The sequence below is a fragment of the Lysobacter sp. F6437 genome (assembly GCF_052547215.1).
In genome coordinates this window covers 1-57671 of sequence record NZ_JBQWRB010000002.1, presented here as the reverse complement: position 1 = coordinate 57671, position 57671 = coordinate 1, and the positions used below count along the sequence as shown (strand labels likewise).

The window sequence follows — 57671 nt, the reverse complement described above, 5'->3', positions numbered from 1 at the left end:
TGCATTACGCCGCGTGGAAGAAGCACCGCCTCGCCCTGCAGTACGAGCTCGACAGCAACGAGCGCTTCATGCCGCTGGTGCTGTCGCTGTCCGGGCTCGGCATGAAGAGCCTGCGCGGGCGCATGCACGACGGCGACGGCGACGTGTTCGACCAGGCGGTGGCGCATTACGCCGGCGCGATCCGCCAGCACCCGGTGTCGGCACGGATGCTGCAGCAGATCCTGTCGGACTATTTCGCGGTGCCGCTGCGGGTCGAGCAGTTCGTCGGTGCCTGGTACGACGTACCCGACGGCCAGCGCACCCGCCTGGGCATGGGCAACGCCGCGCTGGGCAGTACCGCGCTGGCGGGTGACCGCGTCTGGCAGCGCGACCTGCGCATGCGCCTGTGGGTCGGCCCACTGGAGCGCGAACAGTTCGACGACTTCCTGCCCGGCGGCCGTGCCGCCAAGGGCCTGGCGAAGTGGCTGACCCTGCTGACCGGCTCGTGCCTGGAATACGAGGTCTGCCTGAGCCTGAAGCCCGAGCATGTACGCAGCGTCGGTTTCAGCAAGGGCGCCGGCGCGCGGCTCGGCTTCGACAGCTTTGTCTGTTCGAGGCCGCCGACGCAGCCCCGCTCTGACACCCGCTACGGCATCCACGCCCTGCAATAACCCCCCTTTCAGATCCAACGCATGGAACGCACCGCATGAGCATCAACCTCAAGACCCTGATCGGAAAACTCAACGACCCCTGCCGCCAGGCCGCCGAGCGCGCCGCCAACCTGTGCCTGGCGCGCGGCAATTACGAGGTCGACCTGGAGCATCTGTTCCTGGCGCTGCTGGAGAACCCGCGCGGCGATGTGGCGTTGATCGCCCAGCGCAGTGGCATCGGCCTCGACAGCCTGCGCAAGGAGCTGGAAACCGAAATCGGCCGCTTCAAGGCCGGCAACACCCGCACCCCGGTGTTCTCGACGCACCTGCCGACGTTGTTCGAACACGCCTGGCTGCTGGCCTCGTTGGACGCGCAGACCACCCGCATCCGTAGCGGCCACCTGCTGCTGGCGCTGCTGACCGAGCCGGGGCTGGCGCAGCTGGCGTACCGCGGCTCGGCGCAGTTCGTGAAGATCAAGCGCGACGAGCTCAAGCACAACTTCGCCAAGCTGACCGAAGGCTCCAGCGAAGCCGGCGATGTGCGCTTCGCCGACGCGGATATCGCCGTCGATGGCGAGGACGCCGCGCCCGCCGCCGAGCCGGGCCTGTCGAAAACCCCGGCGCTCGACCAGTACACCACCAACCTGACCGGGCGCGCCCGCGACGGCCACCTCGACCCGGTGGTCGGCCGCGACCCGGAAGTGCGGCAGATCGTCGACATCCTGCTGCGCCGCCGCCAGAACAATCCGATCCTCACCGGCGAGGCCGGCGTCGGCAAGACCGCGGTGGTCGAGGGTCTTGCCCTGCGCATCTCCGCCGGCGACGTGCCCGAGGTGTTGCGCGCGGTCGAGTTGCACACCCTCGACATGGGCCTGCTGCAGGCCGGGGCCAGCGTCAAGGGCGAGTTCGAGAACCGCCTCAAGAACGTGATCGACGAGGTCAAGAAGAGCCCGCACCCGATCGTGCTGTTCATCGACGAGGCGCACACCATGATCGGCGCCGGCGGCCAGGCCGGCCAGAGCGATGCCGCCAACCTGCTCAAGCCGGCGCTGGCGCGCGGCGAGCTGCGCACGATCGCCGCCACCACCTGGGCCGAGTACAAGAAGTACTTCGAGAAGGACGCCGCACTGGCCCGGCGCTTCCAGGTGGTCAAGGTCGAGGAGCCGACCGAGACCCTGTGCGCGGCGATGCTGCGCGGCATGGTGCCGCTGATGGAGAAGCACTTCTGCATCCGCGTGATGGACGAGGCGATCACCGAGGCGGTACGGCTGTCGCATCGCTATATCAGTGGCCGGCAGCTGCCCGACAAGGCGGTCAGCGTGCTCGACACCGCCTGCGCCAAGGTGGCGCTTGGGCAGAGCGCGACCCCGGCGATCATCGAGGACACCCGCAAGCACCTGGACCGGCTCGGCGCCGAGCTCGCCGCGCTCAGGCGCGAAGCCACCGGTGGCCACGACCACGACGAGCGCCTGGCCGAACTGCTCGCGCAGCAGTTGCAAGCGCGCCAGGTACTGACCGACAACGAGAAGCGCCTCAAGACCGAAACCGCGATCGCTCAGAAGATCCAGGCCCTGCGCGCCGATCTGGAGACAGATGCGGCCAACACTTCGGAAGCGGGAGAGACCACGCCCGAAGCCGATGACGGCGACACCGCCGTCGCCACCAAACCCAAGACCGTCAAGTCCCGGGCCGGCAGGAAGGCCGCCAAGACCCTCAGCCCCAAACTCGCCGAACTCGACCTGCTGCTGGCCGAGCTGCGCGCGCTGCAGGGTGAAACCCCGATGGTCCCGCTGCAGGTCGACGGCGGCGTCGTCGCCGAGATCGTCAGCGCCTGGACCGGCGTGCCGCTGGGCCGCATGGTCAAGGACGAGATCCGCACCGTGCGCAACCTCGCGCCGCTGCTGGCCGAGCGGGTGATCGGCCAGGACCACGCACTCGATGCGATCGCCCAGCGCGTGCGCACCGCGTCGGCCAAGCTGGAAGACCCGAACAAGCCGCGTGGCGTCTTCATGTTCGTCGGCCCCTCCGGCGTCGGCAAGACCGAGACCGCGCTGGCACTGGCCGACATCCTCTACGGCGGCGAGCGCAAGCTCATCACCATCAACATGAGCGAGTACCAGGAGGCGCACAGCGTGTCCGGCCTCAAGGGCAGCCCGCCGGGCTACGTCGGCTACGGCGAAGGCGGCGTGCTGACCGAAGCGGTGCGCCGCAACCCGTACAGCGTGGTGCTGCTGGACGAGGTCGAGAAGGCCCACCCGGACGTGCTGGAGATGTTCTTCCAGGTGTTCGACAAAGGCCAGATGGACGACGCAGAAGGCCGCGAGATCGACTTCCGCAACACCCTGATCATCCTCACCAGCAACGTCGGCTCGTCGCAGATCATGCAGGCCTGCCTCAACAAGCCGGCCGAGGAGATCCCCGCTGCCGATGCATTGGGAGACGCGCTGCGCCCGGTGCTGATGAAGACCTTCAAGCCGGCCTTCCTCGGCCGCATGAAGGTGGTGCCGTACTACCCGATCAACGACGACGTGCTGGCGATGATCATCACCCTCAAGCTCGGCCGCATCCGCGACCGGGTCGAGGCCAACCACAAGGCCGCGTTCGAATGGGATCCGAGCCTGGTCGAAGCGGTGCTCGCGCGCTGCACCGAGGTCGACTCGGGCGCGCGCAACGTCGACCACATCCTCAATGGCACCCTGCTGCCGGAGATCGCCGAATCGGTGCTGGCGAAGATGGCCGAGGGCGATCGGATCGAGAAGCTCAAGGTCAGCGCCGGCAAGAAGGGCGATTTCAAGTACAAGGTCAGCTGACCGGCCCTTTCAGGGTCCGGTCGCGGGTATCATCTGCACGACGAATGATCCACCCACATGGACGTGTGGGCCGCCCACGCGGCGGCCCCGCGATATCGCAAGGAGGCGAATGCCATGGATGTCCTCGCCACGGTTCTGAGTACATTGGCCGGCGGTCCGAAGCAGTTCGACCGCCTGCTGCACCTGCATACCCCGCTCGGCCCCGACGTGCTGGTGGCCGAGAATCTCGACGGCGTCGAGGCGCTGGCGCCGTCGGTCGATGCCATCGCCGGTTTCCGGCTGCAGCTGACCGCGCTGTCGGTCGACGCCCACCTCGACCTCGCCGCGCTGCTCGGCCAGCCGGTGCGGCTGGAGTTGCAGACCGCGGACAGCATCGGTGCGCCGCGCGCGCTGCACGGCCACGTCACCGCGTTCGAGCGGCTCGGCAGCAACGGCGGGCTGGCGCGTTACCGCTTGGTCGTCGAGCCGTGGCTGGCGCTGCTGCGCGACCGCGTCGACAGCTACGTGTTCCAGGACATGAGCGTGGTCGAGATCCTCGAAGACCTCTTCGCCGACTACGTGCCCGGTAATGGCAGCGGCCAGGGCAAACTCGCCCCGGCCTGGCGCTGGGACCTGGCCGACCCGGCCGTCTACCGCAAGCGCAGCCTGACCACCCAGTACGAGGAGTCCGACCTCGCGTTCGTCGAGCGGCTGCTGGCCGACGAGGGCCTGTTCTACTGGTTCGAGCACGAAGGCAACGCCGACGGTGACAGCCTCGGCGCGCACACGATGGTGATCGCCGACCACAACGATGCCTTCGCCGATCTCGGCACCGTGCGTTATCACCGCAGCGACGCCACCGAGCGCGATGACAGCATCCAGCAGTTCGCCGCGACCCGGCGCTGGCAGACCGGCCGCCTGCAGCGCGCCAGTTGGGATTACCGTCGCCTCGACACCCGCGCGACCGAGGCCGATGCCGACGTTCCCGGTGCAGTGATCGCAGCGGACATCGACACCGCCGGCTTGTACGCCTGGCCCGGCCGCGTGACCGGCGAGCGTTTCGCCCGCCAACAACTGGAAGCGTTGCAGGTTACCCGCGACACCGTCGACGGTGCCGGTACCTGGCGGCAACTGCAGCCCGGCGGCCGCTTCGCCCTGAGCCAGCATCCGGCCTATGGCGTCGATGCCGAAGGCGAATCGACCAACCGCTTCCACTGCCTGCGCCTGCACCACCGCGCCCGCAACAACCTCGGCGCCGAGATCCTCGCGCAGGTCGAACAGCAACTCGGTCTCGCCGACCTGTCGACTGCCGCGTTGCCGGCTTCGCTGCACGCTGCCAACGGCAGCGCGGCTAAGCAGGCGGACCCACCATCGGCCGACTTCTACCAAAACACCTTCGCCGCGTTGCCGGCCGCCGTCCCCTACCGCGCCCAGACCACCGACGGCCACGGCCTGCGCCTGCATCCCAAGCCCAGCGTGAGCGGCACCCAGACCGCCATCGTGGTCACCGACGGCGCGCCGCTGCAGACCGATCGCGACCATCGCATCAAGGTGCAGTTCCCGTGGCAGCGTGGCGCCAACGCCAGCCATCGCCAGCCGCACCCGGCCGGCGGCGACAACGCCCCGGGCACCGATACGGCCTGGACCTGGGTGCGCGTGGCCGCCCCGTGGGCCGGCGACAACTGGGGCAGCGTGTTGCTGCCGCGTCGTGGCCAGGAGGTCGTGGTGGCCTTCCTGGAAGGCGACATCGATCGCCCGGTCGTGGTCGGCAGCGTCTACAACGGCCGTGGCCAGATGGATGCCCCGCACAACCAGGCCAGCGGTGGCGCGGCGAACGCCACCGGCAACGCCCCGGCATGGTTCGACGGCAACGCTCACAACGCGGTGTTCACCGGGTTCAAGTCGCAGGCGCTGTCGGCCAGCCAGAGCGGCAACGGCGGCTACCAGCAGCTGCGGCTGGACGACACCCCGGGGCAAGGCCGCGCGCAGGCCAGCACCACCCAGCACGCGACCACGTTGTCCCTCGGCCATCTCAAGGGCGGCAAGGACAACGTCCGCGACGGCGAGCGCGGCTTCGGCGTCGAACTGTCGACCGCCGCCAGCGGCGCCGTGCGTGGCGGCAGCGGCTTGCTGCTGAGTACCGAGCGCGGCCGCGCCCAACTCGACGCCGACGGCGCCCGCGCCCAACTCGACAGCGGGCGGCAACTGCTCGCCAGCCTGGCCGAGGTCGCCAAGGCCCAGGGCGCCGACCTGCCCGATGAGGCCGCCCCGTTGCCGGCCGACGACGGCCGCAAGACCCTCGGCGAGGCCTTGGCGGCCACCGCCAGCGGCGGCCAGGCCGGGCAAGGCGTCGGCGGCGGCACCGGCGATGCCCCCGGCTGGAGCGCGCCCGCGCTGGTCGCCAGCAGCCCAGATGGCATCGCCAGCGTGACCCCGGCCGACCAGGTCTGGGTCTCCGGCACCACGATTACCCTGGACGCAGGCGCCGACCTGCAGTGGCTGAGCCAGGGCGAAACTGTCATCGCCGCGGAGAAGGGCATCGCCATGTACGCCCACGGCAGCGAGCCGCCTGCCGGCAAACCCAACACCGAGACCGGCATCGCCCTGCACGCCGCGCAAGGCGCGGTCAGCGCCAGAGCCGCGAGCGCCACTGCGGAAGTCGCCGCGCAAGTGAGCGTCACGATCGCCAGCACCACCGCCGACGTGCAGCTCGCCGCGCCCAACAAGCACCTGCTCGCGACCGCGGCCGGCGCCTACCTCAAGCTGGAAGGCGACAACATCGAACTGGGCGCCCCCGGCACCATCGAGTTCAAGGCCGCCAAGAAGGAGTGGACCTCCGCGCAGAGTGCCACGCTGGAGGCGCCGTCGTTGGCCAAGGGCAAGCTGACGCTGTGCGACTTCAAGATGCAGTCGGCCGACATCGGCGGCGATGGTCCAGTGCCCGTGGATGGCTGACGTGGGCATCGACCACCGACAACTGGCCGCGCACGCCTTCGCCATCCTCAATCCGCTGCAGGTGGGTCGCTCCGAATGGGCCGATCTGCCGATCACCGCGTTGATCCCGCCTGCGCTGTCGGCCAAGGCGGCGGCTATGCCGCTGCTGCTCGACTTGGCGCAGCTGGACGAGCCGCAGCGCATTGCCTTGCTGATCCGGGCCGATGCCTGGGATCGGCATCACGACGCTCCGTTCTTTTCGCTGCTGCTGCAGACCGATGCGTCTGCGGAGCGCGTCGCCGCGCATCTGACCGGGAAACTGCTGCACACCGCGCCCGACGGCGCCAAAATCGTGCTGCGCTGGCACGACCCGCGTGTGTTCCGCCATTTTTGCTGGCTGCTGACCGACGCGCAGTTGCGCCGGCTGGGCGGTCCGGTCACCGCCTGGACCTGGCGCGATATCAGCTTGGAATGGCATACCCATCGGGTGCCCAGCGGCGTCGACATCATCGCCCGCTTGCAACTGAGCGCCGAGCAATGGGCGGTGATCGGCCGAATCGGCGTGCTCAACCGCACGCTCGCCCAACTACAGCGCAACGCCCATCACCTCGTCGTTGATGACGAAGCGTGCCGGCGTATCGATGGCTACCTGCAGCACGCCTACGACGTTCACGAATTTATCGACGAAGCCGACGCCCGGCTGTTCGCCGAACAGGGAATGCGCAGTCCTTACGCCCACGCCCATCCCGAGATCGGAAAGCGCGTGGCCCGTGCCCGCGCGCGCACCAGCACCTATGTCGGTGCCTGCGCCGACCTTGATTTGACCGCTCTCGATGACACGGCCGTCCTCGATCATCGACCTGCCCGCACGCGCACCGTTACGCAAGGAAGCCTCACATGAGCTGCGACCCCTCCAAGACCTGTTCCATCTGTGATCAGCGCGGCCTGCCAATCCTGCCGCTGCGCTACGCTGTTGCCCGCTGCGACAGCAAGGTCAAAGACCGAGCGCCCGAATTGCAGGCTCCGTTCGGTGATGGTGTCGAAGACATCGTCCTGCCGTCGGACTCAGCCCAATACACCCTGCGCTTGCTGCGCCCAGGTTACCTGTACGTTTTTAACCAGGTTCGCGGCGAATGGAAGGCTTATGTCGTCAATGACGACGCCTACCTGACCGAGTTCGACATCCACAGCAAGACTCCGCCGGACACCGGCGAAGCGCAGCCTTGCGAGCGCATGCAGAACTCTGCGGCCGGCCGCTGCGTCATGATTCCCGACGCTGCCGACGCCGGCCCGGTGTGGCTGGGATTTTCCGACACCGCTTGGACGGCTGCTGTGCTCGAAAAGCACCGCCAGCAAGCCTACCGTGATCGTCACATGCAGCGCATCGACGTTGGTAAGTGGGCTCAGGCCAAGGCCGCGCCGGCCACCCAGCCGCACATGCAGCGGCTGGACAAGATTGGCGAGCAGGTCTGCGAGTTTGCGCTGCCGGCGGCGGAGCAGCCACCGCCTCCGGCCGATGCGGTGCACGACGACAACCCTGGCGACGGCGTGATCCGTCTGGCGACGATAACCGTCGTCGCCCGTCGCTACCGGGCGATGGATTTCTCCCTGCATGACTATTACAACGAGCACGCCAAGACCGACAGCGTCGTGGAAGCCGCCACGACTGCCGCCGGCGATTTCGTTCCCGCGATGGTGGCGCTCAATGACCCGGCCGGCATCACCATGGAGCTGGCGCGATTGCCCGCCGCGCGCCTGGAGAACTTCATTTCCGAGGCGGATGTGGCCCGCCCGCTGGCGGTTTCGAGCGCCATCGAAAGTCTCCGCACCGCGATCAAGGACGATGCCGAGAACCGGCAGATCTACCGCACCGAACGTGCCGCGCAGCGGATCCGGTACGGCGGTTACGGTGGCATGGGCGCCACCGGCGCACGGGGCGGTCAAGCCCTGGCGGAACTGTTGATGCCGGAGATCGGGGAGCGACGCGACGCACTGTACGAAGACATGCGCAATCCGAGCGCCGAACTATTGCTGACCGCACGCAACAGCGCCTGGAAGGACTACGCCGATCAGTACGACGAGGGCCGCCGCAGCGCATGGGAGCAGCAATGGCACGCCCGGCTGCGCGCGTTCGACCGAGCTGTCGTCGCGCCGCTGGTGCGCGCCCACGTGGCATGGGTCGCCGGCACCGGGCTGTTCGAGCAGTTCGACTGCAACCACGACCCGGACGACTCGCATTCGGGTCAGGGCTTTGTCGACACCTTGCTGCTGTGTATCCAAGACACCCAGCAGTACAACCCCTGCGCCGACCAGTACCGACAATGGTTGCAGGCCACCGACATCCAGCGCGACAACCTGGTGCTGCGGGCGCTGGCCTATAACCAGAAGGCGATGATTGAACAACTGAATGCGGTGGCGCAAGGCGGGCTGCAGCCCGATTCACTGAAGGGTTTGCCCTGGGACGGCCTGATCAAGGGCTACGAAGAACCGCTGGAGGCGCTGGCCGACGGTGGCAAGAACGCGGTGGTGCGCCTGAGCGCAGCCCTGGGCGGCCCGATCGCGGACTTGGCCGGCAAGGCCGTCGACGGCATGGTCGGCCCCGGGCTTGTGGCGTTGGGCGTCATTGCCAAGGCGCCGGTGGTGATGGTGGACGTCACCATGAGCAAGGCCGATGCCATCGCCGAACTAACCGGGCGGATGATGGCCGTCAACCCGAAAGTGGGTGATCTGCACGACCTCAACCGCGCCATCGAGATCCAGCTGCGCAAAGCCAGGATCTACGGCACTCCGGTCGCGGGCACCGGCCGCTTCCGCTACCTGCTCATGACCGACCCGCGAGTAATCAGCGACTTCCCCGGCGTCGATGCCGAGGGCACGCCCACCGGACGGCGCTTCGCCGAGCATGCGATCCTGACCGAGGCCGACCGCACCCGCCTGACCAGGTTGCGCTGGAACAAGCTGCTGCCCGGTGCGGCCGGCTTGGGCGTGGTAACCGGCATCCTGCAGGCAGTGGCATTGGGCAAGCTGGCCGAAGACATGGACAAGAGCATGGCGCACGAAGCCAACGAGAACACCTGGCGCTACCGCACCAGCATCGCCGCCTTGGCCGGCACTTTGGCTGAGACCACCGGCAAGTGGTCGGAGAGTGCGGCAGCGGTAGGGAGCCGATTGGCAGTGAGGTTGGAACGGTATGTTGGTTTGGCGCTGCGCGTTGGCGGAAAAGCCCTAGGCATCGGCGCGGGCGTGGTTATGGCGGTGTGGGATGGCATCCGTGGATGGCAGGAGATTCAAGAGGGGAATGCGGTGGGGTGGCTGTACATCGGGAGTGCAGTCGCGGGCGTAGGCGCGATGCTCGCGTTTTCGACACTGGGGCCATTGCTATTCGGTGCTGCCGCTACCGGCGTCGGCATTGTATTGGTCGTTCTGGTTGTAGTGATCGCCGTCCTGATCGAAGTATTCAAGGACAACAAGGTGCAGGATTGGTTGGAACGCTGTTATTTCGGCGAGTTCGAGGAAGTCGACCGTTATCGGAGTCCCGCGTTGGAAATGAACGAACTTAAGATTGCGCTGGCAGGCTGACATGGACTACGCAGGACTGGACTATCGCAACATCCGCTATCCGGTCGACCGGCCGCTGACCGATGAAGAGCGTGCGCATCGCTACCGACAGAAGGCGACGAGCAATGCGCCGCCGATGGACTTTCTCTCGGTTATCAGCCTCAACAGCAGTTACATCGAGTTGGTGGATCGTTGGTACCCGATCAAAGGGTTCAATGCGTGGTTGGGGGCGTGTATCGCGGCACTGAGTACGGCGATCTCATGCGTTGTCGTGTGGGCGTTTTTCTATGCTCCAGCAGAACCCGATGAACAATGGATGTTCTGGGTCATGCCTATCGTGTTTCTTCCCATCACACTCGGCATGGTTTGGGGGGGCTGGTGGCTGATTCGCACTGAATGCGGCCGCTGGACGCACTACCCCATGCGTCTGAACCGCAAGAGCCGGCAGGTGCATGTGTTCCGGCAGGATGGCACCGTGCTGACCGTGCCTTGGGACGATTTGTTCATCACCCTCGGCACGGCGCGGGCGCCGCTTACCGGCACCACCTACGACCTGCGTGCGCACGTGCTCGACGCCGACGGCAAGACCGTGCGCGAGTCGTTCTCCCTCGGCTACACCTTTCCCGGCAAGGCAGAGTCAATGGACAAGTTCTGGGCCTTCTTGCAGCCGTACATGGAAGCGCCGGATGGCGACGAGCGCACCTACAAGCATCTAGAAGATGGCATGTTGATGCCGCTGGACGGGCGCAAGGAAGGCTGGCGCTGGAGCATCGCGCGGGCCTTCGCATTTATGGGGCATTGGCCTTGGATGCAGTTGTTGTTCTGTGTCCCCTTCGGCTTGACCGCCGTCGGCCGCATGTTTGCGATGGCGACCAGCAAGCAGCCGCAGTGGCCGGCGGACATTGAGGCCGCCAACGTCATCGACCCGGACGACCCCTATCAGCTGATCTGGCGCGACAACGGCCCGCTGGGCTGGTGGGAGCTGTGGTACCCCATGATCTGCACCCTCCTGGGCGTTGGCACATTCGTCGGTGTGATCGTCGCGATGTTCCTGACCATGGGCGACTGAGGCAGCAACGGCGGCCTGGCCCGCTACCGGCTGGTGATCGAGCCGTCGCTGAGTTTCCTCGGCCGGAGTCTGGACCAGTAGAAGGTTCAGGGAGGGCATGCCTGGGTAGGAGCTCTGTACATCGGCTCAACGTTTGCCGCCGGTGTTTCCATGCTTGCATTCACGACACTGGGAGTATGGCTATTCGGTGCAGCCTGCCTTCTTAGGTGCTATCGGATTCATGCTGGTCAAGTTCTGGGAATAGGGAACGCCTCGTCGTGCACCGGCCAGGCGGCAGAGCGACAATGCACGATTCTAGTCGCCGCCGCCTCTCCAATGACCCCCACGCAGTTCCCCGACTACCCCTTTACCCCCCACCGCTTCGGCGTCCGCCACGACATCGCGATGAGCTACCTCGACGAAGGCCCGCGCGATGGCGAGGTTGTCGTGATGCTGCACGGCAATCCGTCGTGGAGCTTCTACTGGCGGCACCTGGTGGCGGGGCTGTCGGACCGCTACCGCTGCATCGTGCCCGACCACGTCGGCATGGGGCTGTCGGACAAGCCGGACGATTCGCCGGATGCGTCGCCGCGCTACGACTACACGCTGCACTCGCGCGTCGATGACGTCGAGGCGCTGCTGGACCACCTCGGCATCGCCGGGCCGGTGACGCTGGCGGTGCATGACTGGGGCGGGATGATCGGCTTCGGCTGGGCGGTGCGGCACATGGCGCGGGTGCGGCGACTGGTGGTGCTCAATACCGCGGCGTTTCCGTTACCAAAGGCCAAGCCGATGCCGTGGCGGTTGTCGCTGGGGCGGGACTCGCGGATCGGTGGATGGCTGATCCGTCGTTTCAATCTGTTCGCACGTGGCGCGGCGTGGTTCGGCACGGAGCGCTCGCTGCCCGCGGCGGTGCGGCGTGCCTACATCGCGCCGTACCAGGGCTGGGACAACGCGATCAGCACGTTGCGCTTCATGCAGGACATTCCGCTCGAAGCCGGCGACGCCGCATGGCCACTGGTGGTCGAGGCGGGGCGGCGGCTGCCGGAATATGCCGACCGGCCGGTGTTCATTGGCTGGGGGTTGCGTGACTTCGTGTTCGACAAGCACTTCTTGAAGGGCTTCAGCGAGGCGTTGCCGGGGGCGCAGGTGCAGGCGTTCGAGGATGCGGGGCATTACGTGCTGGAGGACAGGCACGAGGTGCTGGTGCCGGCGATACGGGGGTTCCTGGATTCGAATCCGGTGGGGTAGTGCGACGGTTTGTAGTAGGAGCGGCTTCAGCCGCGATCGGAGAGTCGGTCGTCCGTGCCGATTCCAGATCGCGGCTGAAGCCGCTCCTACAGGAGCTTGGATTCACGGCTCAGGCGGCGATGTCGTCGCCAAACCAGTCGGCGGGTGTGAGGATGGGCAGGCCGTGGGCGAGGCGCGACTTGTCGCACTTCTCGCTGGCTTCGCCGAATTCCCATGAGGCGGGGACCTCGCGGCAGACGCTGGACTTGATCGGGTGGATCGCGCAGCGGGCGCGCACGCCGATCTCGGCATCCAGGGCGATGCAGCGCGGCTTCTCGGCCCAGGTGCCCCGCATGACGACGCGGTGTGGGCCGAACGGTTCGGTCAGTTCCGGCGGCACGGTGCCGCCGACCGCGGGGTCGGCTTCGGACCAGTGGAAGCTGACCCGGAAGTAGGCGCAGCAGGCACCGCAGGTCAGGCAGGGGTGGGGCATCGGGGCGCCGCTCGGCAGGCCGGGGCGCCGGGGGGCAACCGCAATCGGTCGCGGGATTTTCGGGATTTTTCGTGGCCGCGCAAGTGCCGGTATCGACCTCGCGTGGTCGGGATTCATGCGATGCGCGGCGACGTGCTCGCCCGGTCCGGAACCAGCGGCGACAATGGGCGGCATGACCGAGCCCTGCAACATCGCCGCGGCGCTGCCACGCCTGGCCGCCGACCAGCCCGACCGGGTCGCGATCCGCTGCCCCGGCAAGCGCGGCGCCAATGGCATGGCGCGCTACGACCTGACCCTCACCTACGCTGAGCTCGACGCCCGCAGCGATGCGATCGCCGCCGGTCTGGCGCGGCATGGCGTGGTCCGCGGCAGCCGCGCGGTGGTGATGGTGCGGCCGTCGCCGGAGTTCTTCGCGCTGATGTTCGCGTTGTTCAAGGCCGGCGCGGTGCCGGTGCTGGTCGATCCGGGCATCGACCGCCGTGCGCTGCGGCAATGCCTCGACGAGGCGCAGCCGCACGCCTTCATCGGCATCCCGCTGGCGCACCTGGCGCGGCGGCTGCTGGGTTGGGCGCGGTCGGCGCGGATCCACGTCACCACCGGCCGCCACGCATGGCCGGGCGAGGTGACGCTGGCGCGGGTCGAGCGCGATCGCGAAGGCGCGGGCCCGCAACTGGCCGCGACCGCGCCCGACGACGTCGCCGCGATCCTGTTCACCAGCGGCTCGACCGGGGTGCCGAAGGGCGTGGTCTATCGGCATCGTCATTTCGTCGCGCAGGTGGCGATGCTGGGCGAGGCGTTCGGGATCGAGGCGGGGGGAGTCAACCTGCCGACCTTCCCGCCGTTCGCGTTGTTCGACCCGGCGCTCGGGGTGACCTCGGTGATCCCCGACATGGACCCGACCCGGCCGGCCAACGCCGACCCGCGCAAGCTGCACGACGCGATCGCGCGGTTCGGGGTCGACCAGTTGTTCGGCTCGCCGGCATTGATGGCGGTGCTGGCGCGGTTCGGTGCGCCGTTGCCGACGATCAAGCGGGTGATGTCGGCCGGCGCGCCGGTGCCGGCCGAGGTGGTCGCGACGTTGCGCGGGCTGCTGCCGGACGACGCGCAATTCTGGACCCCGTACGGCGCGACCGAATGCCTGCCGGTCGCGCTGATCGAAGGCCGCGAACTGCAGACCACGCGCGAAGCGACCGAACGCGGCGCCGGCACCTGCGTCGGCCGCCCGGTGGCGCCGAACGTGGTGCGGATCATCCGTATCGACGATGCGGCGATCGGCATGTGGGACGACGCGTTGTGCGTCGCCGATGGCGAGGTCGGCGAGATCACCGTCGCCGGGCCGACCGCGACCGACAGCTATTTCAATCGCGATGCGCAGACGCGATTGGCGAAGATCGAGGAAGTGCTTGCCCTCACCCCAACCCTCTCCCCCGAGCGGGAGAGGGAGCAAGAGCAGGGCGCAGCGGTTGTTCTCCCTCTCCAGCCTGCGGGAGAGGGTCGGGGTGAGGGAGCGAGCGCAGCTACCCGGACAGTCCACAGGATGGGCGACCTCGGCTATTTCGATGGCGAGGGTCGGCTGTGGTTCTGCGGGCGCAAGTCGCACCGGGTCGAGAGTGCCGCCGGTCCGCTGTACACCGAGCAGGTCGAGCCGGTGTTCAACGTGCATCCGCAGGTGCGGCGCACGGCGTTGGTCGGTGTCGGCGAGCGTGGTGCGCAGGTACCGGTGCTGTGCGTGGAACTGGTCGAGGGCGTGGCCGCGCGTGAGTGGCCACGGGTCGAACGCGAGCTGCGCGAGATTGGCGGGCAGCGTCCGCACACCGTGGGCATCGCGCGGTTCCTGCGGCACAAGTGCTTCCCGGTCGACATCCGACACAACGCCAAGATCGGTCGCGAGAAGCTGGCGGTGTGGGCCGCGAAGCAGCTCGCGATCGTGTCCCCCCCTACTTCCTCCGGACTGTAGGAGCGGCTTCAGCCGCGATCCGGAGTCGGCGCGGGGGAACGATTGCCCGATCGCGGCTGAAGCCGCTCCTACAACAGCAATAACCGCGGCAGGCGGATCGGGCAGGACGTGGCGGCAGGAACCCACCCACATAGAATGCCCGCATGAAGATCCTCGTAACCGGCGGTGGCGGCTTCCTCGGCCAGGCCCTGTGCCGCGGCCTGCGCGAACGCGGACACGAAGTGGCCAGCTTCAACCGCGGCCACTACCCCGAACTCGACGCACTCGGCGTCACTCAGCTGCGCGGCGACTTGGCCGACCGTGACGCCGTCATCCATGCCGCTTCCGGTTGCGATGCCATCTTCCACAACGCCGCCAAGGCCGGCGCGTGGGGCGCGTACGACGACTACCACCGCGCCAACGTGCTCGGCACCCGCCACGTGCTCGACGCCTGCCGCGCGCAAGGCATCGGCCGCCTCGTCTACACCTCGACCCCGAGCGTCACCCATCGCGCGACCCATCCGGTCGAAGGCCTCGGTGCCGACGAGGTGCCGTACGGCGAAGGCTTCAAGGCACCGTACGCGACCACCAAAACCATCGCCGAGAAGGAAGTGCTCGCCGCCAACGACGCCACCCTCGCCACCGTCGCCCTGCGCCCGCGGCTGATCTGGGGCGTCGGCGACAACCAGTTGCTGCCACGGCTGGTCGAGCGTGCCCGCGCCGCTCGGCTGCGGATGGTCGGCGACGGCGACAACCTCGTCGACACCACCTACATCGACAACGCCGCGCAGGCGCATTTCGATGCGTTCGATGCGCTGGCCCCGGGAGCTGCCTGCGCCGGCCGCGCCTACTTCATCAGCAACGGCGAACCGCGGACGATGCGCGAGACGCTCAATGGCCTGCTTGCCGCCGCGGGCGCGCCGGCCGTGGACAAGACCCTGCCGTTTCCGCTGGCCTATGCGATCGGAGCGGTCTGCGAAGGATTGTGGTCGACGCTGCCGTTGAAGGGCGAGCCGCCGTTGACGCGTTTCCTCGCCGAGCAGTTGGCGACCGCGCACTGGTATGACATGGGGCCGGCGCGGCGGGATTTTGGTTATGTGCCGCGGGTGGGGTTTGACGAGGGGTTGGCGCGGCTGCGTGCGGCTTGGGGAGCGGGGGGCGCTTCGTCGTAGTGGTGATGGGGTGTGCGGCGTTGTGGGTCTGGAAGTGCAGCCGAGTTCGCGACTTACGTCGCTCCTACAGGGAGGGCGTTGGGAATCCGGTAGAGACTGTCCATGTCTCCGACAGGCAACGCTTTTGCTTTGCGCAGCAACACCCGCCTGGGCGACGCTGCCTCCCGGAGCCGCCAAAGCCTCCCGGGCGGCCAGCGCATTCGCGAGTAGTCCGGATATCCGATCGCGGCTGAAGCCGCTCCTACAAAAGCGGGGGGCGCGGAACGAGAGCTCGGCGAGGACAGGACGTCCGTAATCGCCGGGAGCAAGAATCGGGGGTCTGGAGGGCAGAAGTGCGATTTGGCGGCGCGTGCGGGACCATCGCACCCGCCCGGCTAGAATGCGCCGATGACTGACTCCCCCTCTTCACCGTCGCCGCTGGGCAGGCTCAAGCCCGTTGCCGGGCACGCGCTGGAAATCGCGCTCAACCGCGCGCTGGCGCTCGACCCCGATACCCGCGACAGCCTGCGTGCGCTCGACGGCCGCCGCGTTGCCCTGCGGCTGACTTCGCCGCCGCTGGCGTTGCAGGTGACAGTCAATGGTGAGCGCCTTGAAGTCGGCCCCGTCGACGGCGAGAGCGAGCCCGACCTGTCGGTGCGCAGCACGATTGGCGGACTGATCTCGCAACTGCCGTTCCTGCGCAACGACGACGCACCGCCGGTCGGACAGCTCCGGATCGAAGGCGATGCCGACCTCGCACGCCGCCTGCAACGGCTGGCCGAACGTTTCGACCCGGACTGGCAGCAACCGTTCGCGCGCGTGTTCGGTGACGTGGTCGGCGTGCAGGTTGCCAACGCGCTCGCCGCCGGTCTGCGCCATGCGCGCGTCGCCGCGAAGGAGTTCGCCGGCAACGCCGCCGAGTTCGTCACCGAGGAATCGCGCGACGTGGTGCCGCGCGACGAACTCAACGCTTTCCACGATGACGTCGATGGACTGCGCGACGACGTCGAGCGCGCCGCCGCACGCATCGCCGGCCTGCGCGCCCGAGTCGGTGGCGACGCATGAAGTCGTTCTTCCGCGCTTGGCGGATCGGTCGCGTGCTGCTGCGCTACCGCCTCGACGACCTGCTCGACGGTACGCCGGCCGAACGCTGGCTCAAGCTCGCGCGCCCGTTCGTGCCGCGTGCGTCCAGCGAGATCGCCGCGCAACCGCGCGGCGCGCGGCTGCGACTGGCGCTGCAGGAACTCGGGCCGATCTTCGTCAAGTTCGGCCAGATCCTCTCGACCCGCCGCGACCTCGTGCCGCCCGACGTCGCCGAGGAACTGGCGTTGCTGCAGGACCGGGTCGCGCCATTCGATGGCGATGCCGCGCGCGCGATCGTCGAGGCCGCGCTGGAGCGGCCGGTGGCCGAGGCATTCGCCACGTTCGACACCACCCCGCTGGCGTCGGCCTCGATCGCCCAAGTGCACGCGGCGACCTTGCCGACGGCCGACGGGACACCCGGCCGCGAAGTCGTGGTCAAGGTCCTGCGCCCAGGCATCAAGCGCCAGATCGCGCAGGACATCGCCCTGCTCAACGCGATCGCCGGCGTGGTCGACCGCACCCATCCGAGCGCCGACAAGATCCGCCCGCGCGAGATCGTGATCGAGATCGAAAGCACCCTCGCCGCCGAACTCGACCTGCAACGCGAAGGCGCCAACGCCAGCGTGCTGCGGCGGTTCTGGCTGCATAGCGACGACCTCTACGTGCCCGAGGTGATCTGGACCCACACCGCCGACCGCACGCTGACGCTCGAACGCGTGCACGGCATCCCGTCCGACGACATCGCCGCGCTCGACGCCGCCGGCATCAACCGCCCCGCGCTCGCGGCGAAGGGCGTGCGGGTGTTCTACACCCAGGTGTTCCGCGACAACTTCTTCCACGCCGACGCCCACGCCGGCAACATCTGGGTCGACAGCGACCCGGCGCGCAAGCACAACCCGCGCTTCATCGCGCTGGATTTCGGGATCATGGGCCAGCTGTCGGACGAGGATCAGTACTACCTCGCCGAGAACTTCATGGCGATCTTCAACCGCGACTACCGCCGCATCGCCGAACTGCACGTGCGCGCCGGCTGGATGCCGCCGCACATCCGCATCGACGAGCTGGAAGCGGCGACGCGCGCGGTGTGCGAGCCGTACTTCACACGCCCGTTGAGCGAGATCTCGCTGGCCGAGGTGCTGCTCAAATTGTTCCGCACCGCGCAGCGTTACGAGCTGACCCTGCAGCCGCAGCTGATCCTGCTGCAGAAGACCCTGCTCAACATCGAAGGGGTGGGGCGCCTGCTCGACCCGAAGCTGGACATCTGGGCGGTCGCGCGGCCGGTGCTTTCGAGGATCCTGGTCGAGCGCTACAGCCCGCAGCGGTTGCTCGGCGAGTTCAGGAAGCGGTTGCCGGAGATGGTGACCCACGCGCCGGAGATGCCGCGGCTGCTGCACGCCTGGCTGACCCAGCAGGTCGAGGGCAAGCACGAGCTGAAGATGCAGTCGCGCGACCTCGCCGAACTGAGCCGCAACCTGCGCGAGGCGCACAAGAGCACGGTGGCGGCGATCCTCGGGGTCGGCCTGCTGATCGTCGCCGCGGTCTTGCATGGGCTGGGCGCCGGCGGCCCGACGTTGTGGTCGGTGCCGCTGTCGTCGTGGATTGCCGGCGTTGGCGGATTGTGGGCGCTGCTGGCCGCGTGGCCGCGGCGGTAGTCATGGTGGCGGGAATCCTGTCGATCGCGGGGATCGCCCCTGCGTGCACAGCCGGGCGTGCGCGCGCTTTTGTAGGAGCGGCTTCAGCCGCGATTGGAGAGTCGGTCGCCCGCGTCGATTCCAGATCGCGGCTGAAGCCGCTCCTACAACTGTCCCATCAGCAACAACCCCATCAACCGCGCCGGCGGCAACCCCGGCGCAAGCGGGTGCCGTCGTGATCGACCCCGCCCTCGCACTCGGCGTCCTGTACGCCGACGACCACCTCGCCGTGGTCAACAAGCCCGCCGGCCTGATGGTCCACGACAGCGCCCTCGCACGCGGCGAAAGCGACTTCGCCGCCGACCGCCTGCGCCTGCAGTTCGACAAGCCGATCTTCCTGGTCCACCGGCTCGACCGCGCCACCAGCGGCTGCCTGCTGCTGGCATTCGATCGCGACACCGCCTCCGCGCTCGGCAAGGTGCTGATGTCGCGCGAGGTCGAGAAGGACTACTGGGCGGTCTGCCGCGGCTGGCCGGAAGTCGACGATTTCACCATCGATCATGACCTCGACGGCGGCCCCGGCAAGCTGCTGAAGAAGCCGGCGATGACGCATTTCCAGGTGCTCGCGCGTACCGAGTGCGACTGGCCGTCGGCTGGCTTCGACACCTCGCGCTACGCCCTGCTCAACGCGCAGCCGCAGACCGGCCGCTTCCGCCAGATCCGTCGCCATCTCAAGCACGTGTTCCATCATCTGATCGGCGACACCAGCCACGGCGACGGCCGGCACAACCGCAGCTTCCGCATGATCGGCGTGCACCGGATGCTGCTGCACGCGCGGCGGTTGGCGTTCGTGCATCCGCACAGCGCAACGCGGATCGAGGTCGTCGCGCCGGTCGATGCGGAGTTCGGGAAGGCATTGGCGCTGTTCGACGGTTTCGACCCTGATGCCCTGTAGGAGCGGCTTCAGCCGCGATCTCGAATCGGTACCTGCGACCGACTCTCCGATCGCGGCTGAAGCCGCTCCTACAAAAGCATGCGCTGGGCTGGCTCCGACGCGCGGTCGGGGGCGCGAAACGATGGGTCCGCGGCGGTGCCCTAGAATCCCCGCATGATCGAGGTCGGCTCCATCCGCATCCCCGAGTCCGAGCTGGTCGAGCGCTTCGTGCGTTCCGCCGGGCCGGGTGGGCAGAACGTCAACAAGGTCGCGACCGCGGTCGAGCTGCGGTTCGACATCGCCAACTCGCCGTCGTTGCCCGAACCGGTGCGCGAGCGCCTGCTGGCCCGGCGCGACCGCCGTGTCACCGGCGACGGCGTGCTGGTGCTGTCGGCGCAACGCTTCCGCACCCAGGACCGCAACCGCCAGGACGCCCGCGAGCGGCTGGCCCACTTCATCGAGGCTGGCCGGCACGCGCCAAAGAAGCGGGTCGCGACCAAACCGACCCGCGGTTCGAAGGAGCGCCGGCTGGCGGGCAAGCGCGAACGCAGTACGATCAAGCAGGGGCGCACCCGACGCGACTGGGACTGACACCGACCGATGCATCCACCGACCGACGACGTCGTGCCGCCGCTGCCGCCCAACGTGCCGCGCGTGCCGCCCAACCGCTTCACCCGTAGGCTCGGCCGCACCGTATTGCGACTCGGCGGCTGGCGGCTGGCCGGCCAGTTCCCCGACCTCCCGCGGGTGGTGCTGATCGGTGCGCCGCACTCGTCCAACTGGGACGGCGTGTGGGGCTTCGCGGCCAAGCTCGCGCTGGGGCTCGACATCAAGATCCTCGGCAAGCACCAGTTGTTCTGGGGACCGCTGGGGCCGCTGATGCGCTGGCTCGGGATCATCGCGATCAACCGCAGCGCGGCGCGCGGGGTGGTCGAGCAACTGGCGTCGCGGATCGACTCGGCCGACCGGTTCTGGCTCGGCATCGCCCCGGAGGGCACCCGCAAGCCGGTCGAGCGCTGGAAGACCGGCTTCTGGAAGATCGCCCACGCGGCACGGGTGCCGGTGCTGCCGGTGTACTTCCACTACCCGGACAAGGTGATCGGCATCGGCCCGGCGTTCACCACCAGCGACGACATGGAGGCCGACCTCGCCCGCCTGCGCGACTGGTATCGGCCGTGGCAGGGCAAGCACCACGGCACGTCCTGACCGGCCCGACGGCCCGGGTTGCCGGATTGGCACGGCATTTGCGTATGTTTTGTGACCGGGTTGGTGTTTTCCGACCCGGCCACGAGCGGCCAGCGGATGGCCGCGGAGCCTGCAATGTCGGTCCCGGCGTTCCAACCCGAGTTCGCGACCCCGGCGCCGTGCCCGGACGGGCGGGGCTGAGCGATGGCGATCGCGCCCTGGTTCGTCTGTGGGCCGGCCGCGCTGCTGGCGGCGCTCGGCCACCGGCGTGGCCCCGAACCGACCGTGCCGACCCCGGCCGAGGACTGGCGGACCGCGGTCGTCGACGTGGTCATCCCGGTCCGGCGCGACCAGCACACCATCATCCATTGCCTGACCTCGCTGCTCGGCCAGACCCGGCAACCGCGGCGGGTGATGCTGGTCGATGACGGCGGCATCGGCCGCGACCACGGCCTGCAGCTGGCCCGCGAGTTCGCCCGCGCCAACGGCATCCACTTGCAGATCGTCACGCGCACCTGGTCGGTCGGCAAGGCGGTCACGATCAAACGCCAGGCGCGCCAGTTCGACGGCGACGTGCTGTTCGTGCTCGACGCCAACACCGTGCTGGCCTCGCCCGACTACATCGAGCGCTGCGTGCGCGAGCTGTACCAGGGCGTCGGCATCGCCAGCGCCTGCGGCACGGTCGAGCCGTTGCGGCCGGTGCAGCGGCGGGCGATCTCGACCCGGCCGCCGTTCCAGCGCTGGCTCGGCGATGACGCCTGGCGCGACCCGCTGGTATCCGACGACCCGCTGCACCATGCCTGGCGCTGGCTCGGCGATGGCTACCGCGCACACGTCGCGCGGTTGCAACAGGGTTTCCTCGACTGCGGCCTGATGTGCCAGTGCGGCGGCATCGAAGCGCCCTCGGGCGAGGCGATCGCCTACCGGCGCGGCTACCTCAAGGACATGTTCGACCGCTACGAACCCGTGCGCGGCGACGACCTGACCGCGGTCGAGGACCTCTTCATCGCCCGCGCGCTGGCGACCGAGGGCTACCGCAACATCCGCCTCGCCGACGTGGTTGCGCAGGTGCAGTACCCGGAGTGGCAACACCTGCCGCGGCAGGCCTGGCGCTGGACCACGGCGTTGCTGCAGAACGACATGTACTTCGACCCGCTGCTGCGCACCCCGCTGGTCGCGACCCGCCACCGGCTGCGCCAGTGGTTGCGTCGCCGTGGCCGCGCGCGACGCGGCCAGTCGTCGTCGGCCGACCAGCGCCATGTCCGCGAGGCCTACCGGCAGCCGTTCGGCGAGCGCGTCACCCTGCAGCGGGGCCGGCCGATCGGTACCGGCATGCTGCTGCTGGCGCTGGAACGGATCGGTTACCCGGTCACGGTGGTGGCGCTGGCATTGGCCGGCGCGTGGGGTGCATTGGCATTGATGGTCGGCATCGAGGTGGCGCTGACGCTGGCGATCACGCTGCGGCTGGCCGGGCCGGGCCATCGCTGGACGGCGCTGCTGCAGGGGCTGGCCGCGACGCCGCTGCGCTACGCCCTGATCCTGCTGGATCCGCCGGCGATGCTGTGGTTCGCCGGCCGCCTGTGGCTGGCCCGCAAGCACCGCTGGTACGTGCAGCGCGAGAACGACGGCGACCGGCGCGCCGCGGCACGGGCATTGCGGCGCTGAGCAACACGGCGGCCGGCGTGCTCAGCGCTCCGAATGACCGGTCGCGTCGTAGCCGGTGCGCACGAACAGGTCGGGCCTGATCAACTCGGTGAACGCGCGCGCCTGCGGGCTCAGGTACTTGCCCTTGCGCACCACCACGCCGTAGGTCCGCTCGGGAAACCAGGCCGCAAGCGAGCGCGACGCCAGCCGATTGCGATCGGCCTCGGTCAGGCAGATCGCGGTGACGATGCTGATCCCCAGCCCCATCGCCACGTACTGCTTGATCACCTCCCAGCCACCGACCTCCAGCGCCACCGTGTACGGCACCCGGTTGCGCTGGAACACCAGGTCGACCATGCGGTAGGTGGTCAGCCGCTGCGGCGGCAGGATCAGTCCGTACGGCGACAGGTCGTGCAGGTCGAGGTCCTTCTTGCGGGCGAGCGGATGGTCGGGCGGGGTGATCAGCATCGGCTCGAAGCGCGCGACCGGGGCGTAGTCGAGGTCGGCCGGGACGTCGAGCATCGAGCCGACCGCCAGGTCCACCGCGTCCGAGCGCAGCAGCTCCAGGCCGCCGGCGCCGGTGACGTTGTGCAGGTTGAGCCGCACCCCGGGCTGCGCGGCGCGGAACGCGGCGACGATCTCCGGCAGCAGGTAGAGGATGGTGGAACTGCCCGCGGCGACGTGCAGCTCGCCGGCGTCGAGCCCGCGCAGTTGCTCGCGGAATGCCGTGTCGAGGCCTTCGAAGCCCTCCACCAGCGGCCGCGCCAGTTCGTAGAGGGCCTCGCCCTCGCGGGTCATCACCAGCCGCCGGCCGCTGCGCTCCAGCAGCCGCGCGCCCATGTCGCGCTCCAGCGCCTGCAACTGCAGCGTCACCGCCGGCTGGCTCAGGAACAGCGCCTCGGCCGCGCGCGATACCGAGCCCAGCCGCACCGCCTGGCAGAACGCCCGCAGCGGTTTCAGGCGGTCGCCCTTGTAGGCGTAGCGCATTTTTCCAGACATCCCGCGCCCTTGTAGGAGCGGCTTCAGCCGCGATCGAATCATTAAATATAAGTAGATCAAATACAAATAATAGAAAAATCTGAATTGTCATATACAAGACGGCAGCGCATGTTCGGCCTCCAGAGCAGATCAACCAGGAGTGCAGGCATGTCGTCAGCGGTGGCCCTGAAGCAGGACTCGATGGAAACGGCCGGCGATCCCGGCGCGGCAGTGCGCGTGACCGCGATCGCCCCCGGCCAGTCGCAATTGCTGACCCCGGCTGCGCTGGCGCTGCTTGCCGATCTGCACCAGCGCTTCGAACCCGCCCGCCAGGCCCGGCTCGCCGCGCGCCGCCGGCGCCAGGCCGGTTTCGACGCCGGCCAGTTGCCGGACTTCCGCGCCGACACCCGCGCCCTCCGCGAATCCGACTGGACGGTCGCGCCGCTGCCGGCCGCGCTGCTCGACCGCCGGGTCGAGATCACCGGCCCGGTCGACCCGAAGATGGTCGTCAACGCCCTAAACTCCGGCGCCAACTGCTTCATGGCCGACTTCGAGGACAGCACCTCGCCGACCTGGGCCAACCTGGTCGCCGGCCAGCAGGCGCTGCGCGCGGCGGTTGCCGGCACCCTGGAACACACCTCGGATACCGGCAAGCACTACGCGCTGAAGCCCTTCGCCGAGCAGGCCGTGCTGCTGGTGCGCCCGCGCGGCTGGCACCTCGACGAGAAGCACGTGCTGGTCGGCGGCGAGGCGATGTCGGCCAGCCTCTTCGACGCCGGCCTGTTCGCGTTCCACAACTCGGACGTGCTCGCCGCGAAGGACCGCGGACCCTATTTCTACCTGCCCAAGCTCGAATGCATGGAAGAGGCGGCGCTGTGGAACGACGTGCTCGGCCACATCGAGCGCGCGCTGGGCCTGCCGGCTGGGCAGATCAAGGTCACCGTGCTGATCGAGACCCTGCCGGCGGCGTTCGAGATGGACGAGATCCTGCACGCGCTGCGCGGCCGCATCGCCGGCCTCAACTGCGGGCGCTGGGACTACATCTTCAGCTACATCAAGACCCTGCGCGCGCATCCGGAGCGGGTGCTGCCCGAACGCGGCCAGGTCGGCATGACCGCGCCGTTCCTGCGCGCCTATTCCGAACTGCTGATCCAGACCTGCCATCGCCGCGGCGCCCACGCGATGGGCGGGATGGCCGCGCAGATCCCGATCGGCAACGACCCGGCCGCCAACGACGCCGCCCTCGCCAAGGTCCGCGCCGACAAGCTGCGCGAGGTCACCGCCGGCCATGACGGCACGTGGGTCGCGCACCCGGCGCTGATCCCGCTCGCCCGCGAGGTGTTCGACGAGCGCATGCCCGGCGCGAACCAGCAGCTGCTGCGCCGCGCGGACGCCTGCGTCGGCCGCGATGACCTGCTCAAGCCGGCGGTCGGCACCGTCACCCGCGCCGGCTTCGACGGCAACGTCGAGGTCTGCGTGCGCTACCTCGCCGCCTGGCTCGACGGCAACGGCTGCGTGCCGATCCACTGGCTGATGGAGGACGCCGCCACCGCCGAGATCGCCCGCGCGCAGCTGTGGCAATGGCTCCACCACGCCGATCTTCCCGCGCACGGCGCGGCCCGCCAGCTTGGCGCCGGGACGCCGGCATCGCCACGAGCCATCCGCGAACCGTTGCATCTCGATGACGGCACCCCGATCGATTTCGCGCTGCTCGACCGGGCCCTGTTGGCGCTGCCGAGCAAGCTCGGCGACCGCCACCAACTGCCCGGCGCCAGCCGCATCAACGAGGCGATCGGGATGCTCGACCGCCTGTGCCACGCCGACACCCTCGAGGACTTCCTGACGATCCCCGCCTACCGCCGCCTCGACTGACCCGCGATTTCCTCCTGTCCCACCGGACTCCCTGCCGTTGTAGGAGCGGCTTCAGCCGCGATCCGAAGCCGGCGCGGGCGATCAACCACCCGATCGCGGCCGAAGCCGCTCCTGCAAAGCCCGGATACACGCAGCCCACATCCGCCCACCCAAGGACCCACCGCCATGACCACCCAGCCCACCGCCGAGCAACTCCGCCACCAGTGGACCACCGACCCGCGCTGGGCCGGCGTCCAGCGTGCGTATTCCGCCGAGGAAGTCGTGCGCCTGCGCGGCACCGTCACCGTCGAGCACAGCCTCGCCACCCTCGGTGCCAACAAGCTGTGGCAATCGCTCAACACCGAGCCCTTCGTCAACGCGCTCGGCGCGATGACCGGCAACCAGGCGATGCAGCAGGTCAAGGCCGGCCTCAAGGCGATCTACCTGTCGGGCTGGCAGGTCGCCGCCGACGCCAACCTCGGCGGCCAGATGTACCCCGACCAGTCGCTGTACCCGGCCGACTCGGTGCCGGCGGTGGTCAAGCGCATCAACAACACCTTGCTGCGCGCCGACCAGATCCAGCATGCGGAAGGGCAGGACGACATCGACTTCCTGCAGCCGATCGTGGCCGACGCCGAGGCCGGCTTCGGTGGCGTGCTCAACGCCTTCGAGCTGATGAAGGGCATGATCGAGGCCGGCGCCGCCGGCGTGCATTTCGAGGACCAGCTCGCGTCCGCCAAGAAGTGCGGCCACATGGGCGGCAAGGTGCTGGTGCCGACCCGCGAGGCGGTCGAGAAGCTGGTTGCCGCGCGACTGGCCGCCGACGTCATGGGCGTGCCGACCCTGATCGTCGCGCGCACCGACGCCGAGGCCGCCGACCTGCTGACCAGCGACATCGACGACAACGATGCCGAATTCACCACCGGCGAGCGCACCGTCGAAGGCTTCTTCAAGACCCGCAAGGGCATCGACCAGGCGATCAGCCGCGGCCTCGCCTACGCGCCGTACGCCGACCTGGTCTGGTGCGAGACCGGCAAGCCGGACCTGGAGTTCGCCCGCAGGTTCGCCGAGGCGATCCACGCCAGGTACCCCGGCAAGCTGCTGGCCTACAACTGCTCGCCAAGCTTCAACTGGAAGGCCAATCTCGACGACGCCACCATCGCCCGGTTCCAGAGGGAACTCGCGGCGATGGGCTACAAGTTCCAGTTCATCACCCTGGCCGGCTTCCACGCGCTCAACCATTCGATGTTCCAGCTCGCCCACGGCTACGCGCGCCGGCAGATGAGCGCGTTCGTCGAGCTGCAGCAGGCCGAGTTCGCCGCCGCCGAGCAGGGCTTCACCGCGGTCAAGCACCAGCGCGAAGTCGGCACCGGCTATTTCGACGCGGTGACCCAGGTGATCCAGGGCGGCCAGTCCTCGACCATCGCGCTGAAGGGGTCGACCGAGGAGGAGCAGTTCGCCGGCCGCCGCGCCGCCGCCTGACACCACCTTCCAGCCTTCCACCCGCCGCCGCGGATACCCCTGCGGCCGGCTTGGCCGCCCCACGCGGGATAGTGCGTTGACTGTTCAGGTCAGGTGCTATCCTGCCTCTCCACGGAACCGGGGGTCGTGGGATGAAAGGTGATACCGCGGGGTCGATCCTGGCCCGCGAACAAACCAGCCAGGCCCGCCTGATCGATCCGGGCGCGCGCGTTGCCCTGCCTGACTCCGACACCGCCGAGCTGTCGCCGGAGGAGTACGCGCTGTTCGCGTCGGTCGCGCGGGTGCGCCGGGTCTACGCCGGCGAGGCGCTGTTCCGGCGCGGCGACCTTGGCACCACGATGTACGTGGTCACCCACGGCACGATCGAGCTGGACTTCGGCGACGACCTCATCAGCAAGTGCCTGGTCCCGCGCGAGTTCTTCGGTGAGCTCGGCCTGCTGATCGGCGACCATGCGCGCAGCGCCGATGCCCGCGCGATCACCGATGGAGAATTGCTGGAACTGCGCCACGAGGAGTTCCAGCGGCTGGTCGAGCGCAGCCCCGAGCTGATCTCGCATTTCCTGCGCCGCGCGATCATGCGCGTGGTGCTCAACGAGCAGGCGCTGATCCGTCGCCTGCGCCGGCGCAACCAGGACCTGCAGTCCGCGCTCGACAGCCTGCGCGCCACCAGCCACCAGCTCAGCCAGACCGAGACGCTGATCCGCATCGACGAGCTGACCGGCCTGCACAACCGCCGCGGCCTCGCCCAGCACCTGCAGGAACGCCGCCGCAACGACGCCATCGGCGGCCTCGGCCTGCTGCTGGTCGACTGCGACCGCTTCAAGCACGTCAACGACGAACACGGCCACCTGGTCGGCGACCGGGTGTTGCAGGGCGTCGCCAACATCCTGCGTTCGGTGGTCGGTCCAGGCGACATCGCCTGCCGCCTCGGGGGGGACGAGTTCTGCCTGCTGGTCAAGGCCGATAGCCGTGAGGAGGTATTGCGGTATGCGGAGTTCGTGGTCGGGACCGCGCATGGCCTGATGCAGATGCCGCACACGCCGCCGCTGATCTGCAACCTCAGCCTGGGTGCCTGCCTGGTCGACCGGCGTGGCGAGTGGAACGACTGGTACGCCCGCGCCGACGCCGCGCTGTACCGCGCCAAACGCCTCGGCGGCAACCGGTTAGAGTGGCAGGACGACGCGCCGGCCCCGGCGTGAGCAACCCAAGCCGATGAACGTCCAGCCGACCGCCGTCGCCACGCCCACCGTCGAACCCCGCGACGTGCCGCAACTGCGCACGATCCTGCTGACCGACCTGGTCGATTCGACCGCGTTGGTCGAACGGCTTGGCGATGGCGCCGCCGCCGAACTGTTCCGCGCCCACGACCGCCTCGTGTTGCAGCTGCAGAACGAATGGCGCGGTCGCCTGATCGACCGCTCCGATGGCCTGCTGTTGCTGTTCGAGCGTCCCATCGATGGCCTCGGTTTCGCGCTCGATTATTTCCGCGGCCTGCAGCAGATCGGTGCGCCGCACGACGTCGACCTCAAGGCGCGGGCCGGCCTGCATGTCGGCGAGGTATTGAGTTGGCGCAACAGCGACGAGGCGGTGCGCGTCGGTGCCAAACCCATCGAGGTCGAGGGCCTGGCCAAGCCGATGGCCGCGCGCCTGATGACGATGGCGCGACCCGGGCAATTGCTGATGTCGGCGGTGGCCGAGCCGCTGACCCATCGCGCCGCGCGCGAACTGGGCGAACGTGGCCAGCATCTCGTGTGGAAGTCGCACGGTCGCTGGCGTTTCAAGGGCGTGCCGCAGCCGCAACAGATATTCGAGGTCGGCGAGCCCGGCATCACCCCGCTGCGCGCCCCGCCCGGAGGTCCCAAGGCCTGGCGCGACATCCCGTTGTGGCGCCGACCGGCCGCGCTGGTGGCCGAGCTGGCGCTGGTCGCAGTGATAGGTTTCGGGGCCTGGTTCGCGACCCGCCCGCAGCCGGCGATCGCCTTCAACCAGCGCGATTGGGTGGTGCTGGCCGACCTGCGCAACCTGACCGACCAGCCGCTGCTGGATGACTCGCTGGAGCAGGCATTCCGCATCAGCCTGGCGCAGTCGCGCCACGTCAACCTGCTCAGCGACCTCAAGACCCGCGACACCCTGGCGCGGATGCAGCGCGAGCCCGACACCGGACTCGACCGCGCCATCGCCTCCGAGATCGCGATCCGCGACGGTGCCCGCGCGGTGATCCTGCCGACCGTCGCCGAAGTCGGTGGCCGCCTGCGGGTCAGCGTCGAACTGATCGACCCCAACAGCCAGACCACGGTCTACTCCGACTATGCCGATGGGCGGGGCCTCGAGTCCGCGCTGGCTTCGATAGACCAGGTGACCGCAAGCCTGCGGGGAAAGATGGGTGAAGAACTGGATGCGTTGCAGGCAAACTCGATGCCGCTGCCGAAGGTCGCGACCGAGGACCTGGACGCGTTGCGGGCCTATGCGCTGGGAATGCAGGCCCTCGACGAAGGTCGCTATTCGATGGCGATTGATCATCTTGAACGAGCGACCGCACTCGACCCCGGCTTCGCGATGGGACATTTGGGCTTGGCGCAGGTTCTTCTTTCAGCCGGTGATGAGGTAAACGCAAAGAAGTCGATCAGCGAAGCGATGCAGCTGCGCGAGCGACTGCCCACCCATGAGCGGTTGACGGTGGAGGCCCTGGCGGCTGGTTTCGGCCCACAGGCGGAGCAGGCGTCAGCGAAGGCGTGGCGGACATTGGCCGCGATGTACCCGGATGATTTCCAGGCTTTGGAGAACCATGCGTGGATGGCTTTCTCCATGGGCGATTACGACGACGCGCGCACCGCTGCCCTGGCTGCCACGTCCCGGCACAATCCCCTGCGCGCTGCGGCATTGAACATGCTCGGCCGCATCGAACTCGCACGGGAACACTACGCCGATGCCGTCCGCCATCTGGTCGAGTCCGGTGAGATCGCCGGGTCAGGGCCCAGCCGTCAGCACGTGGTGGCCTTGGCCGCCCAGCGGCGGTTCGCCGACGCCGATGCATTGGCGGCGAACATGGAGAACCCGGATATCGGCACGGTCGGCCTGATCCGTCGGCTCGACCGGACCGCGGTGGCGCTGGACGGGGGGCAGTGGAGTCGTGGTCTGGCGATCGCCAACGAGGGCATGGTCGCGGCGCGCGAGGTGAACGAATTCCTGGCCGTCGAACTGGCATTCGTCGACCTTGCCGCGCGGACGCTGCATGCACCGGACACGGTCGAAGCGACAGAGTACCGACGGGTGTTTGACACTGCCGCGGCTGCGGCCGATCAGGCCGATCATCCAAACCGTGCCGAATTCGCCTACGTCGCGCTCGCAAGCCTGTACCTTTCCCAGCGCCACGGGGATAAGGCAGTGGTTGAGCAGGCATTGCCCAGGATCGAACCGGTTGCCGAAACCATGGGTTCGTCACGATTGCGACAGTTGCTCATGATTGTCGAGGCCGGCCAGTTGCGGTTGCAGGGCCAGCCCGGTGCGGCCGTGTCGAAACTGCAGGCCATGGTCGACGGCGACGAACTGTTCCAGGTGCACGTGGCGCTGCGCGACGCCCTGCTGTCCGACGGACAGTTGGACCTGACACTGGAGGAAGATCGCTGGATCGCCGCGCGGCGCGGGCTGGCCTATACCGAGCCGGCGGGTGCCCAAGCGCTGCAGTTGCTCAATGTTGTAGACACCAATCTGGCCCTGCTTGATTCCGCGGAAGTACAGCAGCAGGCCGGCCAGCCACAACAGGCGCAGGCGTCATTGGTGGAGTTCCAACGCGCCTGGCCTGTTGCGACCTGGCCCGATTATTTGCGCCGCAGGGTGGTCGCCACGTTCCCGGCTTCGAAACAGTCGCTGCATCGCTTGAACGTAAACGGCGATTCCAGGTAACTCTTGAGCTGTGTCCGCGCGGCCATGATCTCGGCTTTGGGCGCGATACGGCCGACTTTGCCGAAATCCTGCGCAGGCAGGTCTTTCGCCGGCGCGTAGCCAACCTTGGTGAGCGCTGCGGCCGCGTCCTTCTTGAACAGTCGACGGAACTCGTTGTCGCTGCCGAGCAGGTCCAGCAGCTTGTCCGCCGTCTTCGAGTCCAGCGGCACGTGGCCCCCGGTTGCCTTCTTCGTCGCCATCCCCTTCCCCCCATTCGCCCGTTGCGGGCGTGTCGTTGCAGAATCTAGCCGTGGGGTAGTGACGTTACAACCGGCATCCGCCGGCCATCAGGGGCTTTCATGCAGATCCGCAGGTGTTCGATCGTGTTGCTTGAGCCGCGCGAGGAGGTGGGCTTCGACCTGGACAACCTGTTGTCGGGTGGCAACGGATTGAACCGGACCCACCGCTGGGTCGCATTGGCACCCCACCTTGAAGCCGCGGTGGACGTTAGTGCCGGCGAACGCGAGCTGCTCGGCCGCCTGAGCCCCACTGACTGGGTGGACACGAAGGCGCTTGCCGGCGACGCGGAAACGGTCAGGCAACTGCTCAAAAGCGGGCTGGTGGTCGCGCGTGGCAAGCGCCACGCCGCCCACCGGGAGCGCGACGAGCGCCTGCGCGAGACCCAATGGCATCCACTCGCGGCAACGTTCCATGCGTTCACCCGCTGGAGCACGCTCGACACCGTCCAGGGCATGCGCGACAGCGGCACCGAAACCCCGGAGCAGATGCGCGCGGCATTCGGCCCGCCGCCGGTGGCCGCACCCAGCCGTGGCGAGGCGTCCTCGTCAGTGCCGCTGCCCCGCGCGGAGCCGACCGCGTTCGACCAGCTGCTCGGCCGGCGCGTGACCTGCCGCAATTTCGACGCCGCCCGGCCGCTGCCGCGCGCGTTGTTCGCGCAGTTGCTGCAGCGGGTGTTCTCGGTGCAGGCCCAGGTCCACGCCTGCGAGGACACCGTGTTCGTCAAGAAGACCAGCCCCTCGGGCGGTGGCCTGCACCCGGTCGAGGCCTACCTGCTGGTGCAGAACGTGGAGGACGTGGCGCCCGGCCTGTACCACTACCACGCGCTCGACCACGCGCTGGAGCCACTGCCGATGCCGGCGTTGCCGCTGCGCGGGTTCGCGATGCAGGCGGTCGCCCACCAGCACTGGTTCGCCGACGCCCACGTACTGGTCGTGCTGGCGCCGCGCTTCGACCGCACGTTCTGGAAGTACCGCCAGCATGCCAAGGCCTATCGGGTGATCGCGCTGGAAGCGGGACACCTGTCGCAGACGCTGTACCTGTCGGCGACCGAAGCGGGCCTGGGCGCCTTCATCACCGGTGCGATCAACGAGGTACCGATCGAGCGGGCGTTCGGGCTCGACCCGGTCCGCGATGGCGCGATGGCGGTCTGCGGCTTCGGTTGGCGCGGCGAGGCGATGGAGACCACGGAGCTCGACCCGGTCGGCGTGATATGGGAAACGATGGCCGCCGCTGATTGAGGGCAGTCGTCAGGCCGGTTCCAGCGCCACCCCGCGGTCCATCCGCCGGTAACCGATCGCCTCGGTCAAATGCGGGGTACGGATGTGCGGGCTGTCGGCGAGGTCGGCGATGGTGCGGGCGACGCGCACGATCCGGTGCATCGAACGCGCTGACAGTTGCAGTTGTTCGACCGCGTGCTCGAGCAGGGCGTGGTCGGGGTTGGACAGGCGGCAGGTGACGCTGGTCTCGGCTTGGCCGAGGCGGGCGTTGGGCTTGCCGGCGCGGGCGTCCTGCAACGCGCGTGCCTGCAGGACGCGGGCGCGGACGATATCACTGGGTTCGCCTTCGGGGGCGTCGGGACGCAATTCGGCCGGTGGCAGGCGTGGGACTTCGACGTGCAGGTCGATGCGGTCCAGCAACGGTCCGGAGACCCGGCCGCGGTAGCGACGGACCACGTCCGGGCTGCATTGGCAGCGACCGCTCGGGTCGCCGGCCCAACCGCAGGGGCAGGGATTCATCGCCGCGACCAATTGGAACCGGGCCGGGAACTCGGCGCTGCGGGCGGCGCGCGAGACGGTGACGACGCCGGACTCCAGCGGTTCGCGCAATACCTCCAGCGCGCGTCGCTCCCACTCGGGCAGTTCGTCGAGGAAAAGCACGCCGTGGTGGGCCAGCGAAATCTCGCCGGGTCGCGGATCGGCGCCGCCGCCGACCAGCGCGACCGCGCTGGCGGTGTGGTGCGGGCTGCGGAACGGGCGGGCGCGCCAATTGGCCGGATCGAGCCCGCGCCCGCTGATCGAGGTGATGGCCGCCGATTCCAGCGCCTCTTCTTCGCTGGCTTCCGGCAACAGCCCCGGCAAACGCGCGGCCAACAGGCTTTTGCCACAACCGGGCGGGCCGATCAGCAGCAGGTGGTGACCGCCGGCGGCGGCGACTTCCAGTGCGCGCCGCGCGTGCAACTGGCCGCGGACGTCGCGCAGGTCGGGGCCGGGCAGGCGTACCGGCGGTGGAGCGACCGGGGCCGGCAGTGATGCGCCGGTCGACAACATGGCGCAGACCTCCAGCAGCGTGCGCGCCACCTGCACCTCGGCGCGGCCGACCAGCGCAGCCTCGGCACCGTTGCCGGCCGGGATGATCAGCTTGCGCCCGGCATCGGCCGCCGCCAGCGCCGCCGGCAGTACCCCGTCGACTTCACGCAACTGCCCGGTCAGGCCCAGTTCGCCGAGGAACTCGTACTCGTTCAGCGCTTCGAGCGGCACCTGGCCACTGGCGGCGAGGATGCCCAGCGCGATCGGCAGGTCGAAGCGCCCACCGCCCTTGGGCAGGTCGGCCGGTGCCAGGTTGACGGTGATCCGGCGCGCCGGGAATTCCAGTTGCGCGCACTGGATCGCCGCCCGCACCCGGTCCTTGGCTTCGCGCACCGCCGCTTCGGGCAGGCCGACGATCGACATCGAGGGAAGTCCGCCGCCGAGGTGCACCTCGACCCGGACCGCGGGCGCGCGCACGCCCGTCCGTGCACGGCTGTGCACGAGCGCCAGGTTCATGGCGGCGCCTCAGTGGCGCGGTGGCAGTGGGTCGCCGGGCGCGCTGCCGGTTGGCGCAGCGCCGACCTGGGCTTCCAGTTCGGCGACCGCGCGCTGCAGTTGCTCGAGCTTCTCGCGGGTGCGCAGCAATACCGCGCGCTGGACGTCGAACTCCTCGCGGGTCACCAGGTCGAGTTTCGACAGGCCCGATTGCAGCACCGACTTGAAGTTCTGCTGCAGCTCGTCGCGGCTCTCGCGCAGGCCCGGCGGCACCAGGCTGCTGAGGCGGCGGGCAAGCTCGTCGATGTGGTTGAGGTCGATCATGGGTGGCTCCTCCGGCAGTACCGCCAGCATCGCCGACCGGCCGTCATTGCGCCGTCAGCGGACGCCGCGAGCTGCCGTAGGAAAAATCCGACACGCGGGAGGGCGATACCTTAGCGTATCGGCTGCAAGGCCGGGGTGGCGGCTCCGGGCGGCTCGGCTATTCTGGCGCCATCGAAATGGAGGCAACCCGATGAAGATGATCATGGCGGTGATCAAGCCGTTCAAGCTCGACGACGTCCGCGAGGCGCTGGCCGAGGCCGGCGTGGCCGGCATCACCGCCACCGAGGTCAAGGGCTTCGGCCGCCAGAAGGGCCACACCGAGCTGTACCGCGGCGCCGAGTACGTGGTCGACTTCCTGCCCAAGATCAAGCTGGAGGTCGCGGTCACCGACGAGCAGGCCGACACCGTGGTCGAGGCGATCATGAAGGCCGCCGGCACCGGCAAGATCGGCGACGGCAAGATCTTCGTGTCCGACCTCGACCGGGTGGTGCGCATCCGCACCGGCGAGCTGGACGGCGACGCGCTGTAGCTATTCCCCGAGCGCCGCCGCCACGAACGGCGGCAGCGACTGCGCGCCCTTGTGGATGTCGGCGCTGTAGTACCGGCTGTCGAACGACTTGGCGCGCGCGTCGGCCTCGCGGAAGTCGAAGCCGCCCGACTTGCGCGCCAGCGTGCAGCTCCACCAGCCGGTCGGATAGCACGGCTGCGGGAACGGCAGGGTCTGGAACGACGTGAAGCCCGCCTTGCCCATTTCCGCACGCATTTCCCTGATCAGCTCCAGCAGTGCCAGCGGTGACTCGGACTGCTGCACCAGGATGCCGTCGTCCTTCAGCGCGCGGAAGCAGGATTCGAAGAACGCCTTGTTGAACAGGCCCTCGGCGGGGCCGACCGGGTCGGTCGAGTCGACGATGACGATGTCGAGGCTGCCGGGTGCGCAGTTCTTCATGTAGGCGATGCCGTCGTCGAACAGCAATTGCGCGCGGGGGTCGTCGTTGGACTCGCACAGCTCGGGGAAATGCTTCTCCGACATCCGCGTGACCTGCTCGTCGATGTCGCACTGCACCGCCTTCTCGACGCCCGGATGCTTGAGCACCTCGCGCAGCGTGCCGCAGTCGCCGCCGCCGATGATGACGACGTTCTTCGGTGCCGCGTGGGTGAACAGCGCGGGGTGCGACATCATCTCGTGGTAGAAAAAATTGTCGCGCGTGGTCAGCATCATCGCGCCGTCGATCAGCATCAGGTTGCCCCAGTCGGTGCTCTCGAAGATCTCGATCTTCTGGAACGGCGACTGCACCTCGTCGAGCTTGCGGGTGATGCGGTAACCAATCGCGGAACCGGTGGGTTCGAAATTCTCGTAGTGCCAGGTGGTGTCGGGGGTCATCGGTGTTCGTCCAGCGGGGGCAGGCGCGAATTGTAGCGAAGGCTTGCGACGCACCCGTCAACGTCGCTTAGGATATCGGCGACCTCGGGGGGAGGGACAGGATGCGATCGGTAGAGGCTTATCGGGGATTGGTCGAACGGCTTGAGCGCGAGGCACGCGAGGCGCCGGGACGCTACCGGCTCAAACTGGGGTTGCTGGCGGGGCTTGGCTTCGTGGTGCTGGGCGGCTCGGTATTGCTCGCGCTGGGGATGTCGGCCGGGCTGGTGCTGGTACTGGTGGCAATCAGTCCATTGCTGTTGCTCAACCTGTTGAAGGTGGTCTGGATCCCGGTCGCCTTCGGCTGGGTGATCCTGCGCGCGCTGTGGATGAAGTTCGACGCACCCGACGGCTACCGCCTGCGCGACGGCGAGGCGCCGGAGTTGCGGGCCGAGATCGAACACCTGCGCAACCAGGCCGGCGCGCCGCCGCTGGCCGGCATCATCATCGACAACCGGCTCAACGCGGCCGCGGCCTCGATGCCGCGGGCAATGGGGCTGCTCGGCAGCGAGCACTACCTGGTCCTCGGCCTGCCATTGCTGCAACTGCTCGACCGCCACCAGTTCGGCGCCGTGGTCGCGCACGAGTTCGGTCATTTCGGTGGCGGGCACGGCCGCTTCGCCGGCTGGATCTACCGGGTGCGCGAGAGCTGGTTCCGGGTGCTGGAGGAGCTGGAACTGCGCCGCTCGTGGGTGGTGCGTCTGTTCACCCGGTTCTTCGACTGGTACGCGCCCTACTTCAACGCCTACAGCTTCGTGCTCGCGCGCAGCAACGAATACGAAGCGGACGCGATGGCGGCGACGGTCGCCGGGCCGAAGGTCGCGGCACAGGCGCTGGTGCGCATCAACCTGGGCAGCGAGCAGCTCGACCGCGATTTCTGGCCGGGCGTGCGCAATGCCGCGCACACCCAGCCACATCCGCCGCAGGCGCTGTATCGCGACATGGCGGGGCACCTGGCCCGGCCCGGCATGGACGAGGCCAGCCGCCTGGCCGCGCTGCTGCAGGAGCAGCCCGGGCTGGAGGATACCCATCCGACGCTGTCGCAGCGGCTCGCGTTCCTCGAGGTCGAACCCGCGCTGGTTCCGCCACCGCTGCGTTCCGCTGCCGACAGTTTGCTGGGACCGTTGCAATCGTTGCTGGAGGAACACTTCAGCCACGAGTGGCGCGAGGGCGTCGGCGAGCAATGGCGCCACCGCCACGAGCAGCACGGTCGCGACCAGGCGCAACTGGCCCGGCTGGAGGCCTTGCCGACCCGCAGCGACGACGAAGCGATGGAGTACGCGCGGCTGGTCGAGGACCTGCGTCCCGACACCGATGCCGCGCCGCTGTATCGCGCGGCACTGGCCTACCTGCCCGACCACCCGATGGGCCATTACCGGCTCGGCGCGCTGCTGTTGTCACGCGACGACAGCGCCGGGGTCGGGCACATGCGCAAGGCGATGGACCTGGATCCGGATGCCGTCGAACCGGGCCTGCACGAACTAGATGCGTATTACCGGCGCCGCGGCGACCTGGCCCAGCGCGCCACGATCCGCGACCGCCTGCGGGCGATCCGGGCGCGCGCGATCGATGCCGCCTACGGTCGCCAGGAGTTGACCCGCGGCGACAGGTTCAGCCGCCACGCGCTGGACGACGCGGAACTGCAGGCGTTGCTGGACGTGCTGGAACAGCATGGCCGCGTCAGGAAGGCGTGGATCGCACGCAAGCTGCTCAAGGGCGATACCTCCGGTGTCCCGCACCACGTGGTGCTGGTTGCCTTCAGCGGCATCGTCTTCAGCGAGGACAAGTTGCTGGGCGAACTGGCGGAAATGATCGAGATGCCGGGCAGCTTCATCGTCTTCACCGCCGGCAACCAGAAGACCGTGGCCAGCCGGGTGAAGAACGCGTCGGGCGGCCCGGTCCACGGCGGGCGCTAGCGCATCCATCACCGATGGATCCGGCGGGGGCGATAGAATGCGCGTCCCCACAACTGCCGGTACCCCGCCGATGGCCGACTGGTCGATTGATCAGGCCCGCAAGACCTACTCGATCCCGCACTGGAGCGAGGGCTATTTCGACGTCGACGACGCCGGAAGGGTCACGGTGCGCCCGGGCGGCGCGGCCGGGCCGGTGGTGGCGCTGCCGGAGGTGGTCGACCAGGCGCGGGCGAACGGCGCCAAGCTGCCGCTGCTGGTGCGCTTCCCGGACATCCTCGGCGACCGCCTGCGCAAGCTGCAGGGTGCCTTCGCGCAGGCAATGGACGAGGCCAGCTATCCCGGCGGCTACACCGCGGTCTACCCGATCAAGGTCAACCAGCACCGCGGCGTTGCCGGCGTGCTGGCGTCGCACCACGGCGAGGGCTTCGGGCTGGAGGCCGGAAGCAAGCCGGAGCTGATGGCGGTGCTGGCGCTGAGCCGGCCCGGCGGGGTGATCGTCTGCAACGGCTACAAGGACCGCGAGTACATCCGGCTGGCGCTGATCGGCCGCAAGCTCGGACTGCAGACCTTCATCGTGATCGAGAAGCCGTCGGAGCTGCCGCTGGTGATCGAGGAGGCCAGGGCGCTCGGGGTCGAACCGGGGCTGGGTGTACGCATGCGGTTGGCGTCGCTGGGTGCCGGCAAGTGGCAGAACAGCGGTGGCGACAAGGCCAAGTTCGGGCTGTCGCCGCGGCAGGTGCTGGACCTGTGGAAGCAGTTGCGCGGCGCGGGGATGACCGACTGCCTGCAACTGCTGCACTTCCACATGGGCTCGCAGATTTCCAACGTGCGCGACATCGCCAATGGCATGCGCGAGGCGATCCGCTACTTCATCGAGCTGTCCAAGCTCGGCGCCAACGTGCGCTTCATGGACGTCGGTGGCGGCCTCGGCATCGACTACGAGGGCACCCGCTCGCGCAGCTACTACTCGATCAACTACGGCGTGCAGCAGTACGCGTCCAACATCGTGCAGCCGCTGGCCGAGGCCTGCGCCGAACACGGCCTGGTGCCGCCGCGGATCATCACCGAGTGCGGCCGCGCGATGACCGCGCACCACGCGGTGCTGGTGGCCAACGTGTCCGAGGTCGAAGTGGCGCCGGAAGGCCGTTTGCCGGACGCGCACGACGACGAGCCGGCGGTGATCCGCCACCTGCGCGGGATCCACGCCGAGCTCGATTCGCGCCCGGCGGTCGAACTGTTCCACGAGGCCGTGCACTTCCACAGCGAAGGCCTGGCGGCGTACGCGCTGGGCCAGATCGACCTGGTCCACCGCGCGCGCCTCGACGACCTGTTCTACCTGATCGCCCACGGCGTGCGCGGGCGCCTGAGCCCCGGCGAGAAGAGCCACCAGGGCGTGCTCGACGAACTCAAGCAGCGGCTGGTCGACAAGTATTTCGTCAACTTCAGCGTGTTCGAGTCGATGCCCGACGTCTGGGCGATCCAGCAGGTGTTCCCGATCGTGCCGATCGAGCGGCTGGACGAGGCGCCGAGCCGGCGCGGCGTGATCGCCGACCTGACCTGCGATTCCGACGGCCGCATCGACACCTACGTCGAGAACGAGGCGCTCAACACCTCGATGCCGATGCATCCGCTCAGGCCCGGCGAGAGCTACCGGCTCGGCTTCTTCCTGGTCGGCGCCTACCAGGAGATCCTCGGCGACATCCACAACCTGTTCGGCGACACCGACGCGGTGGAAGTCCGGGCCGATGGCAATGGCTACCAGTTGGTCCAGCAGCGTCGCGGCGACACCACCGACGTGATGCTCGACTACGTCGGTTACCGTCTCGACGACCTGCGCGTGGCCTACCGCGACAAGGTTGCCGCCGCGAAGTTGCCCGTTGCCGAAGCCGAGCGCCTCAATGCCGCGCTGGAAGCCGGGCTGACCGGCTATACGTATCTCGACGACACCCCGCCAACCTGAATATTCAGCAGCGTTTGTTGCCGCAAGCCGGACAGCGTCGGCCCGGAATGCGATTTTTCGGCAAGATCGACCCGCTGCCTGTCGGTGTCACCCATCCCGGAGTTATTGATGAAAGTCGGTTTGATCGGCCTCGGCGCGATGGGCGCCCCGATGGCGCGCCACCTGCACGAACGCGGCCTGCTGACGGCGGTCGGCAACCGGACCCAGGCCAGGGCCGACGCGCTGGCGGCGGAACTCAAGGTGCGCGCCGCGCGCTCGGCCGACAACTTCGCCGATTGCGAGGTGGTGGTGCTGTGCGTGTCGCTGGACATCGACGTGCTGGAGAACGTCAACGCGCTGGCGCAGGTGCTGAAGGCCGGATCGGTAGTGGTCGACCATTCCACCGTGTCGGTGCAGACCGCGCGGCGCGCGGCGGCGGCGCTGGCCGAGCACGGCATCGGCTTTGTCGACGCGCCGGTGTCCGGAGGGGTCGAGGGCGCGCGCAACGGCAAGCTGTCGGTAATGGCCGGTGGCGACGCCGCGGTGCTTGGGCAGGTGCGTCCGGTGCTGGAGGCCTACGCCGCGCGGGTCAGCCACATGGGCGAGACCGGCGCCGGGCAGGCGACCAAGGCGGTCAACCAGGTGCTGGTCGCCGGCATCAACGAAGCGGTCTGCGAAGGATTGGCGCTGGGGGAGAAGCTTGGGCTCGACCCGGAGGTCCTGCTGCCGACGCTGATGGCCGGCGCGGCGGGCAACTGGTTCCTCGACAAGCGCGGCGCGACCATGCTGCGCAGCGAATTCGCCCCCGGTTTCAAGAACGCGCACATGCTCAAGGACCTGCGCATCGTGCAGGCGATCGCCAAGGGCACCGGCCTGCGTACGCCGACGCTGGAGCAGGCGCTGGCCGATTACACCGAACTGGTCGAGCGCGGCCACGGCGATGCCGATACGTCGGCGTTGATCACGCTCAAGCGCAGCGGTTGAAAACATGGCGTTGAGGTCGCGCACCGCCGCCTTGCGACGTACCGGCTTTTCGTAGGAGCGGCTTCAGCCGCGATCTGGAATCGTTCGCCCGTGCCGGCTCCCGATCGCGGCTGAAGCCGCTCCTACATCAGTGGGGGGCGGCGATCGGGCGCTCGCCCAGCCGCTCGCCCAGCATCGCGCCGCACCACGCCGCTGCCAGGCTCAATACGATCGCCAGCGCGTTGTGCTTCAGCACCATCGCCAGCGAATCCATCGGCGGCTCCGCGATCATCAGCAGGGTCGCGACCACCGCCAGCCACAACGCCCCGGCCAGGCCCAACGCGATCCAGCGGAAACGCCGCCGCGCGATCCAGCCGCCCAGCAACATCGCGCCGAAGGTCACCACAAGGCTGCCCAGCGGAATGCTGCCGAAACCGGTTTCCAGCGGCAGGTCGAGCTGCCAGCCCGAGAGGCTGATCAACAGGTCGAACACCAGCATCGTGGCCAGCGCCGCGATGCAGCCGAGCAGGACGCGCTTGCTCATCTCGTTTCCCCCGGTACCCGCCGCTGCGGGTTCGGCAGCGAGTCTACGACAGGCGCGGCCTACTTGACCTTGATCGCCATCGCCGGAAGGCCGCCGCGCTCGAGCTTGCGCTTGGCGTCCGCGAGGTCGCTGGCGGTGCCATACGGGCCCATCCGCACGCGGTGGATGGTCTTGCCGTTGATCTGTGCCGACTCGACCCGCGCGCTGAGGCCGAGCAGTGCGATCCGCGCCTTCAGTTCCTCGGCCTGGGCCCCGGCCTGGAACGCGCCGGCCTGCAGCAGGTAGCGGCTGCCATCGCCGACACCGGCCGCGGTCGCGCTGTTGGGATCGGTCACCGGGCTAGTGGCGACGGACTGCGGCGGTTCCGGCGTGGTGTCGGCGGGAGTGGTGTCGACCGGCTGCGGCAGAGATCGGTCGGCCGCGACCTCGGCCTGTTCGGCGGCACGCTGCTGCGCCGCCAGGCGTGCATCCTCCGCGCGTTCGGTGGCGGCCAGTTCGGCGTCGCTGATCGGCGTCTCCTTGCCGGGCAGCAGGGTGTAGAAATCGAACTCGGGCTGCTTGTCCGACGCGTCCCCGGGCCCCGTGGTGCTGTCGGGCGGACTGCGTGTGGTGGCCTCGCCGACCGGCGCGACCAGTTCCTCCTCACCGGTCGACACCGGCGCGGGCTGCGCGTCCGGATTCGGCTGCGGCCGGAAGAAACCGTCGCCGTCGGACTTCAGCAATTTCGGCGCAAACAGCACCACGATGATCGTCAGCAGGATGCCGAGCACCATCCATGCCCAGCCGGGTAGCCCGTTGTTGCCCTGGTTGCGCCGGGCCTGCGTCTTGCCGCGTCGTGCTGCCACTTACATCACCTCGGGGGCGCTGACGCCCAACAGATCAAGACCATTCGCGAGCACCTGGCGCGTCGCCAGCGCAAGCACCAGTCGCGCATGGCGCACGCCGGCATCGTCGACCAGGAACTGGTGGTCGTTGTAATACGTCTGGAACGTCTGTGCCAGTTCGAGCAGGTAGGCCGCGATCTGGTGCGGTTCCAGGTCACGACCGGCGCTCTCGACCACGTCGGGGTAGCGCAGGATCGCGGTCACCAGTTCGTGCGCGGCCTCGTCGTCGAGGTCGAGCGGGCGGGCCAGGCCCGCATCGCGGTCGAAGTCCAGTCCGCGCTCGGCCAGCTGCCGCATCAACCCGCACATGCGCGCGTGGCTGACCTGCACGTAGTACACCGGGTTGTCGAGCGACTGGCTGCGCGCCAGGTCGATGTCGAAAGTCAGTTGCGAGTCCGGTTTGCGCGCGACCAGGAACCAGCGGGTGGCGTCGCGCCCGGCCTCGTCGACCAGGTCGCGCAGGGTCAGGTAGCTGCCGGCGCGCTTGGACAGTTTCACCTCCTCGCCGCCGCGCATGACCGTGACCATCTGGTGCAGAACGTACTCCGGCCAGCCCTTCGGAATCCCGGTGTCGAGCGCCTGCAGGCCGGCGTGGACGCGGGCGAGGCTGCCGTGATGGTCGGCGCCCAGCTCGGTGATCGCGCGCTCGTAGCCGCGCTGCCACTTGCTCAGGTGGTACGCGACGTCGGGCACGAAGTAGGTGTAGGTGCCGTCGGACTTGCGCATCACGCGGTCCTTGTCGTCACCGAAATCGGTGCTGCGCAGCCACAGCGCACCGCCGTCCTCGTAGGTGTGGCCGTGGGCGATCAGCTCGCGCACGGTTTCCTCGACCTTGCCGTCGGCGTATAGCGACGACTCCAGGAAGTAGACATCGAACGCGACGCCGTAGGCCTCGAGGTCACCGTTCTGTTCGCGCCGCAGCCAGGCGACCGAGAACTGCCGGATCGCATCGAGGTCGGCGGCATCGCCGGCGCCGGTGACACTGTGGCCTTCCACCTCGACCGTGGCGCCGTCGAGATAGGCGCGGGCGACGTCGGCGATGTAGTCGCCGCGATAGCCGGCCTCGGGCCAGTCGCTGTCGTCCGGCGTGCGCCCTTGCGCGCGCGCCTGCACCGACAGCGCGAGATTGTTTATCTGCACGCCGGCGTCGTTGTAGTAGTACTCGCGCGCCACTTCCCAGCCGTTGGCCGCCAGCACCCGGGCGATGCAGTCGCCGATCACCGCGGCGCGGCCGTGGCCGACATGCAGCGGCCCGGTCGGGTTGGCCGAGACGTACTCGACCCCGGCGCGGTGGCCCTTGCCGGATTCGTTGCGGCCGAAGACCTCGCCCTGGACGAACACCTCGCCGAGCTGGCGCCGCCACGCGGCCTCGGCGACATGGAAGTTGATGAAGCCGGGGCCGGCGATCTCGACCCGGGCGATGTCGTCGTTGGCCGCCAGCGCATCGACCAGCGCCTGCGCAATCGCGCGCGGGTTGGACCTGGCCGGCTTGGCCAGCAACATCGCCGCGTTGGTCGAGAAGTCGCCCTGGGCGCGCGTCTTCGGCCGCTCGATCACGAAATCCGGAGCGGACAGGTCGGCCGGCAGGGTGCCGTTGGCGCGCAGTGCATCGATGGCCTGCGCAACGAGCGCACGGAGGGTGGCTTTCACGGGATCTCGGCGGATGGAACGGAACCGGTCATTTTACGGCAGAACGGGTGGGGTCGTCTGAAGCGGCGGGGAGAGGGGCCGGGGAAGTTCATTGGAGCTCGGGAGTCGGGGTTTTCAAGCCGGGCTTCGGTTGGGTTCTCGAGGGAGGCGGCCGGCGGGGGTATTGCTCCAGCCCTTCATCAGGACATCCTGTCCTGAGGCGGGCCGCGGGCCATCCATGACCCGCTTTTACGCAATACCCCCACCGTCCACCTCCCGTCCGGGCCGTTTCGGCTTCGGGAGTCGCTCCTACAAAAGGCGTGCTTGCTCGCGATCGGGAGGTGTTATCAATACCGCGGACGGTACGTTTCCTCCGCCCCGCGAATCGTGCGCCACAAACCGCGAAGCGGCGTCCTGCCGGGGTGTTGCGGGGAGTGCGCCATGGATGGCCCGATGGAGGGGCGGAGACAACACCCCGGCAGGGCGGTGCTCGTGTCCGAAGCCATGAACCCACCCGCCTCTGCCGTTGCTGTTGCCGTTGCTGTTGCTGTGTCTTCCTGTTCCCAGCACGGCGTCGCGATAACCCATTCGCCTAGACCCACCCCCGCGCCGCCAGCGACACCGGCGGGCCGTCGGCAATCACGAAGTGGTCGAGCAACCGCAGGTCGACCAGCGCCAGTGCCTGCTTCAGCCGCGCCGTCACCGCTCGATCGGCGGCGCTTGGCTCGGGGTTTCCACTCGGATGGTTGTGGCCGACGATTACCGCTGCGGCGTTGTGGGCCAACGCACGCCGCACCACCTCGCGCGGATGCACCTCGGCGCCATCGAGGGTGCCGCGGAACAACTCCTCGAATGCGATCGCCCGATGCCGGTTGTCGAGGAACAACGCCGCGAAGACCTCATGCGGCAGGCCACGCAGGCGCTGGGCGAAATAGCGACCGGCGGCCTGCGGATCGCTCAGCGCCGCGCCGCGCGCCAAGTCCGCCGACAGGTGTCGATGGCCCAACTCCAGCGCCGCCGACAACGCGCAGGCACGCGCCGGTCCCAGTCCCGGCAACCGTGCCAGTTGTTTCGCGCTGAGCTCCAGCAGCGCGCGCAATGGCCCGTGCGCCGCGAGCAGCTCGCGTGCCGTGCCCACCGCGTCGCGTCCGGGCAGGCCGGAGCCGAGGAAGATCGCCAGTAATTCCGCGTCCGACAGCACGCCGGGACCGCGCGCCAGCAGCTTCTCGCGGGGGCGCTCGTCGGTGGGCCAGTCGCGGATGTGCACGAAGGTGTCTCCTGAGTGTGGTCGGGTTGGAAGCGGGGACGGGGAGAAGGAGTACTCCGCACCTCGCCGGCTTCGCCAAGACGACGGGCGTGCTCCGTCCCGCTTCCAGGCCTTCATGCTGGGGCGCGGAGCCGCCCGGGACGATCGGGGCGCAGCGTGGCTTCGGGTAAGATGAACCCCGGTTCCGCGCTCGGATTTCCCTGAACGTGCCAGCGCTCGATGGTCAAAAAATCCTGCTGTGCGTATGCGGCGGCATCGCGGCCTACAAGGCCGCCGAGCTGGTCCGCCGGCTTGGCGACGCGGGCGCCACGGTGCAGGTCGCGATGACCGGCAACGCGCTGCGCTTCGTCGGCGCACCCACCTTCCAGGCGCTGTCCGGCCGACCGGTGCGTACTTCGTTGTGGGACGAAGCCGCCGAGGCCGCGATGGGGCATATCGAACTGGCGCGCTGGCCAGACCGCATCGTGATTGCGCCGGCCACCGCCAACACCATCGCCCGGCTCGCCCACGGGTTCGCCGACGACCTCGTCAGCACCCTGTGCCTGGCCACCGACGCGCCGATAGCGATCGCGCCGGCGATGAACCGGCTGATGTGGGCCAACCCCGCGACCCGGGCCAACGTCGAGACCCTGCGCGCTCGCGGTGTGCTGCTGCTCGGCCCCGACGCCGGTGGCCAGGCCTGCGGCGAGGTCGGCGAGGGCCGCATGCTCGAACCCGACGCAATCGTCGCCGCACTGGCACGGGCATCGACGTGAGTGCCGGCGTGCTGGCCGGCCGCCGGGTGCTGGTCAGCGCCGGGCCAACGTTCGAGGATATCGACCCGGTGCGCTTCCTCGGCAACCGCAGCAGCGGCAAGATGGGTTTCGCGATCGCCGCCGCCGCGGTCGTGGCCGGCGCCGAGGTCACGCTGGTCGCCGGTCCGGTCGCATTGCCGACGCCGGCCGGGTTGCAGCGCGTCGACGTGCGTTCGGCCGCGCAGATGCACGCCGCGGTAATGGCCGCGCTGCCGGCTGACATCTACATCGGTGCCGCCGCGGTGGCCGACTTCACCCCGGCGCAGGTCGCCGAGGGCAAGATCAAGAAGCAGCCCGGCAGCGACGGCTTGGTGCTGCAACTGGTACGCACCCGCGACATCCTCGCCGAGGTCGCCCGCCACCCGCATCGTCCCGCGCTGGTGGTCGGTTTCGCGGCGGAAACCGACGATGTCGAGGCCAACGCCCGCGAAAAGCTCGCAAAGAAGCAGCTCGACCTGATTTGCGCCAACCGGGTCGGCATCGCCGGCAGCGGCTTCGAGAGCGACGCGAATGCGCTGGTCGTCTACGGCGCGGGCATCGAGCGCGCGCTGGGCCCGGCGTCGAAGACGGAGTTGGCCGGGGACCTGGTCGCGCTGGTCGCCGAGCGCCTGACCGCCGCCACGCCGGTCGAAGGCGCATAAGCGCCCACCACGACACGGCATTCCACTCACTTTTGTTCTATCCATGGGCGCATGCCCACGGCCGACCGGACACAGACCGATGCAGCACGCGCTTGAACTGAAGATCCTCGATCCCCGCTTTGGCGCCGACTGGCCGCTGCCCGCATACGCGACCGCGGCCAGCGCCGGGCTGGACCTGCGCGCCGCGCTCGACGACGCGCTGACCCTGCAGCCGGGCGATGCGACCCTGGTGCCGTCGGGGCTGGCGATCCACCTCGGCGACCCCGGCCTGTGCGCGGTGGTCCTGCCGCGCTCGGGACTCGGCCACAAACACGGCATCGTGCTGGGCAACGGCACCGGCCTGATCGATGCCGATTACCAGGGGCCGCTGATGATCAGCTTGTGGAATCGTGGGCAGGAGGCTTTTACGATGCAGCCGGGGGATCGCATCGCCCAGCTGGTCGTGCTGCCGATCGTGCGCGCGACGCTGCAGGTGGTCGATGAATTCGAAACCAGTGCGCGCGGTGCCGGTGGCTTCGGCCATACCGGTATCCGCTGAGTCGCACGGGTGAAGGTACGGGCAGGGGAAACACGATGATCGACATGAAGATGGAACGACCGCAGGTGTCGCTGGACACATTCAAGCCGTTGTTGCCGGTGGTGGCCGTGGTCTGCGCGCTGCTGGCCGCGTGGCTGGGCTGGAACGCGTGGCAGCAGTATCGCGACGATGCCCGGCATGGCGCGATCGAACAGTCGCGCGACGCGGCGGTCCAGCAGATCGGCGCGGCACTGGCGACCGGGCACGCGCGCTTCGCCGAGGAACTCGCCGACCCGGCACTGCACGCGGCGATTGCCGCCAACCAGTTCGACCAGGCCGGCGCGTTGCTGTCCGATGGCTGGCCCGGTGCGGCCCGTGGCGAAGTGCTGGCGCCGGGACTGGACAGCGCGTACGCGGCCCTGCCGGGTCGTGGTTACGGCACCGTGGCCGCGATGGAGGCGGCGCTGGCCGACGGCAAGCCGGTGGCGTGGATGATCCGCGCCGATGGCAAGCCGCAACTCGCGCTTGCCGCACCGGTGCGTGAAGGCGAGCAGGTGGTCGCGGTCGCCCTGGTCCAGCTCGACCCCAGGCCCGTCACCGGCCCGGTCGAATCCGCGGCGGTCGGCGAAGACACCTACCTTGCCCTGCGCCAGCGCGGCCACAGTGTGGTCGAGCGCGGCGACGCCAGCCTCGCGGACGGCGCCGAAGCGCTTGCCAGGCCGGTTGCAGGCAGCGACCTGCGCGTCGCCGCGGCGGTGCCGGACGTCGCCGGCGCGCCATTCGGGCTGGGCGCGTTGGGCTGCCTGGTCGCGACCGTGGTGTTCGCGCTGCTGGCATTGCTGGCCTGGCGCGCACCGCAGCTGGCGGCACGTCGGGGCGCCGCCGCCGGTGATGCGGACACGGAAGCGGAGGATGATGCGACCCTCCTTACGCTGGCCGAGTCCGCCGCAGCCCCCTCCCCCGACGATGAAACCCCAACCGTGACCACGGAAGCTCCGCCACTCCCACCCGCATCTTCCGGCGACGCGTCCGCGCCCGCCATCGACCGCGGCATCTTCCGCGCCTATGACATCCGCGGCGTGGTCGGACGCGACCTGTCGCCGGCCGTCGCCGAACTGATCGGCCATGCGATCGGCTCGCTGATGCACGAGAAGGGCCAGGCCGAGATCGTGGTCGGCCGCGACGGCCGCCTGTCCGGCCCCGACCTCACCGCCGGGCTCATTGCGGGCCTGCGCAAGGCCGGCCGCAACGTGGTCGACATCGGCCTGGCGCCCACCCCGCTGGTGTATTTCGGTGCCTACGAGCTGCGCGCCGGCTCCTGCGTGTCGGTCACCGGCAGCCACAATCCGCCGGACTACAACGGCTTCAAGATCGTGGTCGGCGGCGAGACCCTGCACGGCGACGCGATCACCGACCTGTACGCGCGCATCGCCGACGATCGCCTGCACACGGCGCCGACCCTGGGCCTGCTGCAGCAGCGCGAGATCGACGACGACTACGTCCGGCGGGTCGCCTCCGACATCCAGATCGACCGGCCGCTGAAGGTCGTGGTCGATGCCGGCAACGGCGTCGCCGGCGAACTGGGGCCGAAGGTACTGGCCGCGATCGGCGCCGAGGTGGTGCCGCTGTATTGCGAGATCGACGGCACCTTCCCCAACCACCACCCGGACCCGAGCGAGCCGCACAACCTGGCCGACCTGGTGAAGATGGTGGAACGCCTCGACGCCGACCTCGGCATCGCCTTCGACGGCGACGGCGACCGGCTCGGCGTGGTCACCCGCGATGGCCACAACATCTTCCCCGACCGCCTGCTGATGCTGTTCGCGGCCGACGTGCTGGAGCGCAACCCGGGCGCGCAGATCATCTTCGACGTCAAGTGCACCGGCCGCCTGCCGGGCTACATCCTGCGCCACGGCGGCAGCCCGCTGATGTGGAAGACCGGCCATTCGCTGATCAAGGCGAAGATGCGCGAGACCGAGGCCGAGCTGGCCGGCGAGATGAGCGGCCACTTCTTCTTCCGCGAGCGCTGGTACGGCTTCGACGACGGCATCTACTCGGCCGCGCGGTTGCTGGAGATCCTCGGCGCGCAGCCGGACCGTCCCAGCGACGTGCTCGACGCATTGCCCGATGGCATCGCGACGCCCGAGATCAAGGTCGATGCGCCCGAGGGCAACCCACACGCGTTCGTCGGGCAGTTCATCGAGCAGGCGAAGTTCGACGACGCACGGCTGTCGACCATCGACGGCCTGCGGGTCGACTGGGCCGACGGCTGGGGCCTGGTGCGCGCGTCCAATACCACGCCGGTGCTGGTGATGCGCTTCGACGCCGACAACAAGGAGGCGATGGCGCGGATCAAGGACGCGTTCCGGGCGCAATTGCTGGCGCTGCGGCCGGACCTCGCGCTGCCGTTCTGACGCGCAGCTGTTCAGACAGATTGATGGGGCGGCCCTGCTCGATGGGAGCAGGGCGGTGGCTCAGCCGTTGGCGTCGCCGGCCGGCTTCTTCAGTTCGCGATAACGCTCCAGCGCGGCCGCCAGTTCCTCGTCGGCGGTGCTGCGCTCGAGTTGCTGTGCCGCGAGCGTTGCCTGCTGCCGGCGCAGTGCCGCGTGCTGGCTCTGGATGCTGCCAGCCAGCGGCTTGGCCACCGGCTTGCCGGCCAGCTCGGCCTCGCTGGCACGTTGCAGCAGGTTGACCAGGCTGCGACGCAGGCCGTCGACACCGAGCCGCGACGACTTCACCGAGGCGTCGAGCAGGCCGAGGCGATTGTCGAACGCGCGTTTGAGGTCGTCCTCGCTGGCGTAGGACTCGACCATCGCCAGCTCTTTTCGTTGCCGGGCCGCCGTCGCGAGTGCGGCGAGCCGGTCGCGCTCGGCTTGGGCCTCGGCCGCGGCGCGTTCGGTGTCGGTCGGGGCGCGGTCCAGCCGCTTGGTGGCAATGCCGCTGGCGCTGAACTCGGTGCGCGCGTTGTCGACCGCGCTGGCCGGCAGGGCGTCGCCGCAGACCTTGCGGTCGCCGTCGTTCCAGCAATAGATCTTCTTGCCGGCCGGCTTCTGCGCCCACGCCGGCGCGGCCAGCACCAGCAGGGCAGTCGTGGCGAGCAGGGACGGGGCAAGCTTGTTCATGTCGGTTCGTGCTGTCGCGCGCGGAACGTCCAGCGCATCCAGATACAGTCAACGCAAGAGTCGGGCCATGCCTGCCATGGCGGCGTCATCGGCGCCGGCGGCTCAGGGGTCGGCGCGGCTGCCGTACTCGGAGCGATAGGCCAGCAGCCGCGGTCGCTCGGCGGCCAGATCCGGCGAACCGTCGGCGAACGCGAGCAGGTCGTCGAGGCTGGCCACCGAAACCACCGGCAAGCCGTGTTCGGTTGCGACAGTTTGTGCCGCCGAGCGTCGGCTTTGGGTCGGGTCGACGGCTTCCTGCCGGTCCAGTGCGATCACGATGCCGGCGACGATGCCGCCGGCCGCGTCAATCGTGCCCAGGGCCTCGCGGATCGCGGTGCCGGCGGTGATCACGTCGTCGACGACCAGCACCCGTCGACCGGCCAGTGGTGCGCCGATCAGCGTGCCGCCTTCGCCATGGGCCTTGGCTTCCTTGCGGTTGAACGCCAGCGGCAGGTCACGGCCGCGGCGGGCGTATTCGCAGGCCAGCGCGGTCGCCAGCGGAATGCCCTTGTAGGCCGGGCCGAACAGCAGGTCGAACTCCGCCAGCCCGCCCGCGCGCCGTGCCGCGTCGATCGCGTCGGCGTAGCAGCCGGCCAGCTCCACCATCGCGGCGCCGGTGTCGAAGCGGCCGGCGTTGAAGAAGTACGGGCTGCTGCGGCCGGACTTGAGGGTGAACTCGCCGAAGCGCAGGGCCTGCGCGCGCAGCGCGAGCTGCAGGAAACGGGTGCGGTGGTCGGTCATCGTGCGGGGGCCTGTGGGAGGTCGTGGGACGGGTCGGGCGGGTGGTCGCTCAAGCGGTACAGCAGGAGGTGTTGCGGGCCGGCGTCGCCGCCCTGGAACAGTTCGCCGCTGTCCTCGAAGCCTGCGCGCCGATAGGTGGCGATTGCGGCGTGGTTGCGGCAGTTCACGGTCAGGGCCAGCAGCCGATGCCTCGGATGGCGCCGGCCTGCATCGTCGCAGCAGGCGCGTACCGCACGGGTGCCCAGGCCGCGTCCCTGCTGGCGATGGTCGATCAGGAACGCACGCAGCCCCAGGTGCGGTTGCGCGAGCGGACGCCCGGTCACCGCATTCGGGGCGCGGTCGAGGCGGTAGAAGCCGATCACCTGCCCGTTGGTGAGGATCGCCATCGCATCGCTCAGCGGATCGCGAAGGGCGTCGTCGAGGTTGAAACCGGTGTCGCCCACGAACAGCCGCTGCGCCGCGGTGACCTGCAACCGCCGCACCGCCGGCTCCAGGGCCGCGTCGACGGGGGCCACCCCGACCTCGACGGTCGCGTCGGTGGCCAGGGCTGGGGACGGGCGGTTGGGCATGGCGTGAATGATAGGGCACCGCCGACGCGCGCGACCCCGCCTGCGACGGCGCCGTTGTTATGATCGCCGGACCCTCGTCGTGGAGCGCGCATGCGCATCGTCAGCTTCAACGCCAACGGCCTGCGTTCGGCCGCCCGCAAAGGCTTTTTCGACTGGTTCGCCGGGCACGATGCCGACCTGCTCTGCGTGCAGGAAACCAAGGCCCAGGAACACCAGTTGGCGGGGCCGGAGTTCCTGCCCGACGGCTACCGCGCGTTCTTCCGCGACGCCATCACAAAAAAGGGCTACAGCGGCGTCGCGATCTACAGCCGGCGCGAGCCCGACGAGGTCCGCACCGCGCTGGGCTGGGCGCCGTTCGATGACGAAGGCCGCTACATCGAGGCCCGTTTCGGCAACCTCAGCGTGGTGTCGTTCTACATCCCGTCCGGATCCTCCGGCGAACTGCGCCAGGGCTTCAAGTTCGAGGTCATGGACTGGCTCAAGCCGGTGCTCGACGAATGGCTCGCCAGCGGCCGCGATTACGTGCTCTGCGGCGACTGGAACATCGTGCGCAGCGCGCTGGATATCAAGAACTGGAAGTCCAACCAGAAGAACTCCGGCTGCCTGCCGCCCGAACGCGACTGGCTCAATGGCCTGTGCGCGGACGACGCACCGCGCAGTTGGGTCGACAGCTACCGCGCGCTGAACCCCGACGCACAGGACTACACCTGGTGGAGCAACCGCGGCGCGGCCTACACCAACAACGTCGGATGGCGGCTCGACTACCAGCTGGTGACGCCGGAACTGGCGACGCGACTGCAGGGTTGCTCGATCCTGCGTGAGCCACGGTTCTCCGACCACGCGCCATTCACCGTCGACTACGCCGGGTCGCTCGCGTGAGCGCCGCGCCCGTCGCCACGCCGCCGCCGCGGCCAAAGGGCTGGCGCGGCATCCTGGCCGCGTTCGGCACGCCGTCGGCGGGCACGCTGTTCTTCCTCGGGTTCGGCAGCGGCCTGCCGTTCCTGCTGGTCGGCTACACGCTGTCGATCTGGTTGCGCGAGTACGGGCTGGAACTGAGCACGATTGGCCTGCTCAGCTACGTCAGCATGTTCTACGTGTTCAAGTTCCTGTGGGCGCCGCTGATCGACCGCTGGAACGCGCCGCTGCTGGGCGTGCTGGGACGACGTCGAGGCTGGCTGGTGCTGTCGATCGCCGTGCTGATCGCGGCGCTGGCCGGGATGGCGTTCACCGGGCCGGTGCAATTGGCCACCTTCGTCGGCCTGGCTGCGTTGACGGCGTTTGCCGGCGCCACCCAGGATACCGTGGTCGATGCCTACCGGATCGAGATCGCGCCGGTCGAGGCGCAGGGCGCGTTGGCCGCGACCTACACCCTGGGTTACCGCTTCGGCCTGATCGTGTCGGGAGCCGGTGCGCTGTACATCGCCGACTTCAGCGGCTGGCGGGTGGCTTACCTGAGCATGGCCGCGGTGCTGCTGCTGCCGCTGCTGGCGGCGTTGTTCGCGCGCGAGCCCGAACAGATCACGATCCGCGAGCGCAAGAGCTTCGGCGAGGCTTTCGTCGGGCCGTTCAACGAGTTCTTCCGGCGCCACGGGGTAATGGTCGCGATCGCGCTGCTGGTGTTCGTCGGCCTGTTCAAGCTGCCCGACCAGATGCTCGGCGTGGTTGCCGGGCCGTTCTACATCGACACCGGCTACAGCAAGGCCGAGATCGCCACCGTGTCGAAGTTGTACGGGGTCTGGATCGGCATCGCGGGCGCGTTCCTCGGCGGCGTGTCGGTGGCGGCGCTGGGCATGCGCCGCTCGATCCTGATCGGCGCGCTGGGGCTGTCGCTGTCGAACCTGCTGTACCTGCTGATGGCGATGAACCCGAGCGAGACCTGGGCGTTCGTGGCGGCGCTGTCCGGCGACAACCTGGCGCTGGGGTATGCGGGCGTGGTGCTGGTCGCGTTCCTGTCCGGGCTGACCAGTCGTGAATTCACCGCGACCCAGTACGCATTGCTCGTTTCGCTGGCCAACATGCCGGGTAAGATCGTCGGCGGCATGTCCGGTTTCATGGTCGAGAACTGGAGCTACGTGGGGTTCTTCGTGTTCAGCTCGCTCTCGATCGTGCCGACCCTGCTGCTGCTGGCCTGGCTGTGGCGACGCAGGCAGTTGTTCGAGCCGGACGCCGTGGCGCCAACCGACGACGAACCATTGCAACAACGCGCCTGATCGGACACCGATCTGGCGCACACCGCGGCAGAGCGCGGAGAGGACGTACAGATGACCGAAAGCATTGCGTTGCACATCGATCCCCTGCTGCTCGAGCGCGTGCGCCGGATGGCTGCCGCCAAGGGCTGGAACGAACAGCAGGCGTTGGGCCACCTGATTGAGCACGGGCTGTTTGCCTGCGAGGCCGAGCTGGCCGCGCGGTTCAGTGAATCCGATGCCGATGCGCTGCAGGCGGCGATCGCGGCGCTCGAAGAGATCGAGGACGACCCGGGCTTCGCCAACATTGGCCGGGCCGGGAACGGCTGACCGTCGCGCCCGCTCAACGGCAGGGTTGTCAGCCGGCGGGATAGATCGCGCCGAGCACCCGCGGACCGGTCGCACCGGTCACGCCGGGCAGGTTGCCGGGCCGCCCGGCGAGGGTCTGCCGGGCCAGCCAGGCGAAACCCATCGCCTCGATGAAATCCGGATCGATTCCGTGTGCAGCAGTCGATTCGACCACCACCCCGGGCAGGTGTTCGCCGATCCGTCGCAGCAATCGCGCGTTGTGCACGCCGCCGCCGCAAACCAGCAGGCGCCGGGTCCGCGGCTGCTGCGCGTGCAGCGCATCGGCGATCGTGACGGCGCTCAGTTCCAGCAGGGTCGCCTGTACGTCGGCGGCGGCCTCGTTGCCGGCGAGCCGCGACTGCAGCCAGTCGAGGTGGAAATGTTCACGGCCGGTACTCTTCGGCGGTGGCAGCGCGAACCATGGTTCGTCCAGCAGGCGCGCCAGCAACTCCGGGTCGACGCGGCCACGGGCGGCGAATGCGCCATCGGCATCGTAGGGCCGGCCCAGTTCGCATTCGCACCACGCGTCCATCAGCGCATTGGCGGGGCCGGTGTCGAAGCCGCGCACGTCGCCCGGTGCCGGCAACAACGTGAGGTTGGCGATCCCGCCCAGATTCAACACCGCGCGGTCTTCGGTGTCGTCGCGAAGTACCGCGGCATGCAGGGCCGGCAGCAGCGGCGCGCCTTGGCCGCCGGCGGCGACATCGCGACGGCGGAAGTCGGCGACGGTGGCAATGCCGCACCGTTCGGCGATCACGTTGCCGTCGCCGAGCTGCATCGTGAAGGGGTGGCGGCCATCGAGCCGCGCGCCGGCCGGTCGATGCCGCACGGTCTGGCCATGCGAACCGATCGCGCGCACGTCGGCGGCGGCGACCCCGGCTTCGGCGAGCAGTTGGCGGGTGGCATCGGCAAACGCTTCGCCGATGCGCACGTCCAGGGTGCCCAGCTCCTCCAGCGATTGCAGCGCGCCGCCCTGGCCGAGTTCGACCAGTCGCTGGCGCAACGCCGGTTCCCACGGAAAAGCACGGCCGAGCCGCAACTCGCAATGGCCGTCCGCGTCGAACTGCACCAGCGCGGCATCGATGCCGTCGGCGCTGGTGCCCGACATCAGGCCGACGAACAGCCCATCGAGTGCGCTGTCCGCCGCGACGCCCACCGGATGCGGCACGGACCCGGCCGGACCCGCAACTGCGGGGTCCATGCGATCAGGCCTTCTTGTCGGCCTTGGGCGGCTTGGCCGGGGCGGCCGGTTCGACCTTCGCGTACATGATCTTCTCGACCTGCTGGATCCGCGCCAGCGCCGGCGCGGTCTGCGCCCGGAACGCGACCAGTGCCGCGCCTTTCAGTGGCTCCGGCGGCGGCATCGTCACCGTCAACGGGTTGCGATGCACGCCGTTGATGCGGAATTCGTAATGCAGGTGCGGTCCGGTCGCCAGCCCGGAACTGCCGACATAGCCGATCACCGTGCCCTGCTTGATGCTGGAGCCGCGCTTGTACTTGCCGAAGCGCGACATGTGCGCGTAGAGCGTCGTGTAGCCGCGGCCATGATCGAGCACGATGGTGCGGCCGTAGCCACTCTTCCAGCCCACGAACTTGACCCGCGCGTCGCCGGCGGCGTGGATCGGCGTGCCGGTGCCCGCGCCGTAGTCGACGCCGTCATGGCGGCGGGTGCGACCCAGCACCGGATGCTTGCGTGCCTTGGTGAAGCCCGAGGTGACCCGCGCGTACGGGATCGGCATGCGGATGAACGCTTTCTTCAGCGGCCGCCCGTCGGCGGTGTAGTAGCCGACCTTGCCGTCATGTTCGAAGCGGAACCCCGAAAAGGTCTTGCCGCCGGTGGTGAAGGTCGCCGCCGCGACCTCGCCGGTGCCGATGCGCTCGCCTTCGCGCCACAGCTGCTCGTAGACGACGCTGAAGCGATCGCCCTTCTGGGCGTCGGTGAAGTCGATGTCGTACTGGAAGATGTCGTCGGTGAGCGTCGCGATGGCCGATGGCGACAGCCCGGCCCTGCGCGCGGAGGCATACAGCGAGCTGCTGATCTCGCCGCTGGCGACCACGGTGCGGGTCTCGGTCGGTCGCTCGGTGACCTGTTCGGTGATCGTGTCGGCGCCAATCGCCAGTTCGACCCGGTGGGTGGGGTCGCGGTCGAAGCGGAAGGTGCGCAACTGGCCGCCAACCGGCAGGTCGAAGCCCAGTTCGGCGCCGGGACGCAGCCGGGTCAGCACGTGCTTGGCGCCGGGCTGTTCAAGGATCCGGTACATGGTCGACGCGGGCACGCCCATGCGCTCGAACAGCGCGCCCAGCGTCTCGCCGCTCTGCACCCGCACGACATGCCAGCTGTCGGCCGGTTGTTCGTGTGCGCGGGCCTGCGGCAGCGGCGGCAGTGCCAGCGCCATCGACTGGCGAGGAGCCTGCCCCGGATCGCCGTGGATGCCACCAAAGCCGGGTACGATCGAGGCGACCAGCATCCCCAGGGTCGCGAACAGGCTGGCCTGCACCCACTGCCGACGTGACCAGCGGCCGTTGAATCCATCGGAGAGGTGGCGTGCCAGCACCGGGCGGTGCAGGGCGGCTTCGCGCAGGTCCTTCAGGCGTTGGCGCCGGTCCTGACCGGGTCCCGGTGTTGCTGTCATCGATATCTCCGGCGCACAGGCATGTGAAGGTGGCGTTGCGGCGTTACGATAGTGACGCGAGAAGTATGCGTCAAACCATTGACCTGAATAGGGTTTCTCGCTTTCCTCGTTTTATCGCAATAGTTAATTAACGTTTATGATCGCCGTCACGCCGCGGTCATGACCCCGATCGCGAGCACGCCTCTTGTCAGTCGATTCTTCGTCCACCTCGCCGTCCACCTTGTCGGCCGATCCCGGACCGTCCGTCCGGGCCGCTATCGAACTGATCGGCCGCGGCGCCGATGAAATCCTCAAGCATGAGGATCTGGTCGCCCGACTCCAGTCGGGCCGGCCCTTGCGGATCAAGGCCGGCTTCGATCCGACCGCGCCCGACCTGCACCTCGGCCACACCGTGTTGCTCAACAAGATGCGGCAGTTCCAGGACCTCGGCCATACCGTGATCTTCCTGATCGGCGACTTCACCGGAATGATCGGCGACCCGACCGGCAAGAACGCCACCCGCAAGCCGCTGACCCGTGAGGACGTGCTGGTCAACGCGCAGACCTACGCCGAACAGGTGTTCAAGGTGCTCGACCGCGACAGGACCGAGGTCCGCTTCAACTCCGAATGGTTCGGCAAGATGTCGGCCGCCGACATGGTCCGTCTCGCCGGCCAGCACACCGTCGCGCGCATGCTCGAGCGCGACGACTTCGCCAAGCGCTACGCCGCGCAGCAGTCGATCGCCATCCACGAGTTCCTCTACCCGCTGGTGCAGGGCTACGACTCGGTCGCGCTGCAGGCCGATGTCGAGCTCGGCGGCACCGACCAGAAGTTCAATCTTCTGATGGGCCGTGGCCTGCAGGAGTCGCACGGCCAGCCGCCGCAGGTCGTGCTGACCATGCCGCTGCTGGAGGGCCTGGACGGCGTGCAGAAGATGAGCAAGTCGCTCGGCAACTACATCGGTATCGACGAGCCGGCGATCGACATGGTGACCAAGACCATGAAGATCGACGACGTGTTGATGTGGCGCTGGATCGAGCTGCTCAGCTTCGAGATCACGATGGCCGAAGTCCCGGACCTGAGGCGACAGATCGATGCGGGCGCGCTGAATCCGCGGGACCTCAAGCTCCGCCTGGCTCGCGAACTGGCGGCACGCTTCCATGGCGACGAGGGTGCAGACCTTGCCGTCGCGGGCTGGAACGCCGCCGTGCGCGGGCAGGGCGACACCGCGCAACTGCCGCTCAACGACGTCGCCGTGCCCGTCGAGGGTCTGCGCATTGCAGCCTTGTTGACCGCGGCCGGGCTGACCCCGAGCAACTCCGAGGCCAACCGCAAGCTCAAGGAGCGCGCGGTGCGGATCGACGGGGACGTGGTGGAGGATCCCCAGCGTGTGCTGCAGCCCGGTTTCGAGGGCGTGCTCGCGGTTGGAAAGCGCACCTTCGCGAGGGTGCGGCTGGTCGCTGGCTGAACAGGTCCCGGTCGGCCCAAAAAAATTTCGCACGCCCCCTTCCCGAACGTGATCGGGGTGTGCATAATGCGCGGCCCGCCGGGACGGATTGACCGGCTTGGCGGGGGCGGCAGGGGGTTCGGCAACCGGTTCACAGGGTGTTGACGGACACGAAATCTGCTGTAAGATGTGCGGCTCACTCGGGCACTTTGGTGGCGAGTCGGAACGCGGCGCTGAGGCCGGTTCCCCTGATCTTTGACAGTGTGCGCAGGTGACTTGTGCGGACGTCTGGC

45 protein-coding genes and 1 pseudogene (1 of these 46 running past the window's edge) are annotated in these 57671 nt (G+C 68.8%); 31 read left to right on the top strand and 15 right to left on the bottom strand.

Annotated features, from left to right (window positions below):
* The 7 genes from tssG to ACT9F5_RS08730 form a co-directional block, all read left to right on the top strand.
* A protein-coding gene (gene tssG, locus ACT9F5_RS08760; protein ID WP_445119568.1) for a type VI secretion system baseplate subunit TssG crosses the window boundary here: on the top strand, window positions 1-650 show its 3' portion. Its footprint begins 439 nt before the window's first position; the window shows 650 of its 1089 coding nt (coding positions 440-1089); its start codon lies off the left edge, out of view; the stop codon is at window positions 648-650.
* A gap of 35 nt (window positions 651-685) precedes the next feature.
* Window positions 686-3439 carry a type VI secretion system ATPase TssH gene (tssH, locus tag ACT9F5_RS08755; protein WP_445119567.1) on the top strand — a complete coding sequence of 918 codons (2754 nt, stop codon included), beginning with the start codon at window positions 686-688 and terminating at the stop codon, window positions 3437-3439.
* Window positions 3440-3553: 114 nt separating this feature from the next.
* A complete protein-coding gene (locus tag ACT9F5_RS08750; RefSeq protein WP_445119566.1) occupies window positions 3554-6373 on the top strand; it encodes a type VI secretion system tip protein TssI/VgrG in 2820 nt (939 codons plus the stop codon).
* A gap of 1 nt (window position 6374) precedes the next feature.
* A complete protein-coding gene (locus tag ACT9F5_RS08745; RefSeq protein ID WP_445119565.1) occupies window positions 6375-7253 on the top strand; it encodes a DUF4123 domain-containing protein in 879 nt (292 codons plus the stop codon).
* The gene (locus tag ACT9F5_RS08740) at window positions 7250-9931 is read left to right on the top strand and encodes a T6SS effector BTH_I2691 family protein (RefSeq protein ID WP_445119564.1); all 2682 of its coding nucleotides are present in this window, start codon (window positions 7250-7252) and stop codon (window positions 9929-9931) included. The genes ACT9F5_RS08745 and ACT9F5_RS08740 overlap by 4 nt, the downstream gene beginning before the upstream one ends.
* A 1-nt stretch (window position 9932) precedes the next feature.
* Window positions 9933-10979 (top strand): DUF6708 domain-containing protein, encoded by a 1047-nt coding sequence (locus ACT9F5_RS08735; protein ID WP_445119563.1) that lies wholly within the window; start codon window positions 9933-9935, stop codon window positions 10977-10979.
* A gap of 315 nt (window positions 10980-11294) precedes the next feature.
* Window positions 11295-12209, top strand: coding sequence for an alpha/beta fold hydrolase (locus ACT9F5_RS08730; protein WP_445119562.1), 915 nt, complete (start codon window positions 11295-11297; stop codon window positions 12207-12209).
* A 109-nt stretch (window positions 12210-12318) separates the two neighbouring features.
* Here the strand turns inward: ACT9F5_RS08730 and ACT9F5_RS08725 are convergent, their stop codons facing one another.
* Window positions 12319-12681: a YkgJ family cysteine cluster protein gene (locus ACT9F5_RS08725; RefSeq protein WP_445119561.1), complete on the bottom strand. Its 363-nt coding sequence runs from the start codon at window positions 12679-12681 to the stop codon at window positions 12319-12321.
* Window positions 12682-12853: 172 nt separating this feature from the next.
* Here ACT9F5_RS08725 and ACT9F5_RS08720 point away from each other — a divergent pair, with 172 nt between their 5' ends.
* The 8 genes from ACT9F5_RS08720 (at window position 12854) to ACT9F5_RS08685 (ending at window position 22266) form a co-directional block, all read left to right on the top strand.
* On the top strand, window positions 12854-14638 hold the full coding sequence (locus ACT9F5_RS08720) for a fatty acid CoA ligase family protein (RefSeq protein WP_445119560.1): 1785 nt from the start codon (window positions 12854-12856) through the stop codon (window positions 14636-14638).
* Window positions 14639-14781: 143 nt separating this feature from the next.
* Window positions 14782-15789: a 2-alkyl-3-oxoalkanoate reductase gene (gene oleD, locus ACT9F5_RS08715; protein WP_445119559.1), complete on the top strand. Its 1008-nt coding sequence runs from the start codon at window positions 14782-14784 to the stop codon at window positions 15787-15789.
* 387 nt (window positions 15790-16176) lie between these two features.
* A complete protein-coding gene (locus ACT9F5_RS08710; protein ID WP_445119558.1) occupies window positions 16177-16833 on the top strand; it encodes an SCP2 sterol-binding domain-containing protein in 657 nt (218 codons plus the stop codon).
* A complete protein-coding gene (ubiB, locus tag ACT9F5_RS08705) occupies window positions 16830-18503 on the top strand; it encodes a ubiquinone biosynthesis regulatory protein kinase UbiB (RefSeq protein WP_445119557.1) in 1674 nt (557 codons plus the stop codon). The genes ACT9F5_RS08710 and ubiB overlap by 4 nt, the downstream gene beginning before the upstream one ends.
* A gap of 214 nt (window positions 18504-18717) precedes the next feature.
* Window positions 18718-19437: a pseudouridine synthase gene (locus tag ACT9F5_RS08700; RefSeq protein ID WP_445119556.1), complete on the top strand. Its 720-nt coding sequence runs from the start codon at window positions 18718-18720 to the stop codon at window positions 19435-19437.
* A gap of 153 nt (window positions 19438-19590) precedes the next feature.
* On the top strand, window positions 19591-20007 hold the full coding sequence (gene arfB / locus ACT9F5_RS08695; protein ID WP_445119555.1) for an alternative ribosome rescue aminoacyl-tRNA hydrolase ArfB: 417 nt from the start codon (window positions 19591-19593) through the stop codon (window positions 20005-20007).
* A gap of 9 nt (window positions 20008-20016) precedes the next feature.
* Entirely contained in the window at window positions 20017-20622 is a 606-nt protein-coding gene (locus ACT9F5_RS08690; RefSeq protein ID WP_445119554.1) for a 1-acyl-sn-glycerol-3-phosphate acyltransferase, read from the top strand.
* Between the two features lie 183 nt (window positions 20623-20805).
* Window positions 20806-22266, top strand: coding sequence for a glycosyltransferase (locus ACT9F5_RS08685; RefSeq protein WP_445119553.1), 1461 nt, complete (start codon window positions 20806-20808; stop codon window positions 22264-22266).
* Window positions 22267-22287: 21 nt separating this feature from the next.
* Here ACT9F5_RS08685 and ACT9F5_RS08680 read toward each other — a convergent pair whose 3' ends face one another.
* Window positions 22288-23232 carry a LysR substrate-binding domain-containing protein gene (locus ACT9F5_RS08680; protein WP_445119552.1) on the bottom strand — a complete coding sequence of 315 codons (945 nt, stop codon included), beginning with the start codon at window positions 23230-23232 and terminating at the stop codon, window positions 22288-22290.
* Window positions 23233-23391: 159 nt separating this feature from the next.
* Between ACT9F5_RS08680 and aceB the strand changes: the two genes are divergently transcribed.
* From aceB to ACT9F5_RS08660, 4 genes are all read left to right on the top strand, one after another.
* Complete coding sequence (aceB, locus tag ACT9F5_RS08675; protein WP_445119551.1) at window positions 23392-25095, top strand: malate synthase A; 1704 nt, start codon at window positions 23392-23394, stop codon at window positions 25093-25095.
* 165 nt (window positions 25096-25260) lie between these two features.
* Window positions 25261-26556: an isocitrate lyase gene (gene aceA, locus ACT9F5_RS08670; protein WP_445119550.1), complete on the top strand. Its 1296-nt coding sequence runs from the start codon at window positions 25261-25263 to the stop codon at window positions 26554-26556.
* A gap of 131 nt (window positions 26557-26687) precedes the next feature.
* Window positions 26688-27755: a diguanylate cyclase domain-containing protein gene (locus tag ACT9F5_RS08665; protein ID WP_445119549.1), complete on the top strand. Its 1068-nt coding sequence runs from the start codon at window positions 26688-26690 to the stop codon at window positions 27753-27755.
* Between the two features lie 13 nt (window positions 27756-27768).
* Complete coding sequence (locus ACT9F5_RS08660; RefSeq protein WP_445119548.1) at window positions 27769-30459, top strand: putative peptide modification system cyclase; 2691 nt, start codon at window positions 27769-27771, stop codon at window positions 30457-30459.
* Here ACT9F5_RS08660 and ACT9F5_RS08655 read toward each other — a convergent pair.
* On the bottom strand, window positions 30375-30698 hold the full coding sequence (locus ACT9F5_RS08655; RefSeq protein WP_445119547.1) for an NHLP-related RiPP peptide: 324 nt from the start codon (window positions 30696-30698) through the stop codon (window positions 30375-30377). The genes ACT9F5_RS08660 and ACT9F5_RS08655 overlap by 85 nt on opposite strands.
* A 99-nt stretch (window positions 30699-30797) precedes the next feature.
* Here ACT9F5_RS08655 and ACT9F5_RS08650 point away from each other — a divergent pair, with 99 nt between their 5' ends.
* A complete protein-coding gene (locus ACT9F5_RS08650) occupies window positions 30798-31976 on the top strand; it encodes a putative peptide maturation dehydrogenase (protein ID WP_445119546.1) in 1179 nt (392 codons plus the stop codon).
* 9 nt (window positions 31977-31985) lie between these two features.
* On the opposite strand, the gene ACT9F5_RS08645 is transcribed toward ACT9F5_RS08650, so the two are convergent.
* Both ACT9F5_RS08645 and ubiK read right to left on the bottom strand, forming a co-directional pair.
* The gene (locus ACT9F5_RS08645) at window positions 31986-33500 is read right to left on the bottom strand and encodes a YifB family Mg chelatase-like AAA ATPase (protein WP_445119545.1); all 1515 of its coding nucleotides are present in this window, start codon (window positions 33498-33500) and stop codon (window positions 31986-31988) included.
* Window positions 33501-33509: 9 nt separating this feature from the next.
* On the bottom strand, window positions 33510-33803 hold the full coding sequence (ubiK, locus tag ACT9F5_RS08640) for a ubiquinone biosynthesis accessory factor UbiK (protein ID WP_445119544.1): 294 nt from the start codon (window positions 33801-33803) through the stop codon (window positions 33510-33512).
* Between the two features lie 190 nt (window positions 33804-33993).
* Here ubiK and ACT9F5_RS08635 point away from each other — a divergent pair, with 190 nt between their 5' ends.
* Window positions 33994-34332 carry a P-II family nitrogen regulator gene (locus ACT9F5_RS08635; protein WP_445119543.1) on the top strand — a complete coding sequence of 113 codons (339 nt, stop codon included), beginning with the start codon at window positions 33994-33996 and terminating at the stop codon, window positions 34330-34332.
* On the opposite strand, the gene speE is transcribed toward ACT9F5_RS08635, so the two are convergent.
* On the bottom strand, window positions 34333-35184 hold the full coding sequence (gene speE / locus ACT9F5_RS08630) for a polyamine aminopropyltransferase (protein ID WP_445119542.1): 852 nt from the start codon (window positions 35182-35184) through the stop codon (window positions 34333-34335).
* A gap of 101 nt (window positions 35185-35285) precedes the next feature.
* Between speE and ACT9F5_RS08625 the strand changes: the two genes are divergently transcribed.
* From ACT9F5_RS08625 to ACT9F5_RS08615, 3 genes are all read left to right on the top strand, one after another.
* The gene (locus ACT9F5_RS08625) at window positions 35286-37136 is read left to right on the top strand and encodes a M48 family metalloprotease (RefSeq protein WP_445119541.1); all 1851 of its coding nucleotides are present in this window, start codon (window positions 35286-35288) and stop codon (window positions 37134-37136) included.
* A 70-nt stretch (window positions 37137-37206) separates the two neighbouring features.
* A complete protein-coding gene (speA, locus tag ACT9F5_RS08620) occupies window positions 37207-39096 on the top strand; it encodes an arginine decarboxylase (protein ID WP_445119830.1) in 1890 nt (629 codons plus the stop codon).
* Between the two features lie 108 nt (window positions 39097-39204).
* A complete protein-coding gene (locus ACT9F5_RS08615; RefSeq protein ID WP_445119540.1) occupies window positions 39205-40059 on the top strand; it encodes an NAD(P)-binding domain-containing protein in 855 nt (284 codons plus the stop codon).
* 127 nt (window positions 40060-40186) lie between these two features.
* On the opposite strand, the gene ACT9F5_RS08610 is transcribed toward ACT9F5_RS08615, so the two are convergent.
* The 4 genes from ACT9F5_RS08610 to radC form a co-directional block, all read right to left on the bottom strand.
* The gene (locus ACT9F5_RS08610) at window positions 40187-40582 is read right to left on the bottom strand and encodes a hypothetical protein (protein ID WP_445119539.1); all 396 of its coding nucleotides are present in this window, start codon (window positions 40580-40582) and stop codon (window positions 40187-40189) included.
* A gap of 59 nt (window positions 40583-40641) precedes the next feature.
* Entirely contained in the window at window positions 40642-41427 is a 786-nt protein-coding gene (locus tag ACT9F5_RS08605) for an SPOR domain-containing protein (RefSeq protein ID WP_445119538.1), read from the bottom strand.
* On the bottom strand, window positions 41428-43116 hold the full coding sequence (gene argS / locus ACT9F5_RS08600; protein ID WP_445119537.1) for an arginine--tRNA ligase: 1689 nt from the start codon (window positions 43114-43116) through the stop codon (window positions 41428-41430).
* Window positions 43117-43687: 571 nt separating this feature from the next.
* On the bottom strand, window positions 43688-44362 hold the full coding sequence (gene radC, locus ACT9F5_RS08595; RefSeq protein WP_445119536.1) for a RadC family protein: 675 nt from the start codon (window positions 44360-44362) through the stop codon (window positions 43688-43690).
* 194 nt (window positions 44363-44556) lie between these two features.
* On the opposite strand from radC, the pseudogene coaBC reads away from it, so the two are divergent.
* The 3 genes and pseudogenes from coaBC to ACT9F5_RS08580 all read left to right on the top strand — a co-directional run bounded on the left by coaBC (window position 44557) and on the right by ACT9F5_RS08580 (window position 48728).
* A pseudogene (coaBC, locus tag ACT9F5_RS08590) lies at window positions 44557-45797 on the top strand (bifunctional phosphopantothenoylcysteine decarboxylase/phosphopantothenate--cysteine ligase CoaBC).
* 79 nt (window positions 45798-45876) lie between these two features.
* The gene (dut, locus tag ACT9F5_RS08585) at window positions 45877-46335 is read left to right on the top strand and encodes a dUTP diphosphatase (protein WP_445119535.1); all 459 of its coding nucleotides are present in this window, start codon (window positions 45877-45879) and stop codon (window positions 46333-46335) included.
* Window positions 46336-46379: 44 nt separating this feature from the next.
* A complete protein-coding gene (locus tag ACT9F5_RS08580) occupies window positions 46380-48728 on the top strand; it encodes a phosphomannomutase/phosphoglucomutase (RefSeq protein ID WP_445119534.1) in 2349 nt (782 codons plus the stop codon).
* 60 nt (window positions 48729-48788) lie between these two features.
* Here ACT9F5_RS08580 and ACT9F5_RS08575 read toward each other — a convergent pair whose 3' ends face one another.
* The 3 genes from ACT9F5_RS08575 to ACT9F5_RS08565 all read right to left on the bottom strand — a co-directional run bounded on the left by ACT9F5_RS08575 (window position 48789) and on the right by ACT9F5_RS08565 (window position 50785).
* The gene (locus ACT9F5_RS08575; RefSeq protein ID WP_445119533.1) at window positions 48789-49436 is read right to left on the bottom strand and encodes a hypothetical protein; all 648 of its coding nucleotides are present in this window, start codon (window positions 49434-49436) and stop codon (window positions 48789-48791) included.
* Window positions 49437-49538: 102 nt separating this feature from the next.
* On the bottom strand, window positions 49539-50216 hold the full coding sequence (gene pyrE, locus ACT9F5_RS08570; protein WP_445119532.1) for an orotate phosphoribosyltransferase: 678 nt from the start codon (window positions 50214-50216) through the stop codon (window positions 49539-49541).
* Window positions 50213-50785 carry a GNAT family N-acetyltransferase gene (locus tag ACT9F5_RS08565; protein ID WP_445119531.1) on the bottom strand — a complete coding sequence of 191 codons (573 nt, stop codon included), beginning with the start codon at window positions 50783-50785 and terminating at the stop codon, window positions 50213-50215. The genes pyrE and ACT9F5_RS08565 overlap by 4 nt, the downstream gene beginning before the upstream one ends.
* A gap of 90 nt (window positions 50786-50875) precedes the next feature.
* Between ACT9F5_RS08565 and ACT9F5_RS08560 the strand changes: the two genes are divergently transcribed.
* Genes ACT9F5_RS08560 through ACT9F5_RS08550 form a run of 3 tightly spaced genes read left to right on the top strand, consistent with a single transcriptional unit; the run spans window position 50876 to window position 53301 of the window.
* On the top strand, window positions 50876-51664 hold the full coding sequence (locus ACT9F5_RS08560) for an exodeoxyribonuclease III (RefSeq protein WP_445119530.1): 789 nt from the start codon (window positions 50876-50878) through the stop codon (window positions 51662-51664).
* A complete protein-coding gene (locus tag ACT9F5_RS08555; RefSeq protein WP_445119529.1) occupies window positions 51661-52995 on the top strand; it encodes an AmpG family muropeptide MFS transporter in 1335 nt (444 codons plus the stop codon). The genes ACT9F5_RS08560 and ACT9F5_RS08555 overlap by 4 nt, the downstream gene beginning before the upstream one ends.
* 51 nt (window positions 52996-53046) lie before the next feature.
* Window positions 53047-53301 (top strand): hypothetical protein, encoded by a 255-nt coding sequence (locus ACT9F5_RS08550; RefSeq protein WP_445119528.1) that lies wholly within the window; start codon window positions 53047-53049, stop codon window positions 53299-53301.
* A 28-nt stretch (window positions 53302-53329) separates the two neighbouring features.
* On the opposite strand, the gene ACT9F5_RS08545 is transcribed toward ACT9F5_RS08550, so the two are convergent.
* Together ACT9F5_RS08545 and ACT9F5_RS08540 are read right to left on the bottom strand one after the other, a co-directional pair.
* Window positions 53330-54520 carry an anhydro-N-acetylmuramic acid kinase gene (locus tag ACT9F5_RS08545; RefSeq protein ID WP_445119527.1) on the bottom strand — a complete coding sequence of 397 codons (1191 nt, stop codon included), beginning with the start codon at window positions 54518-54520 and terminating at the stop codon, window positions 53330-53332.
* 4 nt (window positions 54521-54524) lie between these two features.
* Window positions 54525-55952, bottom strand: a complete 1428-nt coding sequence (locus tag ACT9F5_RS08540; protein WP_445119526.1) for a peptidoglycan DD-metalloendopeptidase family protein — start codon at window positions 55950-55952, stop codon at window positions 54525-54527.
* 220 nt (window positions 55953-56172) lie between these two features.
* Here ACT9F5_RS08540 and tyrS point away from each other — a divergent pair, with 220 nt between their 5' ends.
* Window positions 56173-57399 carry a tyrosine--tRNA ligase gene (gene tyrS, locus ACT9F5_RS08535; protein ID WP_445119829.1) on the top strand — a complete coding sequence of 409 codons (1227 nt, stop codon included), beginning with the start codon at window positions 56173-56175 and terminating at the stop codon, window positions 57397-57399.
* The last annotated feature ends 272 nt before the right edge of the window (window positions 57400-57671 follow it).

Excerpts from the sequence above, each read along its gene's own strand:
- ACT9F5_RS08750 (WP_445119566.1), top strand. The coding sequence starts at position 3,554 with ATGGATGTCCTCGCCACGGTTCTGAGTACATTGGCCGGCGGTCCGAAG.
- ubiB (WP_445119557.1), top strand. The coding sequence starts at position 16,830 with ATGAAGTCGTTCTTCCGCGCTTGGCGGATCGGTCGCGTGCTGCTGCGC.
- ACT9F5_RS08565 (WP_445119531.1), bottom strand. The coding sequence starts at position 50,785 with ATGCCCAACCGCCCGTCCCCAGCCCTGGCCACCGACGCGACCGTCGAG.
- ACT9F5_RS08575 (WP_445119533.1), bottom strand. The coding sequence starts at position 49,436 with ATGAACAAGCTTGCCCCGTCCCTGCTCGCCACGACTGCCCTGCTGGTG.
- aceB (WP_445119551.1), top strand. The coding sequence starts at position 23,392 with ATGTCGTCAGCGGTGGCCCTGAAGCAGGACTCGATGGAAACGGCCGGC.
- speA (WP_445119830.1), top strand. The coding sequence starts at position 37,207 with ATGGCCGACTGGTCGATTGATCAGGCCCGCAAGACCTACTCGATCCCG.
- oleD (WP_445119559.1), top strand. The coding sequence starts at position 14,782 with ATGAAGATCCTCGTAACCGGCGGTGGCGGCTTCCTCGGCCAGGCCCTG.
- ACT9F5_RS08650 (WP_445119546.1), top strand. The coding sequence starts at position 30,798 with ATGCAGATCCGCAGGTGTTCGATCGTGTTGCTTGAGCCGCGCGAGGAG.
- ACT9F5_RS08660 (WP_445119548.1), top strand. The coding sequence starts at position 27,769 with ATGAACGTCCAGCCGACCGCCGTCGCCACGCCCACCGTCGAACCCCGC.
- aceA (WP_445119550.1), top strand. The coding sequence starts at position 25,261 with ATGACCACCCAGCCCACCGCCGAGCAACTCCGCCACCAGTGGACCACC.
- ACT9F5_RS08550 (WP_445119528.1), top strand. The coding sequence starts at position 53,047 with ATGACCGAAAGCATTGCGTTGCACATCGATCCCCTGCTGCTCGAGCGC.
- ubiK (WP_445119544.1), bottom strand. The coding sequence starts at position 33,803 with ATGATCGACCTCAACCACATCGACGAGCTTGCCCGCCGCCTCAGCAGC.
- ACT9F5_RS08710 (WP_445119558.1), top strand. The coding sequence starts at position 16,177 with ATGACTGACTCCCCCTCTTCACCGTCGCCGCTGGGCAGGCTCAAGCCC.
- ACT9F5_RS08645 (WP_445119545.1), bottom strand. The coding sequence starts at position 33,500 with ATGAACCTGGCGCTCGTGCACAGCCGTGCACGGACGGGCGTGCGCGCG.
- arfB (WP_445119555.1), top strand. The coding sequence starts at position 19,591 with ATGATCGAGGTCGGCTCCATCCGCATCCCCGAGTCCGAGCTGGTCGAG.
- ACT9F5_RS08560 (WP_445119530.1), top strand. The coding sequence starts at position 50,876 with ATGCGCATCGTCAGCTTCAACGCCAACGGCCTGCGTTCGGCCGCCCGC.
- ACT9F5_RS08665 (WP_445119549.1), top strand. The coding sequence starts at position 26,688 with ATGAAAGGTGATACCGCGGGGTCGATCCTGGCCCGCGAACAAACCAGC.
- ACT9F5_RS08635 (WP_445119543.1), top strand. The coding sequence starts at position 33,994 with ATGAAGATGATCATGGCGGTGATCAAGCCGTTCAAGCTCGACGACGTC.
- ACT9F5_RS08625 (WP_445119541.1), top strand. The coding sequence starts at position 35,286 with ATGCGATCGGTAGAGGCTTATCGGGGATTGGTCGAACGGCTTGAGCGC.
- ACT9F5_RS08725 (WP_445119561.1), bottom strand. The coding sequence starts at position 12,681 with ATGCCCCACCCCTGCCTGACCTGCGGTGCCTGCTGCGCCTACTTCCGG.
- ACT9F5_RS08580 (WP_445119534.1), top strand. The coding sequence starts at position 46,380 with ATGAAGATGGAACGACCGCAGGTGTCGCTGGACACATTCAAGCCGTTG.
- ACT9F5_RS08680 (WP_445119552.1), bottom strand. The coding sequence starts at position 23,232 with ATGCGCTACGCCTACAAGGGCGACCGCCTGAAACCGCTGCGGGCGTTC.
- tssH (WP_445119567.1), top strand. The coding sequence starts at position 686 with ATGAGCATCAACCTCAAGACCCTGATCGGAAAACTCAACGACCCCTGC.
- ACT9F5_RS08740 (WP_445119564.1), top strand. The coding sequence starts at position 7,250 with ATGAGCTGCGACCCCTCCAAGACCTGTTCCATCTGTGATCAGCGCGGC.
- ACT9F5_RS08540 (WP_445119526.1), bottom strand. The coding sequence starts at position 55,952 with ATGACAGCAACACCGGGACCCGGTCAGGACCGGCGCCAACGCCTGAAG.
- ACT9F5_RS08685 (WP_445119553.1), top strand. The coding sequence starts at position 20,806 with ATGGCGATCGCGCCCTGGTTCGTCTGTGGGCCGGCCGCGCTGCTGGCG.
- ACT9F5_RS08735 (WP_445119563.1), top strand. The coding sequence starts at position 9,933 with ATGGACTACGCAGGACTGGACTATCGCAACATCCGCTATCCGGTCGAC.
- ACT9F5_RS08610 (WP_445119539.1), bottom strand. The coding sequence starts at position 40,582 with ATGAGCAAGCGCGTCCTGCTCGGCTGCATCGCGGCGCTGGCCACGATG.
- speE (WP_445119542.1), bottom strand. The coding sequence starts at position 35,184 with ATGACCCCCGACACCACCTGGCACTACGAGAATTTCGAACCCACCGGT.
- ACT9F5_RS08615 (WP_445119540.1), top strand. The coding sequence starts at position 39,205 with ATGAAAGTCGGTTTGATCGGCCTCGGCGCGATGGGCGCCCCGATGGCG.
- ACT9F5_RS08545 (WP_445119527.1), bottom strand. The coding sequence starts at position 54,520 with ATGGACCCCGCAGTTGCGGGTCCGGCCGGGTCCGTGCCGCATCCGGTG.
- ACT9F5_RS08655 (WP_445119547.1), bottom strand. The coding sequence starts at position 30,698 with ATGGCGACGAAGAAGGCAACCGGGGGCCACGTGCCGCTGGACTCGAAG.
- dut (WP_445119535.1), top strand. The coding sequence starts at position 45,877 with ATGCAGCACGCGCTTGAACTGAAGATCCTCGATCCCCGCTTTGGCGCC.
- ACT9F5_RS08730 (WP_445119562.1), top strand. The coding sequence starts at position 11,295 with ATGACCCCCACGCAGTTCCCCGACTACCCCTTTACCCCCCACCGCTTC.
- ACT9F5_RS08720 (WP_445119560.1), top strand. The coding sequence starts at position 12,854 with ATGACCGAGCCCTGCAACATCGCCGCGGCGCTGCCACGCCTGGCCGCC.
- pyrE (WP_445119532.1), bottom strand. The coding sequence starts at position 50,216 with ATGACCGACCACCGCACCCGTTTCCTGCAGCTCGCGCTGCGCGCGCAG.
- ACT9F5_RS08690 (WP_445119554.1), top strand. The coding sequence starts at position 20,017 with ATGCATCCACCGACCGACGACGTCGTGCCGCCGCTGCCGCCCAACGTG.